Consider the following 57,671-nt stretch of genomic DNA (forward strand, 5'->3'; position numbering starts at 1 on the left):
AGAATTGCCTCCATTGTGTCCGCCAACCAAATTAGATCTTGAAATTGCGGTAGCACCGACACACAAACTATTGGCATTTAATAAAGCCGTGTTACCAAACCGTTTTCGAATTTGATCACCGGTTTTATTTAACACATTTTGTTTAATCATATTTTGATTATCCTTAAATAGGTTTAATTGTTCGCCAACCTTATTTGAGAGATGACTGTAGTCAACTCCAATATTTCGCACAACTTCACCGTGCCAGTTCCTTTCAAACAATTCAATTAAATAACGACCAAGGTCATGATCATCATCTGTTGGTTCAACTTTCATTGACTGAGAAAAACCATTGCTACCGGTAAGCTGTTTTATTGAAAAAGAAAAGCCAATCCATAACGTCACACATCCGGCTTGCAGTCTATGATTACGAATTCGTGAAGCAACCTGACTCGCAATTTCTCTAATAACAACTTCAATCTCATCCCGCTTAACGTAATCACGTGGAAGTACCTGAGAATTACTGTAACTTTTTTCTTTAGCATGCAGGGGTTGTCTCAAGTTACTTCGATCAATTCCCCATGCAGTGGCAAATAGCTGTAATCCAATGACTCCCATTTTTTCTTTCAACAGATACGGGTTAGCATGCGCCAATTCATACATATTATTAATATGAAGTCGCTTTAGATGGACTTCGGTTCTTTTTCCAATTCCCCAAACATCCGTTAATCTATTGATATTCCAAATCTTATCAGGAACATCTTCGTAATGAATCTCACCAATCAGGTCGTAATCATGCTTTGCATAAACGTCTAACGCTAGCTTAGCTTGAACGGGATTGTCACCAATCCCAACCGTTGTATACAGTCCTAAACGGCTTCTGACCCCCCTCTTGAATTTTAAGGGCCACTTCCCTCAAACTACTACCAAACAATCTCCAAGTATGAGTCATATCCAATAATGACTCGTCAATTGAGTATGGCAAAATGTCATGTTCATCAGTAAATTCAGCAAAAATATCATTAATTTGTAGATTCTTTTTAATGTATAAGTTCATTCGTGGAGGAACAATCAACAACCTTTCATCATCAGGAAGATCACGCTGACGACTAACGTTGCTAATCCCAAATAACTTTTTTGCCATAGGAGAAGCGGCCAGTATTAATCCTCCATTTGTATTAGCTTGTTCCGACATAACCACCAAAATCGAACGAAGTGGATTAAGTCCACGTTTAACACTCTCACAACTTGCATAAAAAGACTTGTTATCAATGAAAAAGTAAACACCATGAGGTTCATCATCATAATTCAAAATATCACCTACCCGAACATCTGTTCGTATTAAATACTACTATCTTTCATTTGCTTTGTAAATATAATTTTTTGCTTTTATTTTTTATGATATTCTAATTATATTAAGTGGAAACGGAGCATAGTAACCATGCATCGAATCAAGAAATCAATAATGTTAACTGGTTGTACTTTATTACTGTTCACTACTCCGGCAGTAATTCTGTCTGCTTCAAAATCTAGTAGATCAGAATTAATTTCCCAGAAAAAAGCACTCATTGAACAGAATCAACAACTATCAAAACAGATCAATCATACAGAAAATGATCTAAACAATAGATATGTATCGATTAACCCAGTTTCAAATATCAAAACAGTCGACTCCGATGCCTTAAAAACAAGACCTACACCAAAGCATCAAAATCAAAGTAATAGCAATGACATCAATACTTCAAACACTCAGCGAGTCGTTGGAAATAAAAATTCACACATTTATCATGTCCCCGGCCAAACGGGTTACAACATGAACAGCCAAAACGTCATCTACTTTAATTCGGAGGCAGACGCACAAGCAGCTGGATATCGGAGGGCTAAACGATGAAAAAGTTCCTGCTATTTCCAATCATAATATTATCCTTATTACTTGCTGGATGTTCACAACAAACCAATTCAAACGAACATAAAAGCCCCGATGATAATGAAAGTACCCAGCAACTTGAAAAAAGCATTAATCAACTTCAAGGGCAACTTGACACTAAAAAATCAAAGCTTAAAAAACTTCAATACCAATTGAAACATGCACCAGATTTAAAATTAAGTGATTTAAATTACGACGGAAATCAAGAAGTAGAAGTTGATCACAATAATCCTAATTTTTCTACTGAAGAATTGCATAATAAACGCCCCTGGTTACGATTTAGTAACCTTGATCATCTTAACCGAGCCACCGATGCTAACGGTATGTTAAACGTTAAAACAATGCCCACTAAGAAACGTGAACCACTTACCTTTAATCCCACTGGATGGCACAATAAACACACCAACAGTGGTTGGTTATATAACCGAAGTCATCTGATTGGTTACCAACTATGTGGTGAAAACAATAATCCCAAAAACTTAATAACTGGGACAAGAACGTTAAATTCCCCATTAATGCTTTACCACGAGGATGATATTGCTACTTATCTAAAAGAAAATCCAAATAACTACGTTAGATATCAGGTCACTCCGATTTATCGAAATAATGAATTACTTAGTCGTGGTGTCCAAATGAGAGCCCAATCAGTCGGAAGTAATCAAATTCACTTTAACGTGTATATTTTTAACGTCGAGCCAGGATACAATATTAATTATCAAACTGGATACAGTACCAAATCATAAAAAAGGACAGTGACCATCTAGTCACTGTCCTTTCAATTTAAATATTAATGATTGGTTGGTTTCGTATGGAACCATGCAATGTTTTTGTCAAAGAAGCTTAACAAGTCATTACATAAGTACAAAATGTAAGTTAAGAATAACGTCCAATTAGCACCACCCTGATATGCAGTAATGCCCCACAGAATAATCGAGAAAATCCCCTGGGCAAGCCAGAAATAATAAGTATCCCGAAACCTTAAAGTCGTAAGTAAAGCACCAGTAATTCCAATTGTGGCCGCAAAACTATCTACAAAAGGACGAGGGCTATCACTGTATCCATGCTCCCAGGCATATAAAGCTCCTAATACTACAACAAAGAAAAGAGCTGTCAACCCCCAATTCATAAACGTTTTTTTAAGGTTACCCTTAACAGTCAATTTCTTAATATGTTCATCAACATTAGTAGCCCAACTAGGAATTAACAAGACCGGAATATCCAAAAGTACAATGTATGTAGTTTGGAGAATAATATCATTGTAATTCTTAGCAGTGAATGCAACATAGATATAAATCAAAGCACTAATCAAACCAAAAATTCCATTTAATGGTTTCGTATTAGTAATTGAAATGGTAGTAGTAAATCCGAGCATCCCCGCTAACATCGTCATAATCGCAATAAACGAAAGTGGTTGTGTGACAGTTGATCCAGCAATGACTCCCAAACCAAATAGGAGCAACAAATAGCTTTTAAAGCTCCAACCTTTCATCTGATTGACATACCAATTAGGCTTTAATATGTCATAAGCCGCAATGTTGTTTTTCTCTGACATAAATAATCATCCCTTCGACAAATTTGAATTCACTTTTCATCATTACACACTTATAATCTCTAAACAAATTTGCTAACAACCCTAACTTTTATAAATTGGCACAACATTGGTCCATAAAAAAATTTTTTTATTTTTATAGCTTCATTTTTTATTCGATCCTAAGAGAGAAATTGATAAAAAAATTCAAAGTGTGACAAATTAAGGTAAATGTATCATTTATAAAATATAAAAGATATTGTAAATGCAAACAAAAAATATGTATAATGAATAATGAAGTATAAAGGAGGAAATAACATGCTAGTAAATGTCCCATTTGCAATCAAAGCCGATGGAGTTCATGATCTTAGAAAAGTTACCGTAAAAATGCCATCTGGTGAAAAAGTAGAATTAGACGCCGTCACCCTTGACGATATTGATCGTGATCATGAACATCTTTTAACCATTACAAAAGACGCTAAACATGAATTGGGAGCTCCTGGTGAAAGTATTTCCTTTGATGAATTCGGTGAAAAGAACTCATTCCCATCAAATAATACGGTTGTGTTCATGGCAATTCCAAAATAAAAAGAAGTACTACCTAACAGATAGTACTTCTTTGGTAAATAAGTATCATAATTATGAGAATTCCCTGGTAAAATTTCGTAAAGTGTGATTAAATATAGAGTGTAGATTAGAGAGGTAATAAATTTCTGTCACATTCTCAACATTCACATCAGCTAAGGCTTTCCACTCCTACTGCTTATTAGTCTTAGACACGTGTGCTCTTTTATTTCATAGATCTTTACTTATTAGATTGTTACTTCTCATAACTATGCTACAGTTCTTGAACCTCTCTAATCGTAGAAAGCACTCTATTTGAGTGCTTTTTTTGTACATTCAAATCCCCTGGCGTGAATTCTTTAATCTTTACCTTACTTTTACAGTATATTATATTAGCTGTTACTAATCAAGTATATAAGTAAAAAATATCAAAATATACTCCTTATAAGAGAACACAAAGACTAATCATAAAGCAATTTTTATCTTATAAAAAATTTTTCTAAGAAATTTTTACAATTATATTGTTTCCCATATCACATATCTTAACACCCATGACAACGGGATTAATAGTGCCAATTCATAATTAAAAACAAAGAACCCTTTCGTTTGATAGTTGGAAAAGTTAGTCATATCACTTCATTAGTGTACTCAATCCAATTGTGTAATCCATAACATTAACTAATGATTTTCATAATCATAATACCGGCATTTCATGAAATTTATTAACAATTAACGGAAAGAATAATATCATTTAAACTAAAAAACCACTATTCTATAATAGTGGTTTTTAGTACTAAATAAAATAATAAATTTTAATTTTTAAAATATCATAATTATTATTTAAAAAGCGGTTCGTGGGCCATATTTACATGTTCAACATTTCCCTCCATGAAAACTTCTCCTTCTGGTCGAAAACCAAATGAAGCATATAAATTTTCAACGTATTTTTGTGCCTCAATAATAATCTCTTTATGAGGATATTTTTCTTTAATAACCCTCATCACTCTTTGAACTAATTTTGTTCCCAAATGTTTCCCACGTTGTTCGGCAGAAACAGCAATTCTTCCAAAAGTTATATAGTAATCTTGTTTATATATTCGACCATAAGCAATAACGTGATTTTGATCGTTAAGCAAAAAAACATGCCATGCCTTCTTGTCATTATCATCAATATCCTGCAAAGTAATCTTTTGTTCTACTACAAACACTTCGCATCTCAGTTGATAAATATCAAATAATTCGTTCAAAGTTAATTGATCAAATGACTTTACCATCCACATATATTCACTTCCAATCATCAAATTTAACTTATTATAACCCATAATTGTTAGTATCAAAAAAGCGGCAACTACTATTTGTCGCTTTTTTGGTCTTCATCAGTTTGTAAGACAGCCATGAAGGCTTCTTGAGGAATATCAACCTTTCCAACCGCTTTCATCCGCTTTTTCCCACGTTTTTGCTTCTCAAGTAACTTCGCTCTTCGATCAGGGTCACCAGTATGAATTCTAGACGTCACATCTTTTCGATAAGCTTTAATATTAGTTCTAGCAATAATGGTAGCGCCAATTGCTGCTTGAATTGGAATTTCAAAATTTTGTCTTGGAATAATACTCTTGAGTTTTTTAACAATTTCACGACTTCGGCCGGCAGCAAACTGTTTATGGGAAATAAAACTTAAAGCATCGACCTTATCACCGTTCAATAGAATATCCACTTTAACTAGATCACTTTGTCGATACTCAGATAATTCATAGTCAAGTGATGCATAACCATGCGTACTTGATTTTAATTTGTCGAAAAAATTAAAAATAATTTCCGATAATGGCATTTGATAAATGACATTCACTCTGGCATCGTCTAGATACTCCATCGTGACAAACTGACCACGTCGATCTTGACACATTTCCATCACAGCACCAACATAATCGTTTGGCACCATGATACTAGCCTTAACAAATGGTTCCTTAATATCCTTAATTGCTGATACATCTGGCATTTCAGATGGATTTTCAACTTCAAGTGTACTTCCATCATTTAAATCCACATGATAAGTTACTGATGGAGCCGTAGTAATTAAATCCAGCCCAAACTCACGTTCCAGACGTTCCTGAACCACGTCCATGTGAAGTAATCCAAGGAACCCACAACGAAATCCAAAACCCAGTGCTTCAGACGATTCCGGCTCAAATTCAAGTGAAGCATCATTTAATTTAAGTTTTTCAAGTGCTTCCCTTAAATCACCAAACTTCGCATTATCAGTTGGATACAATCCAGCATAAACCATGGGAATCATTTCACGGTATCCTGGTAGAGCTTTATCAGTTGGATTGTTTGCGTCAGTAACTGTATCGCCAACTCGCGTTTTAGTGATATCTTTAATGCTGGCAGTAATGTATCCCACATCCCCAGCCATTAAGTACTTTCGTTGAAGTGGCTTCGGCGAGTTAACACCAACTTCTGTGACTTCATATTCACTTCCACTGTTCATCAAGCGAATTTGATCTCCAGGCTTTACGACTCCATCATACAAACGAACACTTAGTACTACGCCCCGATAATCATCGTAAACTGAATCAAAAACCAACGCCTTAAGCGGACCCTCAATATTTCCCTTTGGAGCAGGAATCTTTTTAACAATTTCCTCTAATAAGTTCTCAACCCCGAGTCCAGTCTTGGCACTAATCTCAACCGCATCAGAGGTATCCAATCCAATCACATCTTCAATCTCTTTTTTAGTTTTCTCGGGCTCTGCTGAAGGCAAATCAATTTTATTAATGACAGGAATAATTTCAAGATCATCATCCAAAGCCAAATAAACGTTAGCTAAGGTTTGGGCTTGAACTCCTTGAGTGGCATCAACAACCAGTAAGGCACCCTCACAAGCAGCCAGACTTCTAGAAACTTCATAAGAAAAGTCTACGTGTCCGGGAGTATCAATCAAATGAAATACATAATCAATCCCATCCTTACCATGATAAGTTAACTCAACCGCATTTAACTTGATGGTAATTCCACGTTCCCGTTCCAAATCCATATTATCCAAAATTTGATCTTGCATGTCCCTTTTAGAAACAGTGTCAGTCAACTCCAAAATTCGGTCGGCTAAAGTTGACTTACCGTGATCAATATGAGCAACAATAGCAAAATTTCTCGTCCGACGTTGCTTTTCCTTCATTTTTTTATAATCCACGATATTTTCCTACTTTCATTATTAATTCGTCCAAGTCGTTACTATTATTATAACAACCCGATATATGTATAACAAACAAATAAAGGAGCGGTTATTAAACCGCTCCTTTATTTGTTTATTTAAAAGCATCTTTCATTTTGTCAAAGAAATTCTTGCCTTCTTCAACATTAGTATCACCACTAGCTTCAGCTAAAGCTTGTAAAGCAACTTTTTGTTTAGAGTTAAGTTTTTTTGGCGTCTGAACCTTAACTTTTACCATTTCGTCACCATTACCATTTCCATGAAGTTTAGGCGCACCTTTCCCTCTTAAACGGAAGACCGTCCCAGTCTGGGTGCCTGCAGGAATTTTCAAATCAACGTCACCATGAACGGTTTTAACTTTAATTTCTCCACCTAAACCAGCAGTGGCAAATGAAATTGGTTGATCAAAATAGATGGTAGATCCGTCTCTTCTAAAGTACTTGCTTTGAAGAACTCTAAAGATCACGTACAAGTCACCATAAGGACCGCCATTTTCACCGGCATCACCTTGACCCTGCATGTGCATTTGCTGTCCCTCTTCGACACCAGCAGGGACCGTAACTTCAAGAGAATGTTGTTTCTCAACTTTTCCAGTGCCACCACAGGTTGGGCACTTCTCTTTAATTACTTTTCCAGTGCCGCCACAAACGGGACATGGTTCCTGGGTCTGCATCTGACCGAGCGGGGTATTAACCGTTTTAGTAACATAACCGCTTCCATGACAGTTAGAACAAGTCTCTGGTTTAGTCCCGGGCTTAGCCCCAGTGCCATGGCAGGTCGGACAAGTTTCTTCACGATTATACTTAATGGTCTTTTTAGTCCCAAAAACAGCTTCATCAAATGTAAGTGTCATCTGATATTGCAAATCTCGTCCACGACGTGGTGCAGTTGGGTCAGCTTGACGACGTCTTCCGCCACCACCAAAAATATCATTGAAAATATCAGAAAAGTCACCAAATCCGGCACCTTGTCCGCCTGCACCAGCACCGGCTCCGCCACCAAAGCCTCCAAATCCTTGGGGACCATCAGCTGAACCATACTGGTCATAATTGGTTCGTTTCTTTTTGTCACCTAAAACTTCATATGCTTCGGTTATTTCCTTAAACTTTGCCTCTGCATCTGGAGCTTTATTAATATCTGGATGGTATTTTTTTGATAATTTTCGATAGGCATGCTTAATGTCATCTTCACTGGCGTTTTTGTCCACGCCTAATACTTTGTAATAATCTTTATTAGCCATTAGTTCGCCTCCAAGCTCAAATAATACAACAAAAAGCCAAAGCCCATCAAACTGACTTTAGCTTTTCATCAATTGTTAATAGCCTCAATTGCCACAATTATTTGTTGTCATCATCATGGACTTCATGGTAGTCACCATTAACAGTATTATCATCATTTCCATTAGATGATCCACCGTTAGCATTATTTCCACCTTGTTGTCCTTGATCAGCTTGGCCTTGGTTTTGTTGATACAATTTAACTGCTAATGCTTGAACCTTTTCGTTCAAAGCATCCTTTTTAGTCTTCATTGCATCAGTATCGCCATCTTCTTTAGCTTTTTTGAGTTCGTCTTCAGCATCCTGAGCGGCTTTAATCTCATCATCTGAAACTTTGCCTTTAACATCTTTCAATGTCTTATCAGTCTGGAAGATCAACTGGTCAACTTCATTATCTAGATCAACCTTGTTCTTCTTTTCCTTGTCGGCATCTTCATTTGCTTCGGCTTCTTTCATCATCTTATCGATTTCGTCGTCTGATAGACCATTGGAATCTTTGATGGTGATTTTTTGCTGTTTTCCAGTTCCCTTATCTTTAGCAGAAACATTTACAATTCCGTTTTTATCGATATCAAAGGTAACTTCGATTTGGGGAACACCTCTTGGTGCTGCAGGAATGTCAGTTAATTGGAAACGACCTAATGATTTATCATCAGCAGCCATTGGACGTTCACCTTGCAAAACATGAATGTCAACGGCCGTTTGATTATCAGCAGCAGTTGAGAAAGTCTGTGACTTGGAAGTTGGGATGGTTGTATTTCTATCGATTAACTTAGTGAATACACCACCCATCGTTTCAATACCAAGTGATAGTGGAGTAACATCAAGTAAAACAACGTCTTTAACGTCACCAGTAATTACTCCACCTTGAATAGCTGCACCTAAAGCAACAGCTTCATCGGGGTTGATTGAATGACTTGGTTCTTTACCAGTCCACTTTTGAACTTCCTCTTGAACAGCAGGAATTCTAGTTGAACCACCATTAAGAATTACTTGGTCAATATCACTAGCTGAAAGTCCAGCATCCTTCAAAGCATTGTCTAAAGGAGCCTTAGTCTTTTCAACTAAGTCAGAAGTTAATTCGTTAAACTTAGCACGTGTAAGCGTGGTTTGTAAATGAAGCGGACCATTTTCACCAGAAGAAATGAATGGAAGTGAGATTTCAGTTTGAGTTACACCTGACAAGTCTTTCTTAGCTTTTTCAGCAGCGTCTTTCAAACGTTGTAAAGCCATCTTATCCTTTGAAAGGTCAACCCCATTTTCCTTCTTGAAGTTATCGATTAACCAGTCCATGATTCTCTTATCAAAGTCATCCCCACCTAAGTGAGTATCACCATTAGTTGAAAGAACTTGGAAGACACCGTCACCTAATTCAAGGACGGAAACATCAAAAGTACCTCCACCTAAATCATAAACCAAGATTTTTTCATCTTTATCTTTTTTGTCTAAACCATATGCAAGTGAAGCAGCAGTAGGTTCGTTAATAATTCTCTTAACATCAAGCCCAGCAATTTTACCAGCGTCTTTAGTAGCTTGACGTTGTGCATCATTAAAGTAAGCAGGAACGGTAATAACAGCTTCACTAACAGTGTCACCAATGTAATCTTCCGCATAGCCTTTAATGTACTGAAGAATCATAGCTGAAATTTGTTGTGGAGTATATTCTTTTCCGTTTGCCTTTACTTTGTAACCTTGCTCACCCATGTGACTCTTAATTGATACAACAGTATCTGGGTTAGTAATTTCTTGACGCTTAGCAACTTCACCAACTTGAATCTCACCATCTTTAAAAGCAACTACTGATGGGGTCGTTCTTGATCCCTCTGGGTTGGTAATGATTTTTGGTTCATTACCTTCCATAACGGCTGCAGCTGAATTAGTTGTTCCTAAATCAATTCCAATAACTTTATTACTTGCCATAACTTAAACCTTCTTTTTATATATTTAATAACTATTTAATTACTGTGCCACTACTACCATTGCTGGTCTTAAGACCCGATCAGCAATTTTATAACCGCTTTGAAGTACCGATACTACGGTTCCCTTTGGATGTTCATCACTTGGAGCAACCGTTTGAACAGCTTGATGAAAACTAGGATCAAATTCCACTCCATTAGCATTAATTTCCGAAATATCATTATCCTTCAGAGCTTTTTCAAGATGTTGTTGGACCATCTCGATCCCCCTTTTGAGTTGCTTACCGTTTTCGTCAGAAACGTCAACGTCAAGAGCTCTTTTTAAATCATCCATCACAGGCACAACGTCTTTAGCAAGATCTTGTGCACCATACTTTGCTAAATCAGCACGCTCTTTTTTGTTTCGATTTTGAATGTTCTGAATCTCAGCTTCTGCTCGTAAGTAGTTGTCTTGAACTGAATCTAGTTGCTGATTTAGTTCATCAATCTTTTTTGCAGAATCATCTTTTTCGTCCGTTTTGACTTCTTGCTCTGACTTACTCGATTCATCAACCTTTTCCGTTTTATCATCTAAATCTTTACTTTGCTTTTCCTTATCGCTCGCCATTTTGAACCTCCTTTTTATTTATCATAATTATCATAGTATCCATTGATTCGTTTCTGAAGTTCATCTTTAAACGCATCAACTAGACCCAAAACCTTAGGATAAGACATTCTGGTAGGGCCAATTACAGCAATCCTACCAACACCATGAATCCCAACATCATAAGTTCCAGAGATAATACTATAATTTTTCAATAAATCATTTCGTAGCTCAGAACCAATCATAACTGAAATGGGTTTGGATTCATTATCTAAAATTTTTGCCATATTCGAGTTATTTCCAAACATTGAATAAAGTGGCTTAATATTTTTTAGATCGTTCTTATCATCCATTGTATCCAATAAATTCATTCTTCCACTAACAAAGAAATGGTCTTTAAGCGATTTATTAATGACGTATTCAAAGGCTCCAACAAAGTTTTCTGAAGAAGTTAAATAGTGTCTAATTTCGTCAGGAATTGTACTTTTAAGTGCCTCTAAAACTTCCGGAATTGTCTTACCAAAAAGCTTGTCATTAACTAAATTAGTTACTTGAAGTAACTTATCTTCATCAATTTGGTGATTAGTTATAAAGGGCTGACTTTCAACTTGCCCATCATTCATCACCATAATTGCCATCACTTGGTGATCGGCTAACTTAATTAGTTGAAAATGTTGTAAAGTTTCGGTATTAGTCTGTTCTGGACTCAAAGTCATCGCGGTATAATCGGTCAAGCTGGACAAAATATCAGCAGATTGTTTAACAATATCATCAATTTGTTGAAATGTTCCTCCCAGAGCATTATGAATCAAACTTTTTTCTTCATTGCCAACCAGTACAGGATTAACCAAATTATCAATGTAATATCGATATCCTTCATTTGAAGGAACTCTTCCAGACGAAGTATGAACTTTTTGAATCAAATTTTGACCACTTAAAACTGCCATCTCATTACGAATGGTAGCCGAACTAACATTCATTGGGAGTTGATCAGCCAAGCGTTTTGATCCAATTGGAACACCATTGTTAGTATAGTCATCAACAATGTACTTTAGAATCATATCTTGTCTCTTTGTGAGCATTCTTACCACCTCTTTTAGCACTCTTTATTATCAAGTGCTAACGTACATTTATACCTTACCAAAGGTATTAAAGAACGTCAAGAAATAAGTTTACTGGTGAGAATTAATGTATTTCTTAAAATAAGATCGGGTGTTACTTTCATCAATTTTTAATTGATCAACCAACGGTTTCCGCCCCTGATATTTGACCTCGTCTCTCATTTTCGACAACCATCTAACTCTGACGTGATTACCATAGATATTTTGATCGAAATCCAAAATATTAATTTCTAAAGTAACTGGATTATCGTTTCCAAACGTCTCATTTTTGCCAATTGATGCCATCGCTTTGTACCACGTACCATTAACTTCAAGCTGGACCACATACACCCCAAGTTTGGGCAACTGCTGTTTTGCCGAATACTCAACGTTAGCAGTGGGAAAGCCTAATTCACGACCACGAGCAAATCCATGAACAACCACTCCGTCATTTTCGAATTCATATCCCAAAAGATCGTTAACCGTCTGGATGTGTCCCTGTTCAAGATTTCGACGAATCCTAGTAGAACTAACCTTCTTGTCGTCCATTTCATCAGCTGCCACACTGACTACATCAAATCGCTCCCTGGCATATTGAGGGAGCTCCTTCATGCCCGCATTTTGTTCCCCATAAGTATGATCAAATCCTGCTATAACCGTATCAGCATTCAATCCAATCAAATAATTATCAACGAATTCTTGGGGATTTTGATTTTGAAAAGCAAAGTTGTAATTGATGACATAGACCACATCAACCCCCAGTTGCTCAAATAAATGTAATTTACGGTTAAGCGGGGTTAAATAACGTTTTTCATTTCCATCCAACTTCTTGTACACTAACGACGGGTGATGATCATAAGTTAAAATTGCCAAAGGGAGTTTTTTTTGTTTAGCAATTTGTTTAGCTTGATTAATCACTTTTTGATGTCCCAGGTGAACTCCATCAAAAAACCCCATGGCAATGACTTGGGGACGATTTTTTTCGTTCTTATCAAGTGGGTATGATAAATAATTGACTTCCATAATTTCCTCTAATCTAAATCAAACATTTTTTTGGGCTTATAATTATTTTCCTGTTCATTTCTATAATACAAAGCTCGATCAATATTATTATACTTTAAAACTATCACTTCATCTTGACAAGCGATCTCATCAATACTTAAAAAACCGCCATTTTGAACACGATTCCACTGCTCTTTATTAATCACAATAGTCTTAAAATCTTTAAGAGCATGTGAAATTGGAAAAACAACTTTATTGATTTGATTAGAATTCATGGCTTCTTTAATATCTTTAAAAGTTACTGTATCGCAAAGATTAAATCCACCACTTTTAGTCCGAGTTAAACTTGACATCACAGCTGGGATGCCAACTTTTTTTCCAAAATCAGTTGCCAAAGTTCTGATATAAGTTCCCTTTCCACACTTCACCTCAAAATTAAAGGTTTGGGTGTGAGTATCACGATTGTAGGAACTCGCATTGATACGAACAAATTGACTAACGTTAATTTGTCTTTTAGGCCGATCAACTTTCATACCAGCACGTTCGTACTCATATAACCTTCTTCCATTCACTTTAACAGCGGAAAACATGGGAGGAATCTGGGTCGAAATCCCCAAAAATGATTTCAAGACTTCGTCAATTTCTTGATCTGTGATTGGCTGAAAATCAAAATTAGTATCAATAATTTCACCATCTAAATCCTCGGTAGTAGTGGAAAAACCTAACGTAATTGACCCACTATAAACCTTCCCTGATTGCATTAAATAATCAACTACTTTAGTGGCATGGCCCAAACAAATCGGTAAAACTCCATCTACATTAGGATCAAGTGTGCCACTATGGCCCACTCTTTTTTGTCCAATAATGTGTCGAATCTTACTCACACAATCAAAGCTCGTCATTCCCCTAGGCTTATACAAAGGGATAATTCCAGTGACCAATTCACTCACTCCTGTACCATATACGCAAAAAAGACCGGAAATAAATATTTCCAGTCAATTTTTTACTTATTTTTTTTATTTAAATTATCAATCAAACGATCAATCTTACTTCCATATTGAATGGATCCATCTCGTTCAAAATGAATCTCTGGAGTAACGTAGATACTTAACCGATGACCTAACTCGCCTCGAATTAAACCAGTTGCTTTATCCAAGCCCTTTTGAACCTTTTCTTGTTCAGACTTCTTGTCAGATAAACTACTGTAATAAATCGTAGCTTGTTGCAAATCACCAGTAACTTCAACACCAGTAATAGTTACTCCTTGAACTCGTGGGTCACGAACACGCTTAAGTAAAATATCGTCGACTTCTTTTTGAATTTCCTGCTGTAGTCTTCCAACACGATATTGTGCCATGACAATCACTCCTTACGGTATCTACTTAGGTTGGACTTCTTTCATGTGGTATGCTTCGACTTTATCTCCAACTTTAATGTCATTATAGTTTTCAATCGTTAAACCACACTCAAAGCCTTGTTTAACCTCTTTAACATCATCTTTAAAACGCTTTAGACTACCAAGCTCTCCATCATAAATCACAACATTATCTCTAATCAGACGAACTTTGCTATCACTTTTTACGTACCCATCAAGAACCATTCCACCAGCAATCGTTCCAACTTTAGAAGCTTTATAAATTTGTCTTACTTCAATATTACCAGTAACTTCTTCTTCATAAGTTGGATCAAGCATGCCTTTCATTGCAGCTTCCACGTCATCAATGGCGTTATAGATAACTTGATAAAGACGAATATCAACCTTATCAGTTTCAGATTGAGCTTTAGCTTGCGGAGTAGGACGGACATTAAAACCAATGATGATGGCATTACTTGCTTCAGCAAGTGCAACATCACTTTCGTTCACCGCACCAACAGAGGCATGAATAACGTTAACCTTAACTCCCTCAACATCGATTTTTTTGAGGCTTCCAGCTAAGGCTTCCACTGATCCTTGTACATCAGCTTTAATAATTACGTTAACCTGTTTCATATCTTCTTGTTTCATTGAATCAAACAAGTTATCAAGAGTAACACGGTTATTTTGCTTCCGTTCTTCGATTTGGGCTTCTTTAGCTCGTTCTTCTCCAGCAGCACGAGCAGTCTTTTCGTCATTAAAGACAACAAAACGATCACCGGCTTCAGGAACATCATTTAACCCCGTAATTTCAACTGGAGTTGATGGTTTAGCATTCTTGATTTCTTTCCCGTTCTCATTAGTCATGGTTCGAACTCGACCAAAAGTGTCACCAACAACGATTGGATCCCCAACGTGCAAAGTTCCTTGTTGAACCAAAAGGGTAGCAACAGGACCCTTACCCTTATCCAATCTTGCTTCAACGACTGAGCCAGCTCCATTTTGTTTTGGATTAGCCTTAAGTTCAAGCACATCGGACTGAAGTAAGATCATATTTAACAATTCATCAACATTAGTTCCATTTTTAGCAGAAATATCAACAAAAATCGTATCTCCACCAAAATCTTCAGGAACCAATCCATAGTTCATCAATTGCTCTTTAACATGTTGTGGATTGGCATTCGGTTTATCAATTTTATTAACTGCCACAATAATTGGAGTTCCCGCTGCTTTAGCATGATCAATTGCTTCAACAGTCTGTGGCATAACACCATCATCAGCTGCTACTACCAAAACAGTCACATCGGTAATGTCAGCACCACGAGCTCTCATGGCAGTAAAAGCAGCATGTCCTGGAGTATCAAGGAAGGTAATGGTCTTATCGCCATGTTTTAACTGATAAGCACCGATAGCTTGAGTAATTCCACCGGCTTCACCTGCTGTAATGTGTGAATGACGAAGATAATCTAGTAACGTGGTTTTACCATGATCAACGTGTCCCATGATGGTAACAACGGGTGGACGGCTTTCTTGGTAATCGGTGTTATGCTCTTCTTCATTAAAGAACTTGTCAATATCTGATACATTAACATTTTCTTTTTCTTTAGCTTCGATCCCATAATCGGTGGCAAGAAGTTCAATGGCATCCTTATCCAAGGATTGATTCTGATTAACCATCATTCCCAGCATAAATAATTTTTTAACAATCTCTGCTGGTTCCCGATGCAGTAACTTACCAAGATCCTGCGCATTCATACCATCCTGATAGATTAAAACTTTAGGTAATGGACGACTCTTACGGGTTGGCGCCGCATTCTTTTTGTGATTCTGACGAATTCGTTGATTCTTAGAATACATATTATAACGATTATCGCGACGCTTATTACGCTTCTTGCCCTTTTTATTTTTGTTGCGGTTCAAACTACCACCAAATTTTCCACTTCCGTTATTATGTGGCTTAGAAGTATTATTAACCGGCTTCTTGCTTGCACTATTTGCAGTTGTAGAACGATTACTATTCGCATGGGTCGCACTTTGACTATTATTCGTATGCGAATGTTGACTATTTTGATGATTGTTGTGATTAAAATGATTACTTGAATTCTGATTCCGGTGCTGACCGCTAGTATGAACACCATTGCTATGAGCATTTTCTGGACGCTGATTACTTGTTTGCCCATTATTTTGATGTTTATTTACTTGTTTATGTTCAGAATTACTTGGTCGATGCTGATTGTTAGAATGATTGCTTCTACCAAAATGATTGTTATTCTGACCATTTTCATGTTTTGCAGTATTGTGACCATTACTTCCGTTATGGGAGTCAGCAGTCTTTTTTGCTGGAGCATGCCGTTGTTCACTTCCACTGGTCGCTTTCTGACTATTTTTAAGTGCGCCTCGGACGGTCTTCTCCTGATTTGAATCAAGCGATGACATATGGTTTTTAACCGTAAAACCATTTGACTTAGCAGTGTCAATCACACGTTTACTAGGTATATTAAGCTCTTTGGCTAATTCATAAATTCTTTTTTTGGCCATATAATCACACTCCTTTACTTGTATTATTTTAATTCTTTAAATTTTTTCGAAAATCCTTTATCCTTAATCGCTACGATTGATCGTTTCATCCCAATCGCGTCGCTAAGATCATCTTTAAGCATACCAGTATTAACTGGAACTTCATAGAATTTACTTTTATCGAGAAACTTCTTTTTGGTACTTGCACCACAGTCTGATGCAATAAACAGGTAATTAATCTGTCCCTTTTTAATTGCATTCAAGACAATCCCCTCACCTGAGATTATTTTACCAGCTCGTCTTGCAATTCCCAATAAGTTTAAGACTTTATTATAATTTGTCATTATCAATCAATTCCTGTCGAGCCTGCTTATGGTCGACGTAACTAATAAGTTCATCATAAAAATCATTTGTTAAAGTTACATCAAAAACTTGATCAAGGATTTTATCCTGCTTGGCTTTTTTGGCAATTGTTACGTCAATCTTTACGTAAGCTCCTCGACCAGATTTTTTCCCAGTTGGATCGACTGACACATTACCCTCTTTATCACGAACAATTCTTACTAATTGTCGTTTAGGTGCCATTTCACCCGACACCACATCTTTTCGCATTGGCACTTTTCTTTTTCTCATAACAGTACCTCCTCAAAAATTATTCCTCGTTTTCGTCTTCATTTGATGAAACATCATCAGTAGAATGATTATCTTCACTGTCACTTTCGTCAGTGCCATCCATTTCTGATTCGGATTTAATGTCAATCTTGTATCCAGTCAGTCTAGCGGCTAACCGTGCGTTCTGACCACGTTTCCCAATTGCTAACGACAACTGGTCGTCTGGAACAACAACGGTGCAAGAACGATCGTCTCCATCTTTAAAAATAACGTCAATAACGTCAGCGGGTTTCAATGCATTGGCAATGTACTCAGCTGGATTCTCATCCCATTGGACAATGTCCATATTTTCTCCACCAAGTTCATTTACAATTGTTTGCACTCTGGTTCCTCTAGGTCCAACACTAGTTCCCACTGGATCAATATCAGAACTATTAGAACGAACAGCCACCTTAGCACGGTCGCCGGCCTCCCTTGCAATCGAGACAATTTCAACTGTTCCATCATAAATTTCGGGAACTTCTTGTTCAAAGAGTCGTTTTAGCATTCCAGGTGCAGTTCGACTTACAAAAATTTGTGGTCCCTTTGAGGAATTTTCAACGTTTGTAACATACACTTTTAACTTGTCCTGTGGACGATAAGTTTCATTTGGCATCTGATCATTTTTAGCCATCACGGCCTCAACTTGACCAAGGTTCATATACACAAAACGACTATCTTGACGTTCTACTTCAGCAGTTACAAGTTCATCTTGATACTTACTGTACTTGTCATAAACGGTCTCACGTTCAGCTTCACGAACCCTTTGAGTAATAACTTGTTTAGCGGTTTGGGCAGCAATTCTTCCGAAATTCTTTGGTGTAACTTCAAACTTAATTTCGTCACCAAGCTCGTACCCTTTATTAATCTTTAAAGCTTCATCCAAGCTAACTTCTAACCGTTGATCCTCAACCTTATCAACTACTTTTTTAACAGCGTAAACATGAATACTTCCAGTTTTTTCGTCGAAGTTAACTTCGACGTTCTGAGCCTGATCAAAGTTACGTTTGTAAGCCGAAGACAATGCTGCTTCTAAGGCATCGATCACAACCTCTTTTTTTACGCCCTTTTCTTTTTCAAGTTGATCAAGCGCACTTACTAATTCTTTACTCATTTTAATCTCCTAACTAAAATTCAATTGCTAATCTAGCTTTTGAAATTAATTTTCGCGGAATTTCAAGTTCACTAATTCGCGTTTTATCTTTAATTGCTAACGTTAATTTATCATCATCAACACTTTTGAGGGTTCCCTCAAAAGACTTTTTCCCATTGAGTTTTTGATATAAAGAAACGTGGATATAATCACCAATTGCATTTTGATAATCAGACTCCCGTTTTAATGGCCGTTCGGCACCTGGCGAAGACACCTCTAAGAAGTATGGTTCGTCAAATGGATCTGGATCCAATTCATCAAGTTTTTCACTTAACTGATCACTAACCAAAACACAGTCATCCAAACTAATTCCTTGGTCTTTATCAATATAAACTCGCAAATACCAGCTTCCACCCTCTTGAACATACTCAATGTCATAAAGGTAAAAATTGTTATCATCTAAAATCGGTTGAACGGTTTTAGTAACTCTATCAATAACTTCGCTCAAATACTTACCTCCTAAAAAATACCAATAAAAAGAGCGAGCATCCCTGCTCACTCATCAGAAGAGTTTATTATTACTGATATAACTATACCATATAACCCAAATAATATCAAAAACCCCTAGATATCAAACAGACTTAACTGATTTTCATCGGGTAATTCACTTAAGACTCCGTTTTGGGTCATAAATTCAATAATGGTTTTAGAAACTTTACCACGTTTAGCAAGATCTTCCTTTGAAATAAATGGCTTATCTTCTCGAGCCGCCACGATTTGTTTAGCAACGTTTAACCCTAGTCCAGGAATTGCTCGAAATGGCGCGATTAATTTTTTACCATCAATTAACCACTCAGAAGCGTCCGAGCGATTAATGTCGACCATCTCAAATTCATAGCCCCGCTCCAACATTTCATTGGCAATTTCCAAAACAGTCAAAAGATTTTTCTCTTTAGTGGATGCTTCGGTCCCTTTATCGTTGATTGCCTTAATGCTTGATTTAACTGCTTCTTTTCCATGACTCATAGCCACAATGTCAAAATCATCAGCCCGAACAGAAAAGTAAGCGGCATAGTAAACTAGTGGAAAATAGACTTTAAAGTAAGCCACTCTTAGTGCCATTAACACATAAGCAGCCGCATGAGCTCGCGGAAACATATACTTAATCTTTAAACAAGAATCAATGTACCACTGCGGAACACCAACGTCTGTCATTTTATCCTGCCACTCATTCTTAATTCCACGACCATGTCTAACTTGTTCCATGACCTGAAATGAGGTTTCTGAATCTAACCCCCAGTTAATCAAGTCGGTCATGATATTATCACGACATCCAATCACATTCGCAATGGTAGCCGTCCCATCCTTAATCAGTTCTTCAGCATTTCCTAACCAAACATCGGTCCCGTGTGACAACCCAGAGATTTGCAATAATTCAGAAAAATTACTTGGTTTAGTTTCTTCAAGCATTCCCCGCACAAAACGCGTCCCAAATTCAGGAATTCCAAGTGTCCCTGTCTTTGAAAAAATTTGTTCAGGACTCACACCAAGAATCTTAGGACTAGCAAACAATGACATCACACCCGGATCATCCATTGGAATCGTTGTCGGATCGACCCCTGATAAATCTTGAAGCATTCTGATCATCGTCGGATCATCATGTCCTAAAATATCGATTTTTAAAATATTATCGTGAATAGAATGGAAATCAAAATGGGTCGTTTTCCATGCTGCATTTTGATCTTCAGCCGGATACTGAATGGGAGTAAAATCATAAATATCCATGTAGTCTGGCACAACAATGATTCCAGCTGGATGTTGTCCCGTTGTTCTTTTAACGCCAGTAGCACCCTTAGATAATCGATCAATCTCCGCATTTCGAAAGCGTTTCCCGGTATCCCGTTCATAAGCCTTTACGTATCCGTAAGCGGTCTTGTCAGCAACGGTTCCAATCGTTCCGGCCCGATAAACATTATTCTCACCGAAAAGAACCTTGGTGTAATTATGAGCAATTGGTTGATAGTCTCCAGAAAAGTTTAAATCAATATCCGGAACCTTATTTCCCTTAAATCCTAAGAAAGTTTCAAAGGGGATGTTGTGCCCATCACCAACCATAACTGTTCCACACTTTGGACACTTTTTATGTGGTAAATCAAATCCAGAACTATATTCACCTTTAGTGAAAAATTGCGAGTACTGACATTTAGGACAACGATAATGGGGAGGAAGTGGATTAACTTCAGTAATTCCAGACATAGTGGCAACTAAACTCGATCCAACTGAGCCTCTAGAACCTACTAAATATCCATCCTTGTTACTTTTAGAAACTAATCTTTGAGCAATTAAATAAATAACAGAGAAGCCGTTTCCAATGATACTTTTCAGTTCCTTATCAAGACGCTTCTGGACAATTTCAGGAAGCGGATTGCCATACAAACGATGCGCTGTATTCATCGTTCGATCTCTAATTTCGTCCTTAGCACCCTCCATTTTTGGTGTATACAACTTGTCTTTTAAGGGTTTTACATCATCAATTTCGGAAGCAATCTTATTAGTATTATCAACTACAATTTCTTCAGCTTTATCTTCACCCAGAAAATTAAAATCTTTCAACATTTCATCAGTGGTCCGAAAATGGAGATCTGGTAATTCTTGGCGATTCAGTGGGTTAGCTCCACCTTGAGAATTAATCAAGATCTTACGATAAATATAATCATGAGGATCAAGATAGTGAGCGTCACCAGTTGCTACTAACGGAATATCTAGCTCATGGGCAATTTCATACATATTACTAATAATTTCTTGTAACTTACCCCGATCACTAATTAATCCCTGATCGATTAGTGGCTGATACGCTGCTTGAGGTTGAACTTCAAGATAATCGTAAAACTTAGCCTTATCAAGCGCCTCTTTTTTACCCTTTTGCATCATCGCCGTAAACACTTCACCGCTTGAACAGGCCGATCCAATCAATAGGCCATCCCGAAACTTCTTAAGCTGACTCCTAGGAATTCGAGGAACCCGATAATAATAATCAACATGAGCAAGTGACACCAGTTTAAACAGATTCTTTAAACCAGCTTGAGTCTTCGCCAGGATAATCGCATGGAATGGACGAGCATGCTTATAAGCATCATGTTCCTCCATATGATCATTAAGCTGATCGTGATACTGAATGTTATATTTATCTTCAGCCTCTTTTAAAAAAAGATAATTTAAATGACCAGTTGATTCTGCATCATAAATCGCACGGTGATGGTGCTCTAATGAAACGTCAAACTTTTTAGCTAACGTGTTTAATCGATAACTCTTAAAATTAGGATACAGAAAACGTGCCAACGTCAAAGTATCAATAATTGGATTACTAATCCGACTCATACCATGGCGTTCGTAACCAGTATTCATGAACCCAATATCAAAAGTAACGTTATGTCCTACAATGATTGCATCACCACAAAACTCACGGAACAACTTAAAGACTTCTTCTTCAGACTTAGAACCAGCCACCATATCATTGGTAATTGAAGTTAAATTGGTAGTTTGTTCAGACAATGGGAAACCAGGATCAATGAACTCCTCAAACTGTTCAATCACATTGTTATTTTGCATCTTTACAGCCGAAAGTTCGATAACCTTATCGTAAATTGCTGATAAACCAGTGGTTTCAACGTCAAAGACAACGTATGTAGCATCCTTTAAAGCAACATGTTTATCGTTATAAGCAATTGGTTCACCATCATCAACGACATTTGCTTCCATTCCATAAATCATTTTAATATCGTTATCAACTGCAGCATGATAGGCATCCGGAAAGGATTGCACGTCGTCGTGATCAGTAATGGCAATTGCGGGATGACCCCATTTTTTGGCGCGACTAACATAATCACTAATCGAATTAGTAGCGTCCATCTGGCTCATGTTAGAGTGTAAGTGCAGCTCAACCCTTTTTTTATTTTCAGGGGCAGTATCTTTTCTTTCTTCGTGTTTAATTGGATTAATATCATAAGCATTAAGTGTCAATTCATGAGAGTAGTTATCTTCTTGAATGCTTCCACGAACTTTAACCCAATCTCCTACATTTAATGATGCAAATTCTTGTTCTTCGTCATCATTTTTGGAGAATTTTTTAACAACAATTGACGAAGAATAATCAGTAACCTTTAAAATCATCAATTGGCGGCCAGATCGTAATGATCGAATTTCTTTATCAAAAACATATCCACTAACCACGGCGGAACGTTCCTCTTCGGTTATGTCCACCATCTTAGTAATATCAACATCATCTTTGATTTTCTTTCCAATCATTTTAGAATGCTTACTTGGATGTGATTTGCCTGAGGAATTCTTTAGAGCCTGCATCGCCTTTTGAGCCAACTCAACGTCACGTTGTTGTTTCTTTTTCTTTAAATCATCTATTTTTTCTTGAGATGCTGTAGTATCAATCATGGTATGAATGGAAAATTTAGGAAATCCAACTCTTTGATAAGTTGATTCAATTGGTCCCAAAGCATTACCATTTAGAAAATCTTTGACGATTTCATTTTCAGCAAGAAAGGTAACTCGGTCATCAATCAGTTTTGGTAAATTATTATTACATAATTCATGCGTTAAATTTGAAGTAATTCCAGCGTGATTTACAACCCATTGCCAATAATCACCAAGCTTACGATTATCAAAACCACTATTCTTAGTTTTAATCTCGAAATCTACCTTAGCAATCCCATCGAAGGCCACACCCAAATGATGAAAAAATTCTATAAACTTTTCGTAAGGCATAATCTCTGGTAGTACCAAATGAAAATGCCATCGATTTGATTTCTGATGGACATCGATTTTGTCAATTTCAGCATTTTGAAAGTAAGATTGATCAGCTGAATCTTCTAATTTAATTTGCTGAAGTAATTTACTAAATAATTCTTTTTTATTTAAACTCACTTTGATCCTCTCTTTCATTAGTTTAAAAAAGACCAGTTAAAACCTGGTCTTTAATTTAAATCTCTTTAGACAAAATATCAATTGTATTACTTAAATCATCTTGTTTAGTCTCAATCGTTTCGCCAGTTTTACGAATTTTAACTTCTACAATTCCTTCATCCGCCTTTTTGCCGATTGTAACCCGAATTGGGATCCCAATAAGATCAGAATCAGCAAACTTAACCCCGGCACGTTCCTTACGATCATCAACCAAAACAGATAGTCCTTTTGATTCTAATTCTTTTTCAATTGAAGATGTCATCTCTAATTGCTCATCATTTTTAACATTCGTTGGGATAACATGAACATCATATGGAGCAATTTCTTTTGGCCAAACTAATCCATTTTGATCAGCTTGCTGCTCTGAAACTGCCGACAACAAACGACTGACACCAATTCCATATGAGCCCATGACAACCGGGATATTACGACCATTCTGATCGAGAATATCAGCACCCAATGTTTTGGAATATCGTGTTCCCAATTTGAAAATATGACCAATTTCAATTCCCTTGGTAAACTTCAATACTCCGCTACCATCAGGAGAAATGTCTCCTTCTTTAACTAAATGAAAATCCCCAAAGTCTTTTACTTGGTAATCACGGTCGTAATTAACGTTTTTATAATGCTTCCCGTTTTTGTTAGCACCAGTCACGCCATTACTAATACCTTTAACATACTGATCAGCATAAACAGAAACGTCATCTGGAACATTAATTGGTCCAACCGATCCAGGTTTAACGTCTAAGTATTTAGAAACCTCAGTTGGGCTAGCAAGTTCTGCCGAATCAGCATCAAAATAATTCTTAACCTTTGTTGGATTAATTTTTTGGTCTCCCCGAATCAAAATCATTACTGGCTTACCATCAACGATATAAAGTAAACTTTTAATAATCTGATCTTTTTCAACATCAAAGAACTTACTAACTTGATTAATGTTATTAACATCTGGAGTGTCAACTAATTCCAAATCATTTAATTCTTGATGTCCCTTTTGATCAACAAACATATTCGTTGCCATCTCCAGATTAGCAGCATAATCACTATCATCCGAATAGACAATCGTATCTTCACCAACCGCAGCAGGAGCAGAAAATTCTTTTGAATCGGAGCCACCCATTGACCCAGAATCACCAATGATGGTCCGATAATTTAACCCAATCCGGTCAAAAATTCTCTGAAACGCTGCTTCCATTTGTTTATAAATCTTATCCAAATCATCATCATCTTCAGAAAAGGAATAGACATCGAGCATAATAAACTCTCGACTACGCAACAATCCATAACGTGGCCGATCTTCATCACGATACTTAGGTTGAATTTGATATAAAATTAAAGGAAGCTTTTTATATGATTTGATATTATTTTTAATTAGATCTGTAAAAGTTTCTTCATGTGTAGGACCCAAAATAAAATCCGTATCATGTCGATTTTTAAATTTAAATAGTTCGGGACCATAAGTGTCATATCTACCCGAATCTTTCCATAATTTAGCTGGAATAACTGTGGGCATCAACATTTCTGCTGCATCGGTTTTATCTAATTCTTCACGAACAATTTTTTTGATGTTTTCAAGCACGCGATATGCCAGTGGTAAATATGCATACATACCTGCCGAAACCTGCCTAACGAATCCAGATCGAACTAGCATTTTATGACTAAGAGCTTCAGCTCCCGCTGGATCTTGTTTTAAAGTTGGTATCAATAATTTTGACTGTTTCATTTTATAACCCCTAAAGTTTTATCGAATAAAGTATCGCTCAATATCATTCCAAGTTACCAGTACCATCAATACTATCAGAATGGCAAAACCAATGAGCGTAATGATCGTTTCCGTTTTTTCCGAAACTGGTTTTCTTCTAATTGCTTCCACAATATTTAATAATATTTTACCACCATCCAAGGCAGGAATTGGTAACACATTTACAATGGCTAAATTAATGGATAAAAATGCTAAAAAGCTCAACAGTCCTAAAAAACCGCCCTTGGATGCGTTAGACGTCTCCGCAAAAATGGCAACTGGACCACCTAAGTCATTTAAAGAAAAATGGGTAAACATTGAACCCAACACACCAAACAATTCAGTTGTCATATCCCAGGTTCGAGTAAATCCAGAAAACAACTTAGCTGAAAAACTAGTGTCCATCGCCTGCTGAACTCCAATCATACCAACTTTTTGCTTCTGAATGGTTTTGGCTTCAGTCGTCATTGAAATATTTTTAACTTTTCCATCATGCTTAACCGTTAAAGTTACTTTTTTATCTGGGCGCTTCTGAATCAACGTGCCGATATCATTCCACGTGTTGGTTTTGTGACCATCAACAGCCAAAATATTACTATTATTTTGCAGACCAGCTTTTTTCGCAATTGAAACTTGTGGCGACAGGTTAACCTTGTTTGAGTTATTAGGAACTCCACCTTGCATGAAGGACAAAAGCGTAAATGCCAAAATTGCCAAGACAACGTTGTTAAAAATTCCCGCGCAATTTACCAAAAGTCGTTTATATAAAGGTGCTGACTGAAATTGAACGTCAACCGGCGCGATTTGAACCTCGATCCCATCTTTTTCAATAATAGTAGCATCGTGATCAACAGAAAACTTTTTTTTCTCAGAATCATCACCATTTTCGTATCCTTCAATCCAGAGACCCCCTTCTAGATCGGATCCCGACACATCTAGTGGTATTCCTTGAAACAGTTGGCTTTTATTACTCAAATCAATTCTAGTAACAACACCTTTGCTATTAGTTTGAAGCCGAACTGGAGTCCCTGGCTGAATTTCTTCATCCTCATCATCACTACTTCCAGCCATTCGAACATATCCACCAATAGGCAGTAATCGTAGTGTATAAGTCGTGTGATTATGTCGATAGTAAAACAACTTGGGACCCATTCCAATCGAAAATTCACGGACCATGATTCCTGACATTTTAGCCACGATAAAATGACCAAATTCATGAACAAAAACTAATATTCCAAAAATGATTATGAAACTAATGATTGTAATTAACAATAAAGACCCAGTCCCTTCCAGATATTACACAATTCCAAATAAATGTAGTAGTGGTAGAACAAATAATAAACTATCGAATCGATCTAATATTCCACCGTGGCCTGGCAAAATCTTGCCGGAATCCTTAACTCCATAATAACGCTTTAAAGCTGACTCAACTAAATCACCAAATTGACCAAAAATGGAAAGAACAATCGTAATAAAGAACATACTTACAGTACCAATCCCATCAATTGGGAAAAAGCAGACAAAGATTGTACACAAAATGGCTGCTAGTGCTGTACCGCCAATCGATCCCTCCCAAGTCTTATTAGGAGAAATATGAGGTGCCAATTTGTGCTTTCCAAATGCCCTTCCAAAAAAGTAGGCACCAGAATCAGTTAACCACACAATAAACAGAGCGTACAACAGGGTTGTTAATCCATCAGTCCGGGCTTCAATAAAGTAATGAAATCCAAACCCAATGTACAAAATTGCCAAGGTAAAGACCCCAGCGTCATCAAAATTGAACTTATTTTTAGAAAATACGGTAAATAACATCAATAACATTATTAAAATGTAAATTGCAAATGGAGGCTTAATCCACAATGGTAAAAATGATAACCAGTTTGTCGGGATAATCATAGCAATTGTCGCAACAAACGCAATTAGTGTCTCTGGAGACACTAAAAGTCGTTTTTTCATAATAAAAATTTCTGCTAGAGCAATCAAACCTAACACGATAGCGGCTAAATCAATCCATATTCCACCAGCAATGATAATCGGTATAAAAATAATCAAAGCAATAACCGCTGTGATAATTCTCTGCTTCATAATAAATCTCCTATTTTGCGTCCAAACCACCAAATCGACGGTGACGCTGTTGAAATTGTATAATTGTTTTTTCTAGATCGGCAGGTGTGAAATCAGGCCAGTACTGATCAACAAACTCTAATTCACTGTACGCAATTTGCCATAACAAAAAATTAGAAATCCGTTCTTCACCACTAGTTCGAATCAATAAATCAGGATCAGAATATTCACCCAAAAAAGCGGTCATCAAATGATCTGAAATTGTCTGATCAGAAATTTCATCAACATTTATATTACCCCTTTTTACATTTTGCGCAATTTCCTTAACGCCACGCACAATCTCGTCACGACTACCGTAATTTAAAGCAAAATTCAAAACCATCCCGGTACAATCCTTAGTATCATCAATTGCGTCATAAACTGCTTTTTGGGTTCTTTTAGGTAATCCAGAAATGTCACCAATTGTCGTAACCTTAACATTGTGTTTAATGAGGCTCGGAACAAAATCATCAAAAAATTTAGCTGGCAAACTCATCAAGTAGCCAACTTCCTTTGCGGGTCGCTTCCAGTTTTCCGTAGAGAATGCGTATAACGTTAATACTTTAACCCCAAGATTACTTGCTTTGGTAGTAATATCTTTTACTACTTCCATTCCGCGTTTATGGCCAGCAATTCTAGGTAAGTGTCTTTTTTTTGCCCAGCGCCCGTTTCCATCCATAATTATTGCAATATGATTAGGAATGTTTTTTATATCCAGTTCGTTAGTCATTTGAGTACCTCAATACTTTTACATAAATAAAGGATGAGAGAATCCTCATCCTTTTACTTTACTAATTTCCATTCTCCACGACCTGCGTCAACCAAAGTATTAAAATACTTTAAAATCTTATTAGCGTCTTCTGGGCTCTGTTCCCCGAGTTGATTTAATCCCTCACCCGTTGGGATTGGCTCTGACAGATCTGTAATCTCGTTTCCATTCTCAATCGTCGCTTTTGAGAAAGCAATAATCCAGTCATTTTCGATCAAGGGAGAAACTACAAAAAATAAGTTAAAGTCATCATTAATATAAGCGGGCATCACGTACACATTATCTTGAATTTTCTGTAATTGATTACCATCATAGTCCAATGCACGCAGGTTTCCTTCGTTAACTGGCTGTTTCAAACGAAATGCCATGTGATCAAACTCAGGTGTGCCCGGTGTTACTTCTTTTTCCTTATCATTATCATCAGCCATTAGAAAAACTCCTCATTTTATTAACCATTAAGAATCTCGTCTTCCTTTTTCGAAATAATGTCTTCCACTTCAGAAATTGACTTATCAGTGATTTTTTGAATTTTGTCCTCCAAATTATGAGACTCGTCATCCGTAAAATCACCATCTTTGTTACCACGCTTAGCAGCGTCCATGCCATCACGACGAACATTTCTAACTGCTACTTTACTTTCTTCACCAGTTGCTTTAACTTTTTTCGCAATTTCTTTTCGACGATCTTCTGTCAACTGTGGGATCACAATTCGAATATTGTCACCATCATTCATCGGATTAATTCCAAGGTCAGCCTCTAAAATACCATGCTCGATGTCCTTTAACGAACTCTTATCATAAGGTGTAATTAAAATTACACGCGGTTCTGGAATTGAGATTGAAGCGACTTGGTTTAATGGCGTTGATGCCCCATAATAGTTAACTCTAACCGGACTTAATAAACTAGCATTAGCACTACCAGCTCTGATGTTTCCAAGTTCCCGCTGTAAGGCTTCCTCTGCTTTCTTCATTTTTGACTTAGTTGTGTCAATAATTTCATTTGAACTAGGCATATTATTTTCCTTCCACGATTGTTCCAATTTTGTCACCTTGAACAACCTTCTTGATATTGCCAGGCTTATTTAAATTGAATACCACTAACGGAATATTATTATCCATCGAAAGTGAACTTGCAGTAGTATCCATAACATGTAAGCCTTTGTTAATGATATCCATTTGCGTTAATTTCTCATACTTTTTAGCATTGGGATCGGTTTTAGGATCAGCTGAGTAAATTCCGTCAACTCCGTTTTTTGCCATTAAAATGGCATCAGCGTCAATTTCAGCAGCACGGAGGACTGCCGTAGTATCAGTTGAAAAGTACGGATTACCAGTACCTCCGGAAAAAATCACAATTCGTCCCTTCTCTAAGTGGCGAACTGCTTTACGCCGAATGTAGGGTTCTGCAATTTGCTTCATTTCAATCGATGTTTGAAGCCTAGTCGGAACATCCACTGATTCAAGGTTATCCTGTAAGGCTAAACCGTTCATAATGGTCGAAAGCATCCCAATATAATCGGCTTGAGATCTTTCCATTCCCATTTCTTCACCAGCTTCACCACGCCACATGTTTCCACCACCGACAACGATGGCAATTTGAATCCCTAAGTTATAAACATCTCTAATTTCTTCAGCAATCGTCTTGATAACGGGGGGATTAATTCCAAATCCTTTATCACCAGCAAGAGCTTCACCGCTTAACTTTAAAACGATCCGTTTGTACTTTAAATCTGCCATCAGATTTCCTCCAACAATATAAATTAACTACGATAATTTTAGCATATATTAACGTATAACAACAGTGCCCTGAAGTTAGGTATAACAAAAAAGCCAGTGCATTTAACACTGACTTTTTGCTGAAATATTATTGATTCATTTGTTGTTTAACTTCATCAGCAAAACTTTGAGTATCTTGTTCAATACCTTCACCAACTTCATATCGAACAAAGCCTTTTAGTTTACCATTATTTGATTCAACATATTGTTGAACAGACATATCAGGATCCTTAACAAAAGGTTGATCAGCTAAACTAATTTGAGCTAAGAATTTCTTTAAACGCCCATCAACCATCTTTTCAACGATCTTTTCAGGTTTACCCTCACTTAAAGCTTCCTTTTTAAGAACTTCACGTTCATGCTGCAACCGATCTGAAGGAATTTCATCTTGAGTTAAGAATTCTGGGTTTTCAGCAGCAACATGCATGGCAACATCCTTAGCAGTATTGTCATCTCCACCTTGAAGTTCAACCAAAGCACCAATTTCTCCACCATTATGAAGATAAAAGCCAAAACTATCATCATCATTTTTATTAAAGGTCTTGAAACGACGCAATTTGATTTTTTCACCAGTAACTTGGGTAGTATTAATGATGGCATCTTCGACGGTTCCATCGTTTAATTCAAGTTTCATTGCTGCATCTAAATCTTTAGGCTGATTTAAAGCAATTGCATCAGCAACAGCATCAATCAAATCCTTAAAGTCATCATTGCTGGCAACAAAGTCCGTTTGCGAGTTAATTTCAACGATCGCAGCCTTGTTATCATGAACAGCAACTCGAGTGAGGCCACTGGCAGCCACCTTTCCACTCTTCTTTTCAGCCTTTGCAACCCCATTTTCTCTAAGAATATCAATGGCTTTCTTTTCATCACCATCGGCGGCAACTAAAGCCTTCTTAGCATCCATCATACCAGCACTAGTCTTGTCACGTAACTCTTTAACTTGTTTAGCAGTTACTTTTGCCATAATTGTGATCTCCTTTGTTTTAATAAAAAACTGACTTAAATTAGGCCAAAAGGGTCTAAACAAAAGTCAGCCTATCACTTTAATTATTTAGTTTCTTCGGATTTTTCATCTTTTTGGTCAGCATTTTTATCAAAATCTTTTTCGCTAACTTCATCTTCACCCTGTTTACCCTCAATAATAGCATCAGCCATTGTTGAAGTAATCAATCTGATGGCACGAATTGCATCATCATTAGAAGGAATAACATAATCAATTCCATCAGGATCAGTATTAGTATCTACCATTGCTACAACCGGAATATTAAGCTTTTGAGCTTCATGCAAAGCAATTTGTTCCTTATGTGGATCAACGATGAACATTACATCCGGAATCTTAGGCATATCTTCGATACCGCCTAAGAATCTTTCAAGTTTGTCAGTTTGCTTCTTAAGCAAAGCAACTTCCTTCTTTGGTAAACGTTCAAAAGTGCCATCTTGAGCCATCTTTTTAAGTTTCTTCAAGTACTTAATTCGTTTTTGAATCGTGTTCCAGTTGGTAAGAGTACCACCTAACCAACGATGGTTAACGTAGTAAACACCAGCACGTTTTGCTTCTTCTTCAATTGAATCTTGAGCTTGTTTCTTAGTACCAACAAAAAGAATTACAGCATCATTTGCTGCTTCATCCTTCATAAAGTTGTAAGCACGGTCAATGCACTTAACCGTCTTTTGTAAATCGATGATATAAATACCATTACGTTCAGTAAAAATGTATTTCTTCATCTTAGGATTCCAACGACGAGTTTGGTGACCGAAATGAACACCAGCCTCAAGTAATTGTTTCATTGTAACTACAGCCATAATTAGCCTCCATATAAAAGTTTTTTCCTCCCTAGAATTATGCAAGGAACTCAAATGAGCACCGCCTTACAAAACCTTCTAGGTGTGTATTGGTAATTAACACCAAGGATCAGTATACAAAATATCAACGTAAATAACAATAATATTTTGAGATTTAATCAAATCTTGCGTATAATATTAAAAATGTGTTACGGTTCTATGTATCTGAGGAGGAGTTTAAATGATAAAAGCTGTCGTATTTGATGTCGACGACACATTGTATGATCAAAAGCGGGTTTCAGAAGAGGCCTTTTTTAAGACGTTCCCTAATCATCCAATTATTGACTCAGCTACTTCATTTAAAAATTTTCAAATTCAAAGTCCCTTAGTTTATTCCAATATAATGTCTGGAACTTACAAGCAAAATGAACTAGTTTATCAAAACATCAAAAATGGTGTTAACGATCTTGATCCGGATAAAGAAGAAATTAAACATTTTAAGAAAAACTATCTAACTTGTATTAAAGAAATTTCATCTTATCACGATCTTTTAAAGACAATCCAAATGTTGTCAAATGATTTAAAAATTGGAATTATTGCTAACGGATCCAGTCAATTCTTAAATAACGAACTAAAGATCCTTGGATTAGATGATTACATTGATCCTAATTACATCATTGCTTCAGAGTCAGTTGGCATGTTAAAACCGGATCCTAAAATTTTTACCGTTATGAATCATAGATTAGATGTCAGACCATCCGAAGTAGCTTACATTGGCGATTCATTTACTGGTGACATCATTTCAGCCAAGCGAGCTGGTTGGCATGCCTTTTGGTTCAATCACCGCAAAAGGTCTGTTCCAGAAACAAACTTCGTTCCTGACCAAACAGTAACTTCTCAAACTGAACTTTGTGATCTTTTAAAGGCTCTATCAAAATAAAAAGCGCACTTCATATGAAGGGCGCTTTTTATTTTGATTTCCTATTTAACTTCAACTGAGTTATCGGACTTACCGTTTTTAATCAATTGAACGTTTGAATCGAGTGCAATTTGAACCATGTTCTTAACCGCAGGCTTCGTGTAAAATGCAATGTGTGGAGTGATTAAAACATTATCCCGTTTCATCAAGTTCTTCAGTCTGTCATCTGGGATCTTATCAAAACTTCCAAAATCAACATTAAAAATACCCACTTCGTTTTCGTACACATCAAGAGCAGCTCCTGAGATCTTGCCACTGTCAAGGCCACGAATCAAAGCATCAGTATCAATTAAACTTCCACGGGCAGCATTGATAATTTTGATTCCATCTTTCATTTGCGCAATTGAATCATCATTAATCATATGATCATTTTCTTTTAATGCTGGGGCATGAAGAGTTATAATATCAGAATTTGCATACAATTCTTCAGGGGTATCAACGTAAATTCCCTCTTTTTTGAGCTCAGGGTTTGGATAAGGGTCATAAGCAATCACTTTGGCACCAAAACCTTGAAGGATTTTAACAACTTGGCGTCCGATTCTCCCAGTAGCATAGACACCAACGGTTTGCTTGTTCATTTCGTCAGCAATATCTGGAGCCCAGGTCATGTTACCATGGCGTTCCTTATCTTCAAACTTTTTAGTATGACGAAGTAACCGCATCATTTCTGTAACCGCTAATTCAGCAATAGCAGCTGGTGAATAAGCTGGAACGTTAGTGACATTAATGCCATCACGTTTAACAGCATCAGCATCAACATTATCCACCCCAACGTTTCGAAGTGAAAGTGATTTAATGCCAAAACTAGCTAATTTGTCTAAAATATCAGCAGTATAAGGCTTTTGCTGGTATGCAACCACACCATCAAATCCCTTTGCTTCGTCGACAGTGTCATTATCCAATAATTTTGATTCTGCTTTTACTTCAATGTCTGGATGAGCTTTATCCCATTGTTCTAAGTATGGTCGTTCATCGTCTCTAATTCCATATGCAATGATTTTCATAACTTAGTCCCCCTTTTCTTTTCACCATAATTATAACACCCAACCACTAATTACCCCAAAGAGTCGAGTCAATTCCATGGCTAATTAGAAAAAATTCTTTTTTTCTCCGAGTTTGATGCTTAAAAGCGTATTCTGCTTTCATGGCACTCCTTTTATCATTAAATTTTTCGTAGTACAGTAGCTTTAAAGGTCGCCTAGTTTTAGTATATTTGGCCCCTTTCCCAGCTTGATGAACCGCTAATCTACGATAAACGTCATCGGTAAACCCACCGTAAAACGTCCCGTCACAACAAAGTAAGACATACATATAGTAACTTTTACTTTCCATACAACATCTTTTTAACCTCTTTTGAATAACTACCATGGTCATAAACCGTAATCGGGTAATCGACTTTTAAACCAGCATTTTTTCCATCTTTAATTGCAGATACCAAAATCATGTTAGAATTCTTTCCCTCTTTAGGGTAAATAAATTGAATTTGCTTCATTGCTAGTCGAAAGTTAGTCATTAAGTTCATTAACTCATGTAGGCGATCAGGACGATAAACCATGTAAAGTTTCCCACCAGTTTTTAAAAGCTCACTACTAGTTTTAATAACACTTTTCAAATTAGTTTTTACTTCGTGTCTTGCAATCGCTAAATATTCATTCGGATTTTTTTTACTAGTCGGAAGATTTGAAAAATACGGAGGGTTAACCGTAATAGTATCAACCTCATCTTTGCCAAAAATTGTGGTAGCATTAGCTAAATCATCATTATAAACGGATATCTGATCCTCTAAGCCGTTCAGTTGAACACTCCTAGTTGCCATATCACTTAGACGTGATTGAATCTCGACTTCGGCAATCTTACCATGTGTTTTTTTGCTTAAAAACAAACCAACGGCACCATTACCAGCACATAAATCAACCAAAAGACTATTCTTACTGATCTTAGGCTGAGCAAAATTAGCAAGCATTACGGCATCCAAAGAAAATGAAAACACACTTGGACTTTGAATGACTTTAATGTCCTGACTGTAGAGTTGGTCAATTCGTTCATCACCAATCAAGTTCACCTAGTTCACCACCATTTTTTAAATTTAACTTGTCACTTTTACCGTTAATAATATACTATTAAATTATACATCTTAAAAAAAGGAGCTTAAAATCTTTTGTGGTACTCGTTTTTATTTACAGTTGGCCAATTCATTTTAAGAATTATAAATGGACCAATGAATGTGATGCACAAGAATCGTATCCCAGACGGAAATTACGTGTTAATTGCTCCCCACCGGAGTTGGTTTGATATGATTCTAATTGCAACGGTAATTCGCCCTAAACAGTTGTGTTTCATGGCTAAAAAAGAACTATTCAAAAATCCAATGCTGGGATGGTTTTTGCGGCACGTCAACGTATTTTCGGTTGATCGTTCAAATCCAGGAATTTCAGCAATTAAAATTCCAGTTAGAACACTGAGAAAAACCAATCTATCACTCATGATGTTCCCGTCTGGTACGAGGCATTCCAAAAAACTCAAGGGCGGTGCAGCACTGATTGCCCAACTAGCTGGAGTGCCCCTGGTACCAGTTGTTTATCAGGGGCCATTGACCCTCAAAGAAGTTTTCAAACGCCAGAAAGTTTCAATTAACTTTGGTGATCCAATTTATATCAACAAAAAAGAAAGATTGGATGATAAGAATCAAAAATTAATTGAAAATCAAATGCAAGCCGCATTTGACAAGCTCGATGATGAAATTAATCCCAACTACGTGTACATTGATGAATCAAAACCGCATAATAAAAAAACGTCGAAGTAATTCGACGTTTTTTTAATTTTGATGATGTTTCATTGCGTTCATCATTTGGTTAAGTTTCTTTTGTGATGGCTTTTGTCCCATCTGAAGCATCATCGCTTTAAGTTGTTCCTGGTTGATTGGTGGATTATCCTTCAAATACTTTTCCATGTACTTACGAGCACCGAAGAAGCCAATTAGTGCACCAGCTAGTAAAGCCAAAATCACTATTAAAATCCAGATCCATGTAGACAAATCATTGACCTCCCTTCAAGCCTTTTATTATTATTTTACACAATTAGCAAGGTTTTGAAAAGATTGGAATCAATCGTCTCGCAAATTTTTCTTTCGCTGAGATTCCTTGACTTTGTCTGAAGTAATTTCGTTCCCTTTTTTATCATAGACCTTAGTCATTTCAATCTGACTTTTAAAATTAGCCTTGAAACGATCTAAGTACTCTTTTCGTAACTTCTTCTGTTCTTCTTTTTCGTCTTCAGATAAACCTTCGTGTTTTGATTTTTTAGATAATTCGTTAATTCTTGGAATGAGTTTTTCTAATTCTTTATCTTCAGCCATGTTAACCTCTCCCTTCATCTGATATCATAATATCACGAAATAAAGCGTGAAAACAAGGATTTGTACACGAACAAACGTTTGCAAAATTCCGTTTTTGTGGTATTCTTATTTTAGCTAAAAACCAATTAGAAAGCACAGAGGTGCCTTATGTCGCAAGCATCACAAACAAAACAACATGATATTCTCGAATACATTTGGAAACAAGTTCGTGATCAAGGATACCCACCAACCGTTCGAGAAATCGGCGAACACGTTGGATTATCGTCAACTTCAACGGTCCATGGTCATCTCGCTCGTTTGGAAAAGAAGGGCTATATCATCAAGGATCCAACTAAGCCGCGCGCCCTTGAAGTTACTTCTGATGGAATGAACTATCTTGGTGTTTCTCAAGAATCAAAGCCGGACGAGATGCCTTTACTTGGAACCGTTGCTGCCGGAGAACCAATTCTTGCGGTTCAAGACGCAACTGATTATTTCCCGATTCCAACCGAACTCCAACGAAGTTCTGATTCACTCTTCATGCTTACCATTAGTGGTACAAGTATGATCAATATCGGAATTTTAGACGGTGATCAGGTAATTGTAAAACGCCAAAATACCGCTGAAAATGGTGATATTGTTATCGCCATGAACGACGAAAACGAAGCCACCTGCAAACGATTCTTTAAAGAAAGTGACCATTTCAGACTCCAACCCGAAAATGATGACATGGCACCAATTATTTTAAAAAACGTAGTCATCTTAGGTAAAGTTGTCGGTTTATATCGAATCGGCATTAAATAAAAACCATTCACTTCAAAGTGAATGGTTTTTTTCTTGATTTAAATACTGACGTTTACCTTCTTTAACACCAGAAAAGACAAATTTAGCAGGATCATTACTTAGATCCAATTCATAATTATCATCCAAAAGACTAGGCAAACCATTGAATATTTGTTCATACTCTTCAATTGATAATTTCTTTCGACTGTCTAACAGATTATTCATTAACTGTCTCCGATTTTGATCCCTAAAGTGATCTTGTAGCATTCCTGTATAAAACTCTCCTTGAGCCCCAGAACCATAACTAAACACACCAATTTGGTCTCCTACCCTTAAATCTGAAGAATTATCCAGAAGTGAAAGAAGACTCAAATATAGTGACCCGGTATACAAATTGCCAACTCGTTTACTGTAAACCCGACTAGCTTCAAATTCTCTTAACAATTTTTCCTGTTCCTTAACTGAAACTTCAGGAAGGACTTGGCGTAATGCTTTTAACCCCATCTTAGTGTAAGGTAAATGAAAAACAATTGCCTTTAAATCATTAAAAGTAAGACCATGTCTTTTTAAATAATCATGAACGGTTTCATTAAAAAATTTTTCATAAATATCATTTGAGTAGTGTCCATCCACAAGGGCCTCAGTCTTTCCGATTGGCCGCCAAAAATCCATAATGTCTTGAGAATAAACACTACTATCATCGCTTATAGTCATAATACGTGGGTTACTCGACACCGTCATGGCAACTGCTCCACCACCTTGTGTAACCTCGCCAGCAGTTTGAACTCCGTATCTAGCAATATCAGATCCAACCACTAAAGCCTGCTTATCGGGATGCAAGTGAACATAGTCTTTAGCCATCTGTAATCCTGCAGTTGCTCCATAGCAGGCTTGTTTAATTTCAAATGCTCGTGCGTGTGAACTCAGTTTTAACAGGTTTTGAACATAAATTGCTCCCGACTTAGAGTTATCAATTCCACTTTCTGATCCAAAAATAATTAAATCAATCTTATCTCGATTTTCTTGACTTACAATTTGGTTCGAAGCATTGGCTGCCAACGTAACAGAATCTTGGGTGGAGGGAATGACAGCTTGTTGAGTTTGCCCGATCCCAATTAAATACTTGTTTGGATCTTCATCACGTGCTTTGGCTAAATCCACCATATCAATAAAATAAGATGGGGTATAAAAGCCAATTTTATCAATTCCAACTTTCACTAATACCACTCCATTTTCAATTTAATTTTCTAAACGTCACTCATGTTTAAAAATGATCAGTTATCTTACCAAAAAAGATGGTTAAAATTAATAAATCAGCTGAACCACCTAAGCTTAAATCTTGATTATCAAAGTTTTCACACATTTTTTCCAGTTGTTCTTTAATTAGAGCGGAATTAAAAGCTTCAGTGTTTAAAATTGAAGTAACCTGCCTGTGTACCTTTTCAACGATTTCAGGCGATCCAGCACGTTTAATCAAATTACTATCTTGACTATGAGCAACAATGTTAAGTAACGCCCGAAGAATCTTTTCATTTTTATTTCCATTAAAAGCGACCAAAGCTGGCAAGCCATGACCTGTCACAGTTTTGAATCCAGCCTCGGCTTCTCCACGAATTCCTGTCATCCCATATTCTAAAAATTGGTGCTCACCAGCGGTTAATTTGCTAGCAGATTTTCTTCTCACCTGCGAAAAGTCTGATTTAACGATTCCAGCAGTCATAGCTTTTTCTACATTAATTATATCTCCAAGTGTAAAGGAAGCTTTGGACTGAGAAAGATAGCCTAGTGCTGCAACAATAATTCCCATTACGAAGATTGCACCCTTATGGGTATTGACACCGTTAGTCTCCCTAAACATGTTTTTTTCAGCTTTAATTCCATCAGGTCGAATCAACTTCAATAATTGACTTAAGTCATCACTTAAAAAATTTTGTCCTCGTAAAAAAGCGGTTTCAAAATAAGGACGCATTGTAATAATGCTGTTAATGAACGTAAAGACATCCATATCAGGATGAGATTTATGAGAAACTGGATCAACCAATCCTGGTTTTGGATTAGAAACAACTTCATCTAACATTGATTCCATCACAGCGTTAACGGTTTTATTTTTTTGACAAATTTTAACTTTCCAATCCATTACCGCATTATTCATATCCGACATTCCTAAAATATATCTCGCTAATTTTTCGTTGCAAATCAGACACGGAATGAGTACGATTCCTAGCGCATTCTTTAGCATTTCGATCACAAATCAGACATCTTCTGGGTCTCATTTTGACATCAGTCCGGGAGTAATGAGAATGATTATGATCCATTACGTCAATATCAAACAAACGTCCTAAACGATCATGATCTTCAAAATGAATTGCTCGTTTCTTCAAAACAAGCCCATCACCATCAACCACCAAAAACCGTTCTTTTCCCGCATCAGTGTTCCACCCCATTTTATCGATAATTTTCATATTGTACAACTGCGTTTTAAAGAATCGCTTATAGCCAACATCAAATAAGTTCATGATTTGTGGGTTGTTCTTGATGGGACCCGGAATATTTAACTTGATTGACACAATCGTATCCCTTGGATACTGCTCCTTTAATTGAGCCTGTATGTGTGCCCGTCTGTCTTTGTTAGCAAGTACAGCTGGGATCCCCTGCACTTTCCCAGTTAAAAAAATATTATCTTCCAACTTATCAAACTCCTTAAAAAAACGGCTCCATCTGCCTTACAGATAGCACCGTCTTTAAAATTAATCTTTTACTTGTCGAATTGAATCAATGATCGTTCCATCCCGATACTCAACCAATCCAACCGTCTTATCAGTATACTTCAGTGGTTCTTCTTTGCCGACGATCTTTTCAGCTTTTTCAGCTAATTCTTGGATGCTGTATACATGCAAACTCGGAACATCCTTAAATTGCTTAATCAGGTCTGGACGATTAGGATTAACGGCGATTCCAAATTCGGTTACTAAGACATCAATCGATTGCCCTGGAGTAACAGCTGTACTAATATGATCTACCACCGTTGGAATGCGACCTCGTACCAGTGGAGCACAGATGATTGTCATCTTAGATGTAGCAGCATCCTGATGTCCACCAACCGCTCCTCTAATTACGCCATCAGAACCAGTTAACACATTAACGTTAAAATCAGTATCAATTTCCAAGGCACTTAAGACCGCAATGTCTAACTGAGCGACCATTGATCCTTTATTATCAGGATCAGCATACCATGACGCATCAATTTCCTGTTGATTTTTGTTGTTCTTCATTGAATCAGCAGCGGCTTTATCAAAGTCTTGAACATCCATTAACTTATCAACTAATCCCTCTTCAAGCAAATCAACCATTGGTTTAGTAATTCCACCCAAACCAAACGAGGCATGAAGATGATTATCAAGCATTGCTTGTCTTAAGTAACGAGTAACGGCAAGGGCAGCTCCACCAGAGCCAGTCTGAAATGAGAAGCCATCTTTAAAGTACGGTGAATTAACAATTACTTGATTGACCGCTCTAGCAATGGTCAAATCTTTTGGATCCTTAGTGAAACGAGTAGCGCCAGAGCCAATTTTATTAGGATCACCAACTTTATCCACCTTAACGACATAATCGACTTGTGTTTGTCGAATTGAGGCAGGGGTGTTGGGATAGTCCACCACATTATCAGTTAATAAAACGACTTTATTAGCATAGGCTGCGTCCATTAACGCATACCCTAGTGAACCAAATGCGGCGGGACCTTCCATTCCATTAGCGTTACCACAACGGTCTGAATTAGGAACCCCTAAAAAGGCAACATCAATTTTGATATCACCGTTTTCAATAGCACGAGCACGGCCTCCATGGGATCTGAAAATCACTGGATTTTTAAGAATTCCATGAGAAACTTCGTCACCCAATGAGCCACGCATTCCGGATGTGGTGATGTTAGTAACGGTTCCATTCTTGATGGCTTTAATTGCCATATCATTCATGACGCCAGTCAATGAAGAAGGTGCTAAAGTTAGATCTTTAATTCCAAGGTCCATGATCGCCTTCATCACAAGATTAAAGATGTAATCACCATTACGTAAATGGTGATGAAATGAGATGGTCATCCCATCCTTCACGTTATCTTTAACAACCTGCTTTAAATCATCCTTTAATTTATCATGTCCATCTTGAACTTGGACTTTAGGAGCCGTTCTTTGAAAGACCGGGTTACCAATCTTAGTAGTTTCAAATGGTTTAAAGTGCAGTTCATTCATTAATTTATCGGGTAAATTACGACCTAATTTATTTTCCAATGTAATGACCCTCCTTATCAATCAAGCCAGAAGCTTTAGCTAGTTTCATAACTCTCTCAGCTCTAAGTGCAACTGGTCTATCAACCATCTGTCCGTTCATTGAGATAACTCCTGAGCCAGCTTTTCTTGCTTTTTCAATCGCAGCAAGTACATTTTCAGCATTCTTAATTTCATCTTCACTTGGGGCATAAACTTGGTTTACCAAAGGAATTTGGCGTGGATTAATAACTGATTTTCCGTCGTAACCCAACTCATGAATATACTCGGTTTCTGCCAAGAATCCCTTCACATTATCAACATCGGTGTAAACCGTATCAAAAGCGGCGATACCAGCTGCTCTAGCAGCATTTAAAATCATATTTCTGGCAAACTGTAGTTCCAAGCCATTTGGATAACGGTGTGTTTTTAAATCCGTTGTGTAATCTTCCGCCGATAAAGCAATCCCAATCATGCGATCAGAGGCTTTAGCAATCTCAAGTACATTCATGACACCTTCAGCGCTCTCAATTGCAGCCATTAAATGAGTGGTTCCAACTGGAATGTTGAACTCCTTTTCAGCGTCAACAACTAGACTCTCCATCTCTTCAACCATTGCCGCACTTTCAGTTTTAGGAATTCTAATAACATCGATGCCAGCCTTAACCATCATTTTGACGTCAGCTTCAAAGAAGTCAGTGTCGAGTCCATTAGTTCTAACAACTAATTCTGCATCACCATAATCAACCGTTTTTAAAGCCTCATAAACTAAGTTTCTTGCAGAATCTTTTTCCGCTAACGAAACTGAGTCTTCAAGATCAAACATGATTGAATCGGCGCCATAGATCCCAGCATCTTTGATCATCCCTGGATTGTTACCTGGAACAAACATCATCGTTCTTCTGAGTCGTTCACCATTTTCAGCCATTATAGTGCCTCCCATGCTGGTTGTTCGCTGTCGCCCATGGCCCGTTGAATTGCGGTAATCGTTCGAGCTTTAATTACGCAATCTAAAGCTCCCTGGTCAACTGCCTTAATATTGACATTATCTAATTCAAATTTGTTAACAACTTCCTTAATGGTAGCAATAATATCATCACCAAACCGTTTCTTAACATCAGATTCAAGATTAATTTGGATTCCGTTAGTACCCTTACTGACTGTGATCTGAATGTCAGAAGATTCCAGCGTTCCATCCATTGCCGTTTTATTAATTCCCATTGATCTTCATTCCCTTCTTAATTCTTTCCTGTAACGAATCCATATGTTTGGTAATAAACTCGTAAGTTGTTTTTGGGACAATCCCTTTAATTGATGTTAACTCACCATTCTTAATGGCCATCCGAACCGTTCTGGCCGAAATCACTTTTCCGGCTTCATCCTGATCTCGTTTAATAACTTTAACTTTGACTTCAGGCGGGAGAACCTTTTCTAAAATTTGATTATAGATTGAGGTCGTTTTGGAATTTGGCTCCGTTCCAAGAAACCGAACGTTAATGCCAAGATCTTTGGCAATCCAATCTTTAAAGATTAATGCATCAATGGTTGTCTGATACCGCACCTTGTCTGCTTGTGCCCCCAAAAAATACGAAGGAAAAGTGGCATAACTTACTAAGTAATCGCCACCCGGAACAACCATCACATTCTTTAAGTCAGAAACGCCCTCTTGAACAAGTTTTAATCGTTCTTGTGACGTAAACAGTGATTTATCAGTACTTACAACAAATACGTAAACGTTATCACTAACTTCTGACGCTTTTTCAACCAAATATCGATGACCATCGGTAAAAGGATTAGCATTCATGACAATCCCGGCATTATTATCAGCTTTATTAACCTTAGGCAGACTTTTAAGATAATCAGTAATACTATAATCACCGGTCTCTAAAAAGGCCGCATCATCACTTTGAACGAGTTCCTTAAACCCAACGTGTTCGAAACTTTCCGCATACATTGGTTTTGTAAAGACAAAGACATGAAAGACTCCACGTTGTCCCAAACTTGTTAAAAGATTCGAAATTACCTTGTTAAAATAAACCCCATTTTCAGTGTACTTATGACAAACACCAATGTACTTCAAAATGTTTCCAGAATATGAACCAGTACCAACTAATTTATTCCCATCAAAAAGTCCAACGGTATAATCTAAGGGATCAACCTCATCACCAGAAAAATTGGCGATGCCAAGTGATTTCAAAAAATCTCTCCACTGATTAAATTGGTCAGGAACCTCTAAATTAATTTCTCTAGTCTCAATATTCATATCCTCAATAATCTCCCGTTTCTACTAACCCATGATTAACATAATAATCGGAATTACGATGATAAAGAGGACTGAGGTAGATACAACCACGTTTGTAGCAAACTTAACGTCACCATGATAAGTTTGTGCCAAAATTGGCAGAACTGCAAGTGAAGGCGTAGCAGCTTGAACAATCAAAGTCTTGGAGAAGGTTGGAACCATTGATGCTCCGAGTTTGAACCCAACAAAAATAATTGCAGCCATGACTAATGGTGAAATCACGAAACGGCCTGCTAAAGTCAAAATGACATCTTTATCAAAATGCATGTTTCTAAGACCAAATGATCTCAACATAATTCCAATATAGATTAATGCAAGTGGAGTAACCAGTGCCCCCAAATCAGTTAAGGTTGTTTGGACAAAATTAACCAATAAATGTTCCTGAAGCCATGGAATATACAAAAATGGAATGGCAACAATGAATCCCCATAATGGAGCCGGAATCAAATGGTGCCAATCAAATTTAGCTTTGGAACCATCTTTAGCGGTTGGATCGTCTGCAGCAATTACCCAAACACCTAACGTCCAAATAATGATCGTATTTACAATATAGTAAACAAGTAAATAAGGGACTGATATCTCACCAAATAAAGCAACGTTTAAGGGCATTCCAATAAAAACGGTATTAGCACCGTTAATACCGGTCATCATCAGTCCTCTTCGACCCTTTTTAACTCTAAATAACTTAACTTCAATCCATGAAATAACGTAGCCTAAAAGGATAGCAAGCACAACATAGATTAATCCAGTTGACAAATTAGCTAGTTGTTCTGGATGAAAATATTTAAGCATTGCCACAAAAATAGAACATGGTAAAGCAACTTTCATAATAATCTTTGAGATTGAACCGGAAAATGATTCTTTAAACCATCCAAGTCCTTGTGTTACATAACCAACTGCAATCATAATTACAATCGCTAGCACACTCTGGATTGATGTAATAAATATTGCCATAATTGCACCTCTTATCCTTTTTCACCATATTTTATAATTGAATTTGTGACTGTTTTAACAACATTTTCATCAAAAACCCCAGGGACAATTTTATCTGGAGTAGGATCAGGAATCATGCTGGCTAACGCGTCAGCAACAACTTCCTCAATTTGGTATGTAACCTTTTTAATTCCACTCTTTAAAAGTCCTTTGAACAGACCTGGGAAAACCAAAATATTATTAACTTGATTTGGATACTTACTAGATCCAGTCGCAATCACTTTAGCACCACCAGCTTTAGCGTCTTGTGGAAGAATTTCCGGAACTGGATTAGCAAGCGCAAAGACAATCGGATCCTTTGCCATTCTTTTAACTTGACTAGTACTTAAAACATTAGCATCTGACAGACCGATAAAAACATCCTGATCATCAATTACATCATCCAGAGTTTGTCCTTTTTTTCCGTTCAAGGATTGGGCAAGTCCAGTTTGATATGAATTATAGTTCTCACTATCTGGCTTAACCACGCCATCGATATCAACCAAAGTAATATTTTTAATGCCAACGTGCTCCAGCAACGAGGCAGTAGCGACACCAGATGCTCCAACCCCATTGACGACGATCTTTAAATCTTTCAACTCTTTACCAACTACTTTACTAGCGTTGATTAATCCGGCCAAAACTACAATAGCAGTTCCCTCTTGGTCGTCATGATAGACCGGAATATCTAATGTTTTACTCAAGATATCCTCTAACTCAAAGCATTTTGGTGCCGCAATGTCCTCCAAATGGATCCCAGCAAAGGTATCTTGAATACTTTTAATGTGAGTGGCCATTTTCTTGGCATCTTCCTGATCAATGGCAACTGGTAACGCATTAACATTGGCCAAGTCTTTATATAACAAAGCCTTCCCTTCAACAACCGGAAGCCCTGCAGCTGGTCCGATGTTACCTAATCCTAGAACTGCTGAACCATCAGTAACAACAGCAAGCAACTTTCCACTCATTGTGTACTTGTCCTTTAAACTAGGGTCTTTTTCAATGGCCTTGGAAATCTTAGCAACACCAGGTGTGTAAGCTTCACTAAGTTCTTCACGGTTTTTTACAGGAAATTCTGATTCCATTTCTAGCATTCCCGTGTGCTTTTCATGAATGGAATAAATATTATCAGCCACGTAAACCCCTCCAATTGTTTTTATTTTCACGCAGACACGATTGCTCATATCCGCTTACATTGTGATTATATTAACCAAAGTGCGTAAAGTCAACCAAGTTAACACTCTTTAACAAACCCAAATAAAAAACGACCTCATTAAAGTGAGACCGCTATTGAAGGGTTAAGTCTAATAATTCACACGATGATATTTCTTACCATTGTGATTTATTATATTCTTTTCACAAACTTCAACAAAATATCGTTAAACACATCTGGCTGTTCAGCCATAATAATATGCCCCGCATCTTCAACAATCTGATAATGACCATTATGAGCCATCCCAGCTGCAACTTTTGCAAAGTGATAATCAAAAAATGGTGATTTTCTTCCCGCTATAATCATCAATGGAACCTTCAAATCACTCAAAATGTCACGCCAATCTTGAAAAGCATGATCCACTAACAACGAATAGTTTAAGTCGGCGTCATATGGATACTCCTGTTTTAACGATTGAATCTTACTATATAAAAGATCATTAATTTTACTATAAGTCGAACGTCCAAATGGCTGCTTCAAAAATTCAGGAAAATTACTCCAGTCTAAAGCCTTAAATCCGTATGGCCATGACCGATCCGCAATCATCTTAGGGCTCTGATCAACGTCTACAATGGCCTTAATTCCCTTATCAGTAAACAAAGAAACGTACGCAAACATGGTTGCTGCTCCCATTGAATTTCCAAGCAAGATTGGTTCTTTTAATTTTAGTTCCTTCTGAATCTCATATAAATCCATCGCATGGCGCGACATCCGTTCATCCTTACTAGTACGCTCAGACATCCCCTGATTTCTAGCATCCACGTTAATAACCCTAAAACCGCTTTCGACTAATTTTTGGACAGTAAGGGTCCAAATCTCTTTATAGCCCCCAATTCCGGTAAGAATCATCACGGGTTGATTGCTTTTATTTCCCTCATCATCATAATCCAATTCAACGTTATCAGAAGTATAGAATTTCATTATCACTCACCATTTTCTTTATGATTTATTTTATATGTTAGCACTTCTCTCGCCAAAAGAATCATACTAATCCCAAAAACCAATTGGTAGTATAATAACTACGAAAGAAGGGATGATATGAAACGGATTACTTTAACATTTCCAGCACCTGGAAATTCAGATACTAAAACCATTAAAGCTAACGATGACAATCAGTACGTCATGAAATTAACTACCTTAGATAATCTGGCTCCAGATGGCCATTCACTTGAAATTGAATTTCTTCCTAAGACCAGTGAAGATTTTCCAGAACGAGGTACTACTATTTATCTAAATGGTTTTGATAAAACGTTCAAATTGTCAAATGGTGATATTCTAGTAGCAAAAAGTATGTAATAAAAAGGGTCTGTTGATTAAGTCAACGGACCCTTTGGTTTTATTTGTGATCTAACTTATCTTGTGCTTTTTGAGCTGCGACGTTCATGATATTCCATGGACGGTCAAAACCTGGTTGGAAGAAGAAGTCAGCATATGCCAAGTCATCAACGGTCATGTGTTGTTGAATTGCTAATGAAATGGTATTAATATTAGCAGTTACATCTCGTTTCGACATGATTTGAGCACCCTCAACTTCACGAGTCTTTGGATCAAAAGTTAACTTGAAGTAGACTTCTGCATTCAACTTATCATCATGAACAAACGGAGGAACCGCAGTGTCAACAACAAAGACGGATTCAACGTCAACGCCAGCTTTTTCAGCAGTAACATCCTTAAATCCAGTTGAGGCAAACTTGTAATCAAAAACATGAAGTGCTGATGAACCAGAAACTTCAGTAGTCTTACGCTTCTCATCGTTCAGGTTCATGGCAGCTGAGCGACCTTGACGTCTAGCGTTAGAAGCTAAAGCAATGATTTGCTTCTTGCCAGTAGGTGCAAAAGTAACCTCGGTAGAATCACCAACAGCAAAAATATCAGGTTGATTGGTTCTTTGATATTCATCGGTCTTGATCATGCCCTTTTCGTCAAGATCAACTTTACCTTTAAGCCAATCGGTAGCAGGACGAATTCCGGCAGTTTCAATCACTAGATCAGCATCCCATTGGTCACCATTAGTTGAAATAACTGAAGAAACGTTTTCATCATCGTCACCAACGTATTCTTTAACACTTTGGTTCAATGATAATTTTACGCCGTTCTTTTTAAGCTCAGCTTCAAGAATCTTAGTAAACTCTGGATCCAAGTAAGTAGGAAGAATGGTTTTACCAGTATCAACTAAGGTAACGTGCTTACCAGCCTTAGCGAATGATTCAGCTGCTTCAATCCCAATGTATCCACAACCAACAACCGTGACGTTGTTGATGCCTGGAGTAACTTCAGCTTCCTTCAATTTAATGGCCCAATCACGTCCACGCATTGCGTATATATTACCTAATTCCTTCCCTGGAACTGGAAGTTGGAATGGATTAGCACCAACACTTAAAATTAATTTATCATATTTTTCAGTGCTCTCTTTGCCATCGTTAACGTTTAAAGCGGTTAGCGTGTGAGCTTCAGGATCAATATCAGTGATTTCAGTATTAATGTGAACATTTACACCTAATTTTTCCATGCCTTCTGGAGTTGCATAACTTACAGAGTTAACATCTTTTACGACGTTTTGAAGATATAATTCAATTCCACAAGATAGAAAAGATACAAAGTCTCCCTTTTCGTACCATTCGATGTCAGCATCAGGAAAATCTTTTAAAACTCCTCTGACAGCTTCGAATCCACCATGAGATGATCCAATTACAGCTACTTTCATATCTGCTTCCTCCTTCAATTTTTAAATTGTCGTTCTCTATGAACATTTTTATAGTACCACGCAATTACCTAATGAGACTACAAAATGTTCAATATTTAATAAATTATTTGCACACAATTTGATTGAACTACCCATAAGTTAAGCAATTAATAACCGATAAGATAAGTTACTAATAGTATCCATAGTCATCATCTTTTGGTATCATGACGTATAAATTATTAAGGGATGAATTAAAATGAAAAAATTTATTTTTTGTGTACGGGAAACTCGTGCCGAAGCCAAATGGCGGAAGGATTTGCCAAAAAATATTTCCCGCAAAACTGGCAAATAAAAAGTGCGGGAGTAAAAACTCATGGTTTAAATCCAGTTGCGGTTAAGGTGATGAAAGAACGTGGAATTGATATTTCTCACAACACATCCAAGCTAATTGATAAAAGTTATTTAGTTAAGTGTGATTTAATCGTTACGCTTTGCGGAGATGCTAAGGACAAGTGTCCGGTTACTCCAGAATCGGTTACGAAAATTCACTGGCCACTTAAGGATCCAGCACAAGCGAAGGGATCCAAACCGGAAGTAATCGAAACTTTTAGAATCGTCCGCAATCAGATTGACCAATTAGTAAAACAATTGTCAGTTGATGAAACTAAACAAACTAATTATTAGACGACAAAGGCCTAGATCAACTACTGCAACTGATCTAGGCCTTATTATCACTACACATACTAATACTAATTACAAACGTGAAAACAAGTAGTATTAATACATTTAGTTTATCTTACTGCTCTTTTATCACATGGATAACAAATGAAGATTACGAAACTTTGATATCTAGGTACTTAAAAATTTGCTTCCTAATTCTTTGAGATTTAGGACTCATCTCACCATGAATTGCCCGATTTAATTCAACTGGTGAGACATCAACAATTTTTGACATATCAACTTGAGTCAAGTCCTTGTTAATTAAAGCAACTTTGATCTTTTTAAATACTCTTTGAGCATTACGTTCCAATTCAACGTTAGCCATTATTGATCCCTCCTTTCACAATTTATTAATTAAGTTATTGACTATGTCTATCCTTTGGAATAAAATGTAAATATGATGAAAATAATGGACTGTATTTAAACTATTTTCTTCGTGGGAACTAGTTTAGATACTTTTAACCATTGATATTATTCTGGACTGACTGATCAATTACTTAACTAAATTAATTATCAATCATATAAAATAAAATGTCAATGATTTTCTCTATTATTTGAAATAACTTTTTTAACCACCAATTTCAGAAAAGGAGAAACAATTTTGACAACAATTGAACGAATAAAGAGACTTTCAAGAATGCGTGGATGGTCACTTCAGTTAGTGGCCCAGAAGGCTGGGATTGGGATTAACAATATTTATACTTGGAACAAGAAAACTCCTAGTACAAAAAGCCTTGGAAAAGTCGCCAAAGTACTTGGAGTGTCGATCGATTACCTATTAGGAAATACTAATCAACTTAACTATCACAATGATAGTACAAGTGCTAAATCAAAAACTAATGAGACAATTGATCTTCCTCTTATTGGCAGCATTGCTTGCGGAAAACCAATCTTTGCTGAACAGAACGTTACCGCGTACTTTCCAACTTTAAAAGAAGGACTGCCAAGTGGTGAGAATTTCTGGTTAAAATGTGACGGAGACTCAATGGCTCCTACCATTCAAAACGGATCGTACGTTTTAATCCATTATCAACCAGAGGTGGAGAATGGTGAAATTGCCGCTGTCCTATTAAACGATAACGACGAAGCTACTCTTAAAAGGATTAGTACTCAAAAAGACCAAACCGTCTTAGTTCCTGATAATAAGGAGTACCCACCGATTATCTTGAATAAAGATAATCCAGGCAAAATCATTGGAAAAGCAATCCGGATGCAATCTGAATTATAAAAGCTCAATAACACAAAAAGACTACCAAAATTACAAGTTTTGATAGTCTTTTTGTTTTGTAATACTACTTATAAAGGCGAGTACAGGATTTGAACCTGCGCGCCGGCTATAAACCGGTTCGCCGGATTTCGAGTCCGGTGCATTACCACTCTGCCAACTCGCCAAAATTAACACCACTTAAGTATAATCATAAAAGAACCGATAATCAACTTGAGAAGTGTTTTTAATTTAAAACTTAATCATATTTAATCAGACTGAGAATATCATAGTCTTTAATCTTATCGCGACCCTTTAAGTCCATTAATTCGACAATAAAAGCCGTTCCAACTACTACTCCACCAAGATCTTTGACTAACTCAATGGTAGCGTCAATGGTACCACCTGTAGCTAGCAAATCATCAGTCACAAGAACTCTCTGACCTGGTTTAATCGCATCATCATGCAAATAAAGCGATGACTGACCGTATTCCAAGCCATATGTAGCTTTGACAGTCTTGCCAGGTAACTTCCCTTTTTTTCTTGCAGGTGCAAAACCAATTCCAAGTTCATAGGCAACGGGACATCCCACAATAAAACCACGCGCTTCGGGACCAACAATCATATCAATGTTCTTGCCCTTAGCATAGTTGACAATTTCGTCAGTAGCTTGACGATATGCTTCGCCACTTTCTAGTAATGGAGAAATATCTCGAAAAGTTACACCTGGCTCTGGAAAATTAGGATAACTTGCTACATAATCCTTTAAATTAAGGACCATAAAAAATACTTCCTTTCTTATTATCAGTTCCCAATCTTATTAATTATTTTCACCAAATCACTTGGGGAAACGTTAAAAAGAGCATCTTCTACCTTTAATTGTTCTTCTCGCAATTGGTATGTGGGAGAAGTTGACAAGCTTTGCTTGTTTGGATTACTGATTCCATTCAAAATTCCATCTTGAATGGTGATAAATCCCAGTTCATTAAATACCTGCAACATGAAAACCAGAATATTGGTTGAAACCTGCAAATGGTTTGCAACCTCACCAACATTCTTTGAAATTTGCACATTTTTATTAGTTTCAACGAACTTAAATAGTTTAGCATACTGTGAACGTTCTGGCATCCCTAAATTTAAAATATGATTCTTTTTATATAAATACAATATAATTTCAGGATTTTGGAAATGATTAACAGCGCCTTTTAATTCACCAAGTGTTTCAGGACAATCAACAAGATAAACTACCCCATTCGTAATATCTTTTTTAACATCCGAAGCAAGCATAGCTTTAGAATTCTTACCAACATATGATTTTAATTGTTGATACAAGTTACGATGAAAGAAAATATACGTTCCCGCATTTACAAACATTGACTTAGTTAAGGTAGTGGTCCGTTTGTCAATAACAACGGTTCCGTCAACTTTAAGATCATCAACCATCAACTGAAGATTAGTACGACCCTTCCACTCATTTTCATTCAAGGTCGCTGCTACGTTAATATTAGCTGACAATTTAGAAACTTCAGTAGCAACATCACCCATCCCAAAGTCAATTGCAGAAATCCGTGAATGATTGCCAACAGCTTGAAATTTAAGGTGATCATGGGCTTTCCCAATTGCCTGAACATTAGTTAAAGCAATCGGATCAACGTCAAATCGGGGGCATTCATTATCAGTCCCAAATGGACTCAAAGTTTGAATTTGTTGAAATAACTTTTGATCAATTTCATCTGGAGTAACTTTAAAATCAATTTTTAAAGTTGGCTTTTGTGATAAATCAACCTGCTGTTTTGCTGCTGACCGTTCAAACCGCTCAGCTAGTGTTTTTAAATTATCAGCTGGAACCGTTAATCCAACTGCCATCGCATGTCCACCAAATGCATCCATCAGATCGCGTTCACTATCTAAGGCTTTAAAAAGATCAAATCCTTTGACACTTCTTCCGGATCCCTTGGCGATCTTATTTTGGTCATCAACACTGACAACAACCGTCGGCTTATGAAATTTATCTTTAACTCGACTAGCTGCAATACCTAAAACTCCAGTATGCCAATCCTTTCCCACAATTAAAAGGGTTTCTCTCTTCTTATTCTCAGGTGAATCAGCTTGAGCGATTGCCTCGTCCGTAATTGAACTAACCAGTAACTTCCTCTGATCATTTTTTTGCTCAGTCTTCTTAGCTAGTTCATTAGCTTGCTCGTCGTCAACCGTAGTAAGCAGATCAACGCCCATATTGGCGTCACCCATCCGTCCAAGTGCATTTAATCTAGGAGCAATGTTAAACCCAATATCTTGTTCATCAACTTTTTCCAAATCAATTCCAGATCGTTTAATAAGGGCTTTTAATCCAGGTCGCACCGTCAAGTGAATGACATTTAATCCAAACTGAACGAGTGCCCGATTCTCTCCAGTTAACGATACTAAGTCAGCAACCGTTCCGATTGCGGCTAAATCTAGTTTATCTTGAGGAATTTCATCCATTAATGCCGTCGCCAACTTAAAAGATACTCCAGCTCCAGAAAGATACTGAAACGGATATTTAGGATCGCCCAACTGAGCGTGAACGATTGCATAGGCGTTTGGCAACTTTTCTGGTAATTCGTGATGATCGGTAATAATCACATCACAACTCAATTTATTAGCTTCCTCAATTGCATCAAAGCCAGCAACTCCATTATCAACAGTAACAATTAACGAAGTTCCACTATCAATAATTTTTTGAAAGGCCTTCACATTTGGACCGTATCCATCTTTAAACCGATTAGGAATATAATAACGAACTTCCGCTCCCATCTCGACTAGCGTTTCATATAAAATGGCGGTACTAGTAAGTCCGTCAGCATCATAATCCCCATAAACGGTAATTTGTTCACCGTTTTCAACTGCCAATTCAATCCGTTCAACCGCTTTTTGCATATCATGCATTAAAAAGGGATCGTTTAAGTCACTAGTATCCGGGTTTAAGTAATGTTGAATCTTATCGACATTATCATAACCACGTTCAAACAGTAAGCTAACAACTAACGGTTCAAGTCCCAAATCATTAGCTAGTTGATTAACAGCATCTTGGTTAAGATTATTTTGTTTTAGCTCCCAATTATACTTTGAAGAAAGCAAATATGGATCCTCTTTTCACTATTTTTCGTTGTCCTTTTGCTGTTTATTAATTACATCTTCAACGTTTCGATTATCTTGATTAACCTTTTGTTTACTAATTGAATTCTTTAACTGCATCTTTAGAGAATCAATTTGTTTATTTAAATCATTAATTTGTCCCTTTAATCCATCAATGGTTTTCTGTGAATCACGATTTTCTTTTTTCCGTTTGGAACCATTTTTAAATGAACTGATCATTGATAATAAAAACATGATTAAAGCCCCAATTAGTAATGTCAATAATAAGACTAAGATTAACGGCATTTTAACCGTCGTAAAACCAAAGTTAATTTCCGCACTTCCCATATTTAACAAAACAAAAATAGCGACAATCACAATCAAGACCATGCTTAAAATCATTGAAACTTGCTTTTTCATTGGGCATTCTCCTCTCCCTTATTAAAGGGAATATCAATAAAATCAAAATCTTTAACTACCTTGGTATTTGGAAAAACTTGTTGAGCCTGCCTCTGTAACTCATGAGCCATTTTAGCAGTATACCTTGCAGAAATGTGCGTTAATAATAATCGTTTTACGTTGGCATCCCTGGCGGTATTAGCAGCCTGGATGTTCGTAGAATGATAGTAATTGTGAGCTAATTTTGCTTCGCCCTTTCCAAAAGTACTTTCATGAACTAAAATGTCAGCATTTTGCGCTAACTTATTGATGGTACCAACTTTTCTCGTATCCCCTAAAATGGTAACAATTCTCCCCTTTTGGGAATTACCAATGTAGTCCTTGCCATTAATGACTCTCCCGTCACTAAGTTTAACCGTCTTACCTTCCTTAAGCTTTCCGTACAGTGGACCAGACGGAATATTATCCTCCTGCAATTTATCAACAAGCAGTTCACCCGGATGATCATGTTCAACAATTCGAAAACCCCAACTTTGAACTTGATGATCAAGCTTTTCCGCATAAACTGTAAACTTTTTACCGTCAAAAATCTTACCAGGCTGGTCCAGCTCTACGTATTTTATTTTATACCCTAACTTAGTCTGCGTCACTTGCAAACTAGTCTGAACGTAATTTTTGATTCCAAAGGGGCCATAAATGGTAACCGGATCATCTCCGCCTTGAAACGAACGACTTGATAATAATCCCGGAAGACCATAGATATGATCACCATGAAGGTGGGTAATAAAAATCTTATTAATTTTTCGCGGTTTTAACGTTGATCGCAAGATTTGTTGTTGAGTACCTTCCCCCGCATCAAACAACCACACGGAATTAATCTCATCCAACAATCTTAAAGCGACACTAGAAACGTTTCGAAACTTACCAGGAACTCCCGCACCAGTTCCAAAAAACTCTAATTGCATATCCTATCGTTCCTTTTTGACACTCAAATTTTTACACTCGTGAAGAATTACTATACAATTGTAGCATACCACATTAGCAATAATAAGCTGAATCTAGGTGATAACTTTGAGATTAAACGAATTTTACGTCTCATCCGAAGATTTAAATAATTCATATAAAATATACGTTGAAATTAATAAGGTTATTTTACCAGTTTTTGACATTGAATTTTCGCAAAATAAAATTTTATTAGTACCAAGCAAAAACAAACGGTCACTAACCTTGAATCAATTTAATACCCGGACAAGAGAACTTGATGATCATCTATCACTTTTTTGTAAAACAATTGAAACTCCAAAACTATTCGGTTATCGTTTAAAAAATGATGAGCTTATTTTTGGATAATAAAAGACGATACCACAAGTATCGTCTTTTATATTATTCAACATATGAAAAGGTAAAGTCCGAAATTGATACCAGATCGCCATTCTTAGCGCCGGCATCCCGTAGTGCTTGATCAACACCCATTCCACGTAATTTTCGAGCTAATCTTAACACACCTTGTTCATGTTCAGTATTGGCCATTTGAATTACTCGTTCAATCTGATGTCCAGACAGAACCCAAGTTCCATCTTCATCTTTTGTCAAAGTAAACGGCTTTTCATCCTCATCGGGACGGTAAATGACTTCCTTAGAATCATTAAGCTCGTTAGCACCCACAATTGGAAACTTTGGTGCCTTATCAAGTTCACTACTCGTTTCTCGAATGAGATCATTAAGCCCTGAATGAGTAATGGAAGAAATGGGAATAATTTTGCCATTAACGTGGTCATTATGTTCAGCTAATTCACGTTTAAACAACTTAAGATTTTCAGCCGAATCCGGCATATCCATTTTAGAAGCAATGATGATTTGGGGACGTTTCAAAAGACTTTTATCAAAATTAGCCAGTTCATGATTGATTTTTTCATAGTCATCATACGGATCACGTCCCTCAACTCCACTCATATCAACAACATGAAGGATAACTCGAGTTCTTTGAATGTGTCTTAAAAATTCAAAACCTAATCCCACACCCTTGGAAGCTCCCTCAATCAGTCCAGGCAAATCAGCAATCACAAAGTCACTTCCATCATGATTTCGTACAATCCCCAGATTAGGAACAATGGTCGTAAAGTGGTATTGAGCTACTTTTGGTTTTGATGAAGTAATTGCACTTAATAACGTGGATTTACCAGCCGATGGAAAACCGACTAAACCAACATCAGCTAATAACCTTAACTGAAGTTCGATCTCCATTTCTTGACCTGGTTCCCCATTTTCAGCAATTTCTGGCGCAGAATTTTTAGGGGTGGCAAAGTGAACGTTTCCTCTTCCTCCACGACCACCCTTTACAACTACAACTTCATCGTTTGCTTTAGTCAAATCCGCAATTGGCTCGCCGGTCTCTGAGTTATAAATCGTGGTGCCATCGGGGACATGTACTACCAAATCCGGTGCACTTGCACCCGTCATCTTTTTGTTAGCACCATTCCCACCGTTTTTGGCTTTAAATTGTTTTTTATACTTAAAATCCATTAAAGTTGACATTCCAGTATCAACTTTGAAAACAACATTACCACCATGGCCACCATCACCACCAGAAGGTCCACCATTTGGTACATATTTTTCCCGACGAAATCCGACCATTCCGTCTCCACCTTTACCGGCCTTAACTTTAAATTTTACTTGATCTACAAACATAATTTCTCCATTTTCATATTAGTTTTTCATCATCTTGGCCACTGGTGCAACGTTCTCAAAGGTCAATTTTACCGTCTGAGCAACTTTCTTTGAAATACCGACTGCTTGAATGTCTTCGACACTAGCATCTGCAATGTTTTTGGTGGAACCGAATTTTCGCAAAAGTTTATTTCTAGTTTTGGGTCCCACTCCCTTAATACTATCTAATCTAGAAGTCATCGAATTCTTATTATGGAGTTGATGATGATAGTTAATTGCAAAGCGATGCACTTCATCTTGAACCCTTTGGACTAGATAAAAGGCCTGACTTTTCGGATTTAAATTAACGTGATGATCATTACTTCCGTAAAGCAAATCAGCCGTCTTATGTTTCTCATTTTTCACCATTCCAGCTACTGGAATGTGCAGATTAAGTTCATTTTCCAAAACATCGGTAACGGCATTCATCTGAATCTCGCCTCCGTCCATTAGGATCAAATCTGGCATTTCAGCGTGTTCCTTTAATAAACGTGTGTAGCGCCTTCTAATCACTTCGCGCGTGCTGGCTGCTTCATCGGCATGATCAACGGTTCTTAACTTATATTTTCGGTACTTCTTCTTATTCGGTTTCCCATCTTCAAATACTACCATAGCAGAAACCAAATCAGCACCCGAAATATGAGAATGATCAAAAGCTTCGACTCGTCCGAGATGACCAATTCCTAAAACGTCGCCCAATTCATCCATTGCTCCGGTAGTCTTTTTACGATCCATTTCCATTAACTTAAACTGTTCGTTTAAAACCAATCGCGCATTATGCTCTGCCATGTCCAAAAGGGCTTTCTTCTGGCCACGTTGAGGGGTTCTAACTGGCACTCCGATCATCTTCGAAAGAACATCATGGTCGATTGAGTTAGGTACCAAAATTTCTTTGGGTGGAATCCGATCAGAATCGTTATAAAATTGAACAATATAGCTAGTCATCTCTTCATTGGCGGTACTGATAATCGGAAACAATTTTTTCTCACGTTTCATTAAACGTGCCTGCCGAATAAAGAAAACTTGTACAGAAAGCCATCCCTTATCAGCATAAAAATTAAACACATCTCGTGGGGTATTGTCATGTGAAATGATTTTTTGTTTCTCAACGGTCGCATCAATGTAATGCAGTTGATCGCGCAATTCAG

At 37.1% G+C, this 57,671-nt stretch carries 57 protein-coding genes, 1 tRNA gene and 2 pseudogenes (2 of these 60 cut by a window edge); 10 read left to right on the forward strand and 50 right to left on the reverse strand.

Annotated elements, in window-relative coordinates:
• A pseudogene (locus tag AC6UDA_RS04120) lies at positions 1 to 1,291 on the reverse strand (Y-family DNA polymerase) (it extends 9 nt beyond the left edge of the window).
• Between the two features lie 450 nt (positions 1,292 to 1,741).
• Here AC6UDA_RS04120 and AC6UDA_RS04125 point away from each other — a divergent pair.
• Together AC6UDA_RS04125 and AC6UDA_RS04130 are read left to right on the forward strand one after the other, a co-directional pair.
• Positions 1,742 to 1,870, forward strand: a pseudogene (locus AC6UDA_RS04125) (sunset domain-containing protein); the annotation flags it as partial.
• Complete coding sequence (locus tag AC6UDA_RS04130) at positions 1,867 to 2,649, forward strand: DNA/RNA non-specific endonuclease (protein WP_500711053.1); 783 nt, start codon at positions 1,867 to 1,869, stop codon at positions 2,647 to 2,649. The pseudogene AC6UDA_RS04125 and the gene AC6UDA_RS04130, both read left to right, overlap by 4 nt.
• Positions 2,650 to 2,693: 44 nt before the next feature.
• Here AC6UDA_RS04130 and pnuC read toward each other — a convergent pair whose 3' ends face one another.
• Positions 2,694 to 3,458 carry a nicotinamide riboside transporter PnuC gene (gene pnuC / locus AC6UDA_RS04135; protein WP_500693829.1) on the reverse strand — a complete coding sequence of 255 codons (765 nt, stop codon included), beginning with the start codon at positions 3,456 to 3,458 and terminating at the stop codon, positions 2,694 to 2,696.
• Between the two features lie 294 nt (positions 3,459 to 3,752).
• Between pnuC and AC6UDA_RS04140 the strand changes: the two genes are divergently transcribed.
• Positions 3,753 to 4,022, forward strand: a complete 270-nt coding sequence (locus AC6UDA_RS04140) for a hypothetical protein (protein ID WP_500696632.1) — start codon at positions 3,753 to 3,755, stop codon at positions 4,020 to 4,022.
• Positions 4,023 to 4,834: 812 nt separating this feature from the next.
• On the opposite strand, the gene AC6UDA_RS04145 is transcribed toward AC6UDA_RS04140, so the two are convergent.
• The 24 genes from AC6UDA_RS04145 to rpsB form a co-directional block, all read right to left on the reverse strand.
• Positions 4,835 to 5,320 (reverse strand): GNAT family N-acetyltransferase, encoded by a 486-nt coding sequence (locus tag AC6UDA_RS04145; protein WP_500695587.1) that lies wholly within the window; start codon positions 5,318 to 5,320, stop codon positions 4,835 to 4,837.
• 29 nt (positions 5,321 to 5,349) lie between these two features.
• Positions 5,350 to 7,188: a translation elongation factor 4 gene (gene lepA, locus AC6UDA_RS04150; RefSeq protein WP_500693832.1), complete on the reverse strand. Its 1,839-nt coding sequence runs from the start codon at positions 7,186 to 7,188 to the stop codon at positions 5,350 to 5,352.
• A gap of 115 nt (positions 7,189 to 7,303) precedes the next feature.
• Positions 7,304 to 8,449: a molecular chaperone DnaJ gene (gene dnaJ, locus AC6UDA_RS04155; protein ID WP_500711056.1), complete on the reverse strand. Its 1,146-nt coding sequence runs from the start codon at positions 8,447 to 8,449 to the stop codon at positions 7,304 to 7,306.
• Between the two features lie 97 nt (positions 8,450 to 8,546).
• Positions 8,547 to 10,406: a molecular chaperone DnaK gene (gene dnaK, locus AC6UDA_RS04160; RefSeq protein ID WP_500693834.1), complete on the reverse strand. Its 1,860-nt coding sequence runs from the start codon at positions 10,404 to 10,406 to the stop codon at positions 8,547 to 8,549.
• A 39-nt stretch (positions 10,407 to 10,445) separates the two neighbouring features.
• Complete coding sequence (gene grpE / locus AC6UDA_RS04165) at positions 10,446 to 11,027, reverse strand: nucleotide exchange factor GrpE (RefSeq protein ID WP_500711133.1); 582 nt, start codon at positions 11,025 to 11,027, stop codon at positions 10,446 to 10,448.
• On the reverse strand, positions 11,024 to 12,067 hold the full coding sequence (gene hrcA, locus AC6UDA_RS04170; RefSeq protein WP_500693835.1) for a heat-inducible transcriptional repressor HrcA: 1,044 nt from the start codon (positions 12,065 to 12,067) through the stop codon (positions 11,024 to 11,026). Before hrcA ends, grpE begins: the two co-directional genes overlap by 4 nt.
• A gap of 90 nt (positions 12,068 to 12,157) precedes the next feature.
• On the reverse strand, positions 12,158 to 13,108 hold the full coding sequence (ribF, locus tag AC6UDA_RS04175) for a riboflavin biosynthesis protein RibF (RefSeq protein ID WP_500711058.1): 951 nt from the start codon (positions 13,106 to 13,108) through the stop codon (positions 12,158 to 12,160).
• Between the two features lie 8 nt (positions 13,109 to 13,116).
• Positions 13,117 to 14,028 carry a tRNA pseudouridine(55) synthase TruB gene (gene truB, locus AC6UDA_RS04180; protein WP_500711060.1) on the reverse strand — a complete coding sequence of 304 codons (912 nt, stop codon included), beginning with the start codon at positions 14,026 to 14,028 and terminating at the stop codon, positions 13,117 to 13,119.
• Between the two features lie 62 nt (positions 14,029 to 14,090).
• The gene (rbfA, locus tag AC6UDA_RS04185; protein ID WP_500693838.1) at positions 14,091 to 14,444 is read right to left on the reverse strand and encodes a 30S ribosome-binding factor RbfA; all 354 of its coding nucleotides are present in this window, start codon (positions 14,442 to 14,444) and stop codon (positions 14,091 to 14,093) included.
• Positions 14,445 to 14,465: 21 nt separating this feature from the next.
• The gene (infB, locus tag AC6UDA_RS04190; protein ID WP_500711062.1) at positions 14,466 to 16,979 is read right to left on the reverse strand and encodes a translation initiation factor IF-2; all 2,514 of its coding nucleotides are present in this window, start codon (positions 16,977 to 16,979) and stop codon (positions 14,466 to 14,468) included.
• A gap of 23 nt (positions 16,980 to 17,002) precedes the next feature.
• Positions 17,003 to 17,302 (reverse strand): L7Ae/L30e/S12e/Gadd45 family ribosomal protein, encoded by a 300-nt coding sequence (locus AC6UDA_RS04195; RefSeq protein ID WP_500693840.1) that lies wholly within the window; start codon positions 17,300 to 17,302, stop codon positions 17,003 to 17,005.
• Positions 17,289 to 17,591, reverse strand: a complete 303-nt coding sequence (gene rnpM / locus AC6UDA_RS04200) for an RNase P modulator RnpM (RefSeq protein WP_500693841.1) — start codon at positions 17,589 to 17,591, stop codon at positions 17,289 to 17,291. The genes AC6UDA_RS04195 and rnpM overlap by 14 nt, the downstream gene beginning before the upstream one ends.
• Before the next feature lie 19 nt (positions 17,592 to 17,610).
• Positions 17,611 to 18,723 carry a transcription termination factor NusA gene (nusA, locus tag AC6UDA_RS04205; RefSeq protein WP_500695578.1) on the reverse strand — a complete coding sequence of 371 codons (1,113 nt, stop codon included), beginning with the start codon at positions 18,721 to 18,723 and terminating at the stop codon, positions 17,611 to 17,613.
• Between the two features lie 13 nt (positions 18,724 to 18,736).
• Positions 18,737 to 19,210, reverse strand: coding sequence for a ribosome maturation factor RimP (gene rimP / locus AC6UDA_RS04210; protein WP_500695577.1), 474 nt, complete (start codon positions 19,208 to 19,210; stop codon positions 18,737 to 18,739).
• A gap of 116 nt (positions 19,211 to 19,326) precedes the next feature.
• Positions 19,327 to 23,637, reverse strand: a complete 4,311-nt coding sequence (locus AC6UDA_RS04215) for a PolC-type DNA polymerase III (protein ID WP_500711064.1) — start codon at positions 23,635 to 23,637, stop codon at positions 19,327 to 19,329.
• 55 nt (positions 23,638 to 23,692) lie between these two features.
• Positions 23,693 to 25,399, reverse strand: a complete 1,707-nt coding sequence (locus AC6UDA_RS04220) for a proline--tRNA ligase (RefSeq protein WP_500693845.1) — start codon at positions 25,397 to 25,399, stop codon at positions 23,693 to 23,695.
• 18 nt (positions 25,400 to 25,417) lie between these two features.
• A complete protein-coding gene (gene rseP, locus AC6UDA_RS04225) occupies positions 25,418 to 26,689 on the reverse strand; it encodes an RIP metalloprotease RseP (protein ID WP_500711066.1) in 1,272 nt (423 codons plus the stop codon).
• Between the two features lie 24 nt (positions 26,690 to 26,713).
• Positions 26,714 to 27,502 (reverse strand): phosphatidate cytidylyltransferase, encoded by a 789-nt coding sequence (locus AC6UDA_RS04230; protein ID WP_500693847.1) that lies wholly within the window; start codon positions 27,500 to 27,502, stop codon positions 26,714 to 26,716.
• Positions 27,503 to 27,512: 10 nt separating this feature from the next.
• Complete coding sequence (uppS, locus tag AC6UDA_RS04235; RefSeq protein WP_500693848.1) at positions 27,513 to 28,250, reverse strand: undecaprenyl pyrophosphate synthase; 738 nt, start codon at positions 28,248 to 28,250, stop codon at positions 27,513 to 27,515.
• A 53-nt stretch (positions 28,251 to 28,303) separates the two neighbouring features.
• Positions 28,304 to 28,717, reverse strand: a complete 414-nt coding sequence (locus tag AC6UDA_RS04240) for a hypothetical protein (RefSeq protein WP_500711068.1) — start codon at positions 28,715 to 28,717, stop codon at positions 28,304 to 28,306.
• A 20-nt stretch (positions 28,718 to 28,737) separates the two neighbouring features.
• Positions 28,738 to 29,301, reverse strand: a complete 564-nt coding sequence (gene frr / locus AC6UDA_RS04245) for a ribosome recycling factor (protein ID WP_500693850.1) — start codon at positions 29,299 to 29,301, stop codon at positions 28,738 to 28,740.
• 1 nt (position 29,302) lies between these two features.
• Complete coding sequence (pyrH, locus tag AC6UDA_RS04250) at positions 29,303 to 30,025, reverse strand: UMP kinase (protein WP_500695573.1); 723 nt, start codon at positions 30,023 to 30,025, stop codon at positions 29,303 to 29,305.
• Positions 30,026 to 30,152: 127 nt separating this feature from the next.
• Positions 30,153 to 31,034: a translation elongation factor Ts gene (gene tsf, locus AC6UDA_RS04255; RefSeq protein ID WP_500693962.1), complete on the reverse strand. Its 882-nt coding sequence runs from the start codon at positions 31,032 to 31,034 to the stop codon at positions 30,153 to 30,155.
• Positions 31,035 to 31,114: 80 nt separating this feature from the next.
• Positions 31,115 to 31,870, reverse strand: a complete 756-nt coding sequence (gene rpsB, locus AC6UDA_RS04260; RefSeq protein WP_500693852.1) for a 30S ribosomal protein S2 — start codon at positions 31,868 to 31,870, stop codon at positions 31,115 to 31,117.
• Positions 31,871 to 32,090: 220 nt separating this feature from the next.
• On the opposite strand from rpsB, the gene AC6UDA_RS04265 reads away from it, so the two are divergent.
• Complete coding sequence (locus tag AC6UDA_RS04265) at positions 32,091 to 32,789, forward strand: HAD family hydrolase (RefSeq protein WP_500711070.1); 699 nt, start codon at positions 32,091 to 32,093, stop codon at positions 32,787 to 32,789.
• Positions 32,790 to 32,830: 41 nt separating this feature from the next.
• Here the strand turns inward: AC6UDA_RS04265 and AC6UDA_RS04270 are convergent, their stop codons facing one another.
• Genes AC6UDA_RS04270 through AC6UDA_RS04280 form a run of 3 tightly spaced genes read right to left on the reverse strand, consistent with a single transcriptional unit; the run spans position 32,831 to position 34,890 of the window.
• Positions 32,831 to 33,832, reverse strand: a complete 1,002-nt coding sequence (locus AC6UDA_RS04270; RefSeq protein WP_500693854.1) for a D-2-hydroxyacid dehydrogenase — start codon at positions 33,830 to 33,832, stop codon at positions 32,831 to 32,833.
• Positions 33,833 to 33,878: 46 nt separating this feature from the next.
• On the reverse strand, positions 33,879 to 34,160 hold the full coding sequence (locus AC6UDA_RS04275; protein ID WP_500693855.1) for a GIY-YIG nuclease family protein: 282 nt from the start codon (positions 34,158 to 34,160) through the stop codon (positions 33,879 to 33,881).
• A complete protein-coding gene (locus AC6UDA_RS04280; RefSeq protein WP_500696625.1) occupies positions 34,150 to 34,890 on the reverse strand; it encodes a tRNA1(Val) (adenine(37)-N6)-methyltransferase in 741 nt (246 codons plus the stop codon). Before AC6UDA_RS04280 ends, AC6UDA_RS04275 begins: the two co-directional genes overlap by 11 nt.
• Positions 34,891 to 34,986: 96 nt before the next feature.
• On the opposite strand from AC6UDA_RS04280, the gene AC6UDA_RS04285 reads away from it, so the two are divergent.
• Positions 34,987 to 35,631 carry a lysophospholipid acyltransferase family protein gene (locus AC6UDA_RS04285; RefSeq protein WP_500693857.1) on the forward strand — a complete coding sequence of 215 codons (645 nt, stop codon included), beginning with the start codon at positions 34,987 to 34,989 and terminating at the stop codon, positions 35,629 to 35,631.
• A 12-nt stretch (positions 35,632 to 35,643) separates the two neighbouring features.
• On the opposite strand, the gene AC6UDA_RS04290 is transcribed toward AC6UDA_RS04285, so the two are convergent.
• Entirely contained in the window at positions 35,644 to 35,862 is a 219-nt protein-coding gene (locus AC6UDA_RS04290; RefSeq protein WP_500693858.1) for a YneF family protein, read from the reverse strand.
• A 69-nt stretch (positions 35,863 to 35,931) separates the two neighbouring features.
• The gene (locus AC6UDA_RS04295) at positions 35,932 to 36,183 is read right to left on the reverse strand and encodes a DUF896 domain-containing protein (RefSeq protein ID WP_500696624.1); all 252 of its coding nucleotides are present in this window, start codon (positions 36,181 to 36,183) and stop codon (positions 35,932 to 35,934) included.
• A gap of 147 nt (positions 36,184 to 36,330) precedes the next feature.
• On the opposite strand from AC6UDA_RS04295, the gene lexA reads away from it, so the two are divergent.
• Positions 36,331 to 36,966 (forward strand): transcriptional repressor LexA, encoded by a 636-nt coding sequence (gene lexA / locus AC6UDA_RS04300; protein ID WP_500693860.1) that lies wholly within the window; start codon positions 36,331 to 36,333, stop codon positions 36,964 to 36,966.
• A gap of 12 nt (positions 36,967 to 36,978) precedes the next feature.
• On the opposite strand, the gene AC6UDA_RS04305 is transcribed toward lexA, so the two are convergent.
• The 10 genes from AC6UDA_RS04305 to AC6UDA_RS04350 form a co-directional block, all read right to left on the reverse strand.
• On the reverse strand, positions 36,979 to 38,163 hold the full coding sequence (locus AC6UDA_RS04305) for a hydroxymethylglutaryl-CoA synthase (RefSeq protein WP_500696623.1): 1,185 nt from the start codon (positions 38,161 to 38,163) through the stop codon (positions 36,979 to 36,981).
• Positions 38,164 to 38,209: 46 nt separating this feature from the next.
• The gene (citG, locus tag AC6UDA_RS04310; protein WP_500711072.1) at positions 38,210 to 39,097 is read right to left on the reverse strand and encodes a triphosphoribosyl-dephospho-CoA synthase CitG; all 888 of its coding nucleotides are present in this window, start codon (positions 39,095 to 39,097) and stop codon (positions 38,210 to 38,212) included.
• Positions 39,090 to 39,632: a citrate lyase holo-[acyl-carrier protein] synthase gene (citX, locus tag AC6UDA_RS04315; RefSeq protein WP_500693863.1), complete on the reverse strand. Its 543-nt coding sequence runs from the start codon at positions 39,630 to 39,632 to the stop codon at positions 39,090 to 39,092. Before citX ends, citG begins: the two co-directional genes overlap by 8 nt.
• Positions 39,633 to 39,692: 60 nt before the next feature.
• On the reverse strand, positions 39,693 to 41,192 hold the full coding sequence (citF, locus tag AC6UDA_RS04320; RefSeq protein WP_500699554.1) for a citrate lyase subunit alpha: 1,500 nt from the start codon (positions 41,190 to 41,192) through the stop codon (positions 39,693 to 39,695).
• Between the two features lie 28 nt (positions 41,193 to 41,220).
• Positions 41,221 to 42,135 carry a citrate (pro-3S)-lyase subunit beta gene (gene citE / locus AC6UDA_RS04325; RefSeq protein ID WP_500699429.1) on the reverse strand — a complete coding sequence of 305 codons (915 nt, stop codon included), beginning with the start codon at positions 42,133 to 42,135 and terminating at the stop codon, positions 41,221 to 41,223.
• Positions 42,135 to 42,428 (reverse strand): citrate lyase acyl carrier protein, encoded by a 294-nt coding sequence (gene citD / locus AC6UDA_RS04330; RefSeq protein WP_500693865.1) that lies wholly within the window; start codon positions 42,426 to 42,428, stop codon positions 42,135 to 42,137. The genes citE and citD overlap by 1 nt, the downstream gene beginning before the upstream one ends.
• On the reverse strand, positions 42,418 to 43,470 hold the full coding sequence (gene citC / locus AC6UDA_RS04335; protein ID WP_500693866.1) for a [citrate (pro-3S)-lyase] ligase: 1,053 nt from the start codon (positions 43,468 to 43,470) through the stop codon (positions 42,418 to 42,420). Before citC ends, citD begins: the two co-directional genes overlap by 11 nt.
• A 24-nt stretch (positions 43,471 to 43,494) precedes the next feature.
• On the reverse strand, positions 43,495 to 44,463 hold the full coding sequence (locus tag AC6UDA_RS04340) for an AEC family transporter (RefSeq protein ID WP_500693867.1): 969 nt from the start codon (positions 44,461 to 44,463) through the stop codon (positions 43,495 to 43,497).
• An 11-nt stretch (positions 44,464 to 44,474) separates the two neighbouring features.
• On the reverse strand, positions 44,475 to 45,665 hold the full coding sequence (locus AC6UDA_RS04345; protein ID WP_500711074.1) for an NAD(P)-dependent malic enzyme: 1,191 nt from the start codon (positions 45,663 to 45,665) through the stop codon (positions 44,475 to 44,477).
• Positions 45,666 to 45,826: 161 nt separating this feature from the next.
• Entirely contained in the window at positions 45,827 to 46,615 is a 789-nt protein-coding gene (locus tag AC6UDA_RS04350) for an alpha/beta fold hydrolase (RefSeq protein ID WP_500711076.1), read from the reverse strand.
• A gap of 117 nt (positions 46,616 to 46,732) precedes the next feature.
• Between AC6UDA_RS04350 and AC6UDA_RS04355 the strand changes: the two genes are divergently transcribed.
• Positions 46,733 to 46,990: a hypothetical protein gene (locus tag AC6UDA_RS04355; protein ID WP_500711078.1), complete on the forward strand. Its 258-nt coding sequence runs from the start codon at positions 46,733 to 46,735 to the stop codon at positions 46,988 to 46,990.
• Positions 46,991 to 47,030: 40 nt separating this feature from the next.
• Here AC6UDA_RS04355 and AC6UDA_RS04360 read toward each other — a convergent pair whose 3' ends face one another.
• Positions 47,031 to 48,398, reverse strand: coding sequence for an FAD-dependent oxidoreductase (locus tag AC6UDA_RS04360; protein WP_500693871.1), 1,368 nt, complete (start codon positions 48,396 to 48,398; stop codon positions 47,031 to 47,033).
• Positions 48,399 to 48,641: 243 nt separating this feature from the next.
• Between AC6UDA_RS04360 and arsC the strand changes: the two genes are divergently transcribed.
• Positions 48,642 to 49,061, forward strand: coding sequence for an arsenate reductase (thioredoxin) (arsC, locus tag AC6UDA_RS04365; protein ID WP_500711135.1), 420 nt, complete (start codon positions 48,642 to 48,644; stop codon positions 49,059 to 49,061).
• A gap of 148 nt (positions 49,062 to 49,209) precedes the next feature.
• Here the strand turns inward: arsC and AC6UDA_RS04370 are convergent, their stop codons facing one another.
• The gene (locus AC6UDA_RS04370; protein ID WP_500693872.1) at positions 49,210 to 49,422 is read right to left on the reverse strand and encodes a helix-turn-helix domain-containing protein; all 213 of its coding nucleotides are present in this window, start codon (positions 49,420 to 49,422) and stop codon (positions 49,210 to 49,212) included.
• Positions 49,423 to 49,698: 276 nt separating this feature from the next.
• Here AC6UDA_RS04370 and AC6UDA_RS04375 point away from each other — a divergent pair, with 276 nt between their 5' ends.
• On the forward strand, positions 49,699 to 50,325 hold the full coding sequence (locus AC6UDA_RS04375; RefSeq protein ID WP_500695563.1) for a helix-turn-helix domain-containing protein: 627 nt from the start codon (positions 49,699 to 49,701) through the stop codon (positions 50,323 to 50,325).
• Positions 50,326 to 50,399: 74 nt separating this feature from the next.
• Here AC6UDA_RS04375 and AC6UDA_RS04380 read toward each other — a convergent pair.
• From AC6UDA_RS04380 to rnz, 5 genes are all read right to left on the reverse strand, one after another.
• Positions 50,400 to 50,488 (reverse strand) — tRNA-Ser (locus AC6UDA_RS04380).
• A 72-nt stretch (positions 50,489 to 50,560) separates the two neighbouring features.
• On the reverse strand, positions 50,561 to 51,082 hold the full coding sequence (locus AC6UDA_RS04385) for an adenine phosphoribosyltransferase (RefSeq protein WP_500693880.1): 522 nt from the start codon (positions 51,080 to 51,082) through the stop codon (positions 50,561 to 50,563).
• Positions 51,083 to 51,105: 23 nt separating this feature from the next.
• Positions 51,106 to 53,421: a single-stranded-DNA-specific exonuclease RecJ gene (recJ, locus tag AC6UDA_RS04390; protein ID WP_500711080.1), complete on the reverse strand. Its 2,316-nt coding sequence runs from the start codon at positions 53,419 to 53,421 to the stop codon at positions 51,106 to 51,108.
• An 18-nt stretch (positions 53,422 to 53,439) separates the two neighbouring features.
• A complete protein-coding gene (locus tag AC6UDA_RS04395; RefSeq protein WP_500693882.1) occupies positions 53,440 to 53,838 on the reverse strand; it encodes a LapA family protein in 399 nt (132 codons plus the stop codon).
• Complete coding sequence (gene rnz, locus AC6UDA_RS04400) at positions 53,835 to 54,782, reverse strand: ribonuclease Z (protein ID WP_500693883.1); 948 nt, start codon at positions 54,780 to 54,782, stop codon at positions 53,835 to 53,837. Before rnz ends, AC6UDA_RS04395 begins: the two co-directional genes overlap by 4 nt.
• A gap of 106 nt (positions 54,783 to 54,888) precedes the next feature.
• On the opposite strand from rnz, the gene AC6UDA_RS04405 reads away from it, so the two are divergent.
• Complete coding sequence (locus AC6UDA_RS04405) at positions 54,889 to 55,167, forward strand: hypothetical protein (protein ID WP_500693884.1); 279 nt, start codon at positions 54,889 to 54,891, stop codon at positions 55,165 to 55,167.
• Between the two features lie 33 nt (positions 55,168 to 55,200).
• On the opposite strand, the gene obgE is transcribed toward AC6UDA_RS04405, so the two are convergent.
• Positions 55,201 to 56,505 carry a GTPase ObgE gene (gene obgE / locus AC6UDA_RS04410; protein ID WP_500699420.1) on the reverse strand — a complete coding sequence of 435 codons (1,305 nt, stop codon included), beginning with the start codon at positions 56,503 to 56,505 and terminating at the stop codon, positions 55,201 to 55,203.
• 18 nt (positions 56,506 to 56,523) lie between these two features.
• Positions 56,524 to 57,671: the 3' portion of an excinuclease ABC subunit UvrC gene (uvrC, locus tag AC6UDA_RS04415; RefSeq protein WP_500711082.1), read on the reverse strand. Its footprint extends 661 nt past the window's final position; the window shows 1,148 of its 1,809 coding nt (coding positions 662–1,809); its start codon lies off the right edge, out of view — the gene reads right to left on this strand; the stop codon is at positions 56,524 to 56,526.

The sequence above is a fragment of the Fructilactobacillus sp. X8R4C1 genome, from assembly GCF_059900905.1.

Bases quoted from the DNA above. Each gene is read 5' to 3' on its own strand.
- rpsB (WP_500693852.1), bottom strand. From the start codon at position 31,870: ATGGCTGTAGTTACAATGAAACAATTACTTGAGGCTGGTGTTCATTTC.
- AC6UDA_RS04220 (WP_500693845.1), bottom strand. From the start codon at position 25,399: ATGAAACAGTCAAAATTATTGATACCAACTTTAAAACAAGATCCAGCG.
- pyrH (WP_500695573.1), bottom strand. From the start codon at position 30,025: ATGGCAGATTTAAAGTACAAACGGATCGTTTTAAAGTTAAGCGGTGAA.
- AC6UDA_RS04370 (WP_500693872.1), bottom strand. From the start codon at position 49,422: ATGGCTAACGTTGAATTGGAACGTAATGCTCAAAGAGTATTTAAAAAG.
- obgE (WP_500699420.1), bottom strand. From the start codon at position 56,505: ATGTTTGTAGATCAAGTAAAATTTAAAGTTAAGGCCGGTAAAGGTGGA.
- AC6UDA_RS04340 (WP_500693867.1), bottom strand. From the start codon at position 44,463: ATGGCAATATTTATTACATCAATCCAGAGTGTGCTAGCGATTGTAATT.
- hrcA (WP_500693835.1), bottom strand. From the start codon at position 12,067: ATGCTCACAAAGAGACAAGATATGATTCTAAAGTACATTGTTGATGAC.
- citG (WP_500711072.1), bottom strand. From the start codon at position 39,097: ATGAATAATGCGGTAATGGATTGGAAAGTTAAAATTTGTCAAAAAAAT.
- rbfA (WP_500693838.1), bottom strand. From the start codon at position 14,444: ATGGCACAATATCGTGTTGGAAGACTACAGCAGGAAATTCAAAAAGAA.
- dnaK (WP_500693834.1), bottom strand. From the start codon at position 10,406: ATGGCAAGTAATAAAGTTATTGGAATTGATTTAGGAACAACTAATTCA.
- pnuC (WP_500693829.1), bottom strand. From the start codon at position 3,458: ATGTCAGAGAAAAACAACATTGCGGCTTATGACATATTAAAGCCTAAT.
- AC6UDA_RS04230 (WP_500693847.1), bottom strand. From the start codon at position 27,502: ATGAAGCAGAGAATTATCACAGCGGTTATTGCTTTGATTATTTTTATA.
- citF (WP_500699554.1), bottom strand. From the start codon at position 41,192: ATGAATGAACTGCACTTTAAACCATTTGAAACTACTAAGATTGGTAAC.
- rnpM (WP_500693841.1), bottom strand. From the start codon at position 17,591: ATGAGAAAAAGAAAAGTGCCAATGCGAAAAGATGTGGTGTCGGGTGAA.
- AC6UDA_RS04350 (WP_500711076.1), bottom strand. From the start codon at position 46,615: ATGAAATTCTATACTTCTGATAACGTTGAATTGGATTATGATGATGAG.
- uppS (WP_500693848.1), bottom strand. From the start codon at position 28,250: ATGACTAACGAACTGGATATAAAAAACATTCCTAATCATATTGCAATA.
- AC6UDA_RS04265 (WP_500711070.1), top strand. From the start codon at position 32,091: ATGATAAAAGCTGTCGTATTTGATGTCGACGACACATTGTATGATCAA.
- AC6UDA_RS04295 (WP_500696624.1), bottom strand. From the start codon at position 36,183: ATGGCTGAAGATAAAGAATTAGAAAAACTCATTCCAAGAATTAACGAA.
- nusA (WP_500695578.1), bottom strand. From the start codon at position 18,723: ATGAGTAAAGAATTAGTAAGTGCGCTTGATCAACTTGAAAAAGAAAAG.
- AC6UDA_RS04395 (WP_500693882.1), bottom strand. From the start codon at position 53,838: ATGAAAAAGCAAGTTTCAATGATTTTAAGCATGGTCTTGATTGTGATT.
- infB (WP_500711062.1), bottom strand. From the start codon at position 16,979: ATGGCCAAAAAAAGAATTTATGAATTAGCCAAAGAGCTTAATATACCT.
- AC6UDA_RS04270 (WP_500693854.1), bottom strand. From the start codon at position 33,832: ATGAAAATCATTGCATATGGAATTAGAGACGATGAACGACCATACTTA.
- AC6UDA_RS04240 (WP_500711068.1), bottom strand. From the start codon at position 28,717: ATGGCTGATGATAATGATAAGGAAAAAGAAGTAACACCGGGCACACCT.
- AC6UDA_RS04355 (WP_500711078.1), top strand. From the start codon at position 46,733: ATGAAACGGATTACTTTAACATTTCCAGCACCTGGAAATTCAGATACT.
- AC6UDA_RS04345 (WP_500711074.1), bottom strand. From the start codon at position 45,665: ATGAGCAATCGTGTCTGCGTGAAAATAAAAACAATTGGAGGGGTTTAC.
- AC6UDA_RS04275 (WP_500693855.1), bottom strand. From the start codon at position 34,160: ATGGAAAGTAAAAGTTACTATATGTATGTCTTACTTTGTTGTGACGGG.
- AC6UDA_RS04195 (WP_500693840.1), bottom strand. From the start codon at position 17,302: ATGACAAATTATAATAAAGTCTTAAACTTATTGGGAATTGCAAGACGA.
- citD (WP_500693865.1), bottom strand. From the start codon at position 42,428: ATGGGAATTAATAAAACGGCAATGGATGGAACGCTGGAATCTTCTGAC.
- lexA (WP_500693860.1), top strand. From the start codon at position 36,331: ATGTCGCAAGCATCACAAACAAAACAACATGATATTCTCGAATACATT.
- frr (WP_500693850.1), bottom strand. From the start codon at position 29,301: ATGCCTAGTTCAAATGAAATTATTGACACAACTAAGTCAAAAATGAAG.
- AC6UDA_RS04360 (WP_500693871.1), bottom strand. From the start codon at position 48,398: ATGAAAGTAGCTGTAATTGGATCATCTCATGGTGGATTCGAAGCTGTC.
- citC (WP_500693866.1), bottom strand. From the start codon at position 43,470: ATGAATATTGAGACTAGAGAAATTAATTTAGAGGTTCCTGACCAATTT.
- AC6UDA_RS04130 (WP_500711053.1), top strand. From the start codon at position 1,867: ATGAAAAAGTTCCTGCTATTTCCAATCATAATATTATCCTTATTACTT.
- ribF (WP_500711058.1), bottom strand. From the start codon at position 13,108: ATGGAAGTCAATTATTTATCATACCCACTTGATAAGAACGAAAAAAAT.
- AC6UDA_RS04385 (WP_500693880.1), bottom strand. From the start codon at position 51,082: ATGGTCCTTAATTTAAAGGATTATGTAGCAAGTTATCCTAATTTTCCA.
- rnz (WP_500693883.1), bottom strand. From the start codon at position 54,782: ATGCAATTAGAGTTTTTTGGAACTGGTGCGGGAGTTCCTGGTAAGTTT.
- citE (WP_500699429.1), bottom strand. From the start codon at position 42,135: ATGGCTGAAAATGGTGAACGACTCAGAAGAACGATGATGTTTGTTCCA.
- dnaJ (WP_500711056.1), bottom strand. From the start codon at position 8,449: ATGGCTAATAAAGATTATTACAAAGTATTAGGCGTGGACAAAAACGCC.
- AC6UDA_RS04140 (WP_500696632.1), top strand. From the start codon at position 3,753: ATGCTAGTAAATGTCCCATTTGCAATCAAAGCCGATGGAGTTCATGAT.
- AC6UDA_RS04145 (WP_500695587.1), bottom strand. From the start codon at position 5,320: ATGGGTTATAATAAGTTAAATTTGATGATTGGAAGTGAATATATGTGG.